Source organism: Serratia sp. NA_13 (assembly GCF_052691735.1).
Genome location: NZ_JBQZFV010000003.1, coordinates 1 through 56,936, shown reverse-complemented (window position 1 = coordinate 56,936; position 56,936 = coordinate 1). Strand labels below are relative to the sequence as shown.

At 54.6% G+C, this 56,936-nt stretch carries 50 protein-coding genes, 1 tRNA gene and 4 pseudogenes (1 of these 55 running past the window's edge); 26 read left to right on the top strand and 29 right to left on the bottom strand.

What is annotated here, in order from left to right; all coding sequences use genetic code 11:
• Positions 1-451 carry the 5' portion of an SDR family NAD(P)-dependent oxidoreductase gene (locus ACUTSU_RS06915; protein WP_445653940.1) on the bottom strand. It extends 332 nt beyond the left edge of the window, so only the first 451 of its 783 coding nucleotides appear in the window; the start codon lies at positions 449-451; its stop codon lies off the left edge, out of view.
• A 185-nt stretch (positions 452-636) separates the two neighbouring features.
• On the opposite strand from ACUTSU_RS06915, the gene ACUTSU_RS06910 reads away from it, so the two are divergent.
• Together ACUTSU_RS06910 and katG are read left to right on the top strand one after the other, a co-directional pair.
• The gene (locus ACUTSU_RS06910; RefSeq protein WP_445650373.1) at positions 637-1,197 is read left to right on the top strand and encodes a TetR/AcrR family transcriptional regulator; all 561 of its coding nucleotides are present in this window, start codon (positions 637-639) and stop codon (positions 1,195-1,197) included.
• 433 nt (positions 1,198-1,630) lie between these two features.
• Positions 1,631-3,829, top strand: a complete 2,199-nt coding sequence (gene katG / locus ACUTSU_RS06905) for a catalase/peroxidase HPI (protein WP_445653939.1) — start codon at positions 1,631-1,633, stop codon at positions 3,827-3,829.
• 56 nt (positions 3,830-3,885) lie between these two features.
• Here the strand turns inward: katG and ACUTSU_RS06900 are convergent, their stop codons facing one another.
• From ACUTSU_RS06900 to ACUTSU_RS06885, 4 genes are all read right to left on the bottom strand, one after another.
• A complete protein-coding gene (locus tag ACUTSU_RS06900; protein ID WP_445650371.1) occupies positions 3,886-5,511 on the bottom strand; it encodes an MFS transporter in 1,626 nt (541 codons plus the stop codon).
• The gene (locus ACUTSU_RS06895; protein WP_445650370.1) at positions 5,504-5,929 is read right to left on the bottom strand and encodes a DoxX family protein; all 426 of its coding nucleotides are present in this window, start codon (positions 5,927-5,929) and stop codon (positions 5,504-5,506) included. Before ACUTSU_RS06895 ends, ACUTSU_RS06900 begins: the two co-directional genes overlap by 8 nt.
• A 45-nt stretch (positions 5,930-5,974) precedes the next feature.
• Positions 5,975-6,796, bottom strand: a complete 822-nt coding sequence (locus ACUTSU_RS06890) for an alpha/beta fold hydrolase (RefSeq protein ID WP_445650369.1) — start codon at positions 6,794-6,796, stop codon at positions 5,975-5,977.
• A 227-nt stretch (positions 6,797-7,023) separates the two neighbouring features.
• A complete protein-coding gene (locus ACUTSU_RS06885) occupies positions 7,024-8,214 on the bottom strand; it encodes a sugar transporter (RefSeq protein ID WP_445650368.1) in 1,191 nt (396 codons plus the stop codon).
• Between the two features lie 138 nt (positions 8,215-8,352).
• On the opposite strand from ACUTSU_RS06885, the gene ACUTSU_RS06880 reads away from it, so the two are divergent.
• Positions 8,353-8,535: a hypothetical protein gene (locus ACUTSU_RS06880; RefSeq protein ID WP_445653938.1), complete on the top strand. Its 183-nt coding sequence runs from the start codon at positions 8,353-8,355 to the stop codon at positions 8,533-8,535.
• A 47-nt stretch (positions 8,536-8,582) separates the two neighbouring features.
• Positions 8,583-9,269, top strand: a complete 687-nt coding sequence (locus ACUTSU_RS06875; RefSeq protein ID WP_445650366.1) for an aspartyl/asparaginyl beta-hydroxylase domain-containing protein — start codon at positions 8,583-8,585, stop codon at positions 9,267-9,269.
• Here ACUTSU_RS06875 and ACUTSU_RS06870 read toward each other — a convergent pair.
• The 6 genes from ACUTSU_RS06870 to ACUTSU_RS06845 form a co-directional block, all read right to left on the bottom strand.
• Positions 9,266-9,982, bottom strand: coding sequence for an ABC transporter ATP-binding protein (locus tag ACUTSU_RS06870; protein ID WP_445650365.1), 717 nt, complete (start codon positions 9,980-9,982; stop codon positions 9,266-9,268). The genes ACUTSU_RS06875 and ACUTSU_RS06870 overlap by 4 nt on opposite strands.
• Positions 9,979-10,854: an ABC transporter ATP-binding protein gene (locus ACUTSU_RS06865; RefSeq protein WP_445650364.1), complete on the bottom strand. Its 876-nt coding sequence runs from the start codon at positions 10,852-10,854 to the stop codon at positions 9,979-9,981. The genes ACUTSU_RS06870 and ACUTSU_RS06865 overlap by 4 nt, the downstream gene beginning before the upstream one ends.
• Positions 10,851-12,137: a high-affinity branched-chain amino acid ABC transporter permease LivM gene (gene livM, locus ACUTSU_RS06860; RefSeq protein ID WP_445650363.1), complete on the bottom strand. Its 1,287-nt coding sequence runs from the start codon at positions 12,135-12,137 to the stop codon at positions 10,851-10,853. The genes ACUTSU_RS06865 and livM overlap by 4 nt, the downstream gene beginning before the upstream one ends.
• 10 nt (positions 12,138-12,147) lie before the next feature.
• Complete coding sequence (locus tag ACUTSU_RS06855; RefSeq protein WP_017893418.1) at positions 12,148-13,062, bottom strand: ABC transporter permease subunit; 915 nt, start codon at positions 13,060-13,062, stop codon at positions 12,148-12,150.
• A gap of 230 nt (positions 13,063-13,292) precedes the next feature.
• Positions 13,293-14,411, bottom strand: a complete 1,119-nt coding sequence (locus ACUTSU_RS06850) for a branched-chain amino acid ABC transporter substrate-binding protein (RefSeq protein ID WP_445650362.1) — start codon at positions 14,409-14,411, stop codon at positions 13,293-13,295.
• Positions 14,412-14,798: 387 nt separating this feature from the next.
• Positions 14,799-14,927 carry a hypothetical protein gene (locus ACUTSU_RS06845; RefSeq protein WP_445650361.1) on the bottom strand — a complete coding sequence of 43 codons (129 nt, stop codon included), beginning with the start codon at positions 14,925-14,927 and terminating at the stop codon, positions 14,799-14,801.
• 90 nt (positions 14,928-15,017) lie between these two features.
• Between ACUTSU_RS06845 and ACUTSU_RS06840 the strand changes: the two genes are divergently transcribed.
• From ACUTSU_RS06840 to ACUTSU_RS06830, 3 genes are all read left to right on the top strand, one after another.
• Positions 15,018-15,093: transfer RNA gene (locus ACUTSU_RS06840), tRNA-Asn, on the top strand.
• Positions 15,094-15,314: 221 nt separating this feature from the next.
• A complete protein-coding gene (locus tag ACUTSU_RS06835; RefSeq protein ID WP_445653937.1) occupies positions 15,315-15,857 on the top strand; it encodes a DUF3916 domain-containing protein in 543 nt (180 codons plus the stop codon).
• Positions 15,858-16,055: 198 nt separating this feature from the next.
• Positions 16,056-16,544, top strand: a complete 489-nt coding sequence (locus ACUTSU_RS06830) for a GNAT family N-acetyltransferase (RefSeq protein ID WP_445653936.1) — start codon at positions 16,056-16,058, stop codon at positions 16,542-16,544.
• Positions 16,545-16,683: 139 nt separating this feature from the next.
• Here the strand turns inward: ACUTSU_RS06830 and ACUTSU_RS06825 are convergent, their stop codons facing one another.
• From ACUTSU_RS06825 to ACUTSU_RS06815, 3 genes and pseudogenes are all read right to left on the bottom strand, one after another.
• Positions 16,684-17,295, bottom strand: a complete 612-nt coding sequence (locus ACUTSU_RS06825; protein ID WP_445653935.1) for a dTMP kinase — start codon at positions 17,293-17,295, stop codon at positions 16,684-16,686.
• Positions 17,296-17,373: 78 nt separating this feature from the next.
• Positions 17,374-17,532 (bottom strand): annotated as a pseudogene (locus ACUTSU_RS06820) (glutathione transferase); the annotation flags it as partial.
• A gap of 115 nt (positions 17,533-17,647) precedes the next feature.
• On the bottom strand, positions 17,648-18,094 hold the full coding sequence (locus ACUTSU_RS06815; RefSeq protein WP_445650735.1) for a LysR substrate-binding domain-containing protein: 447 nt from the start codon (positions 18,092-18,094) through the stop codon (positions 17,648-17,650).
• Between the two features lie 11 nt (positions 18,095-18,105).
• Between ACUTSU_RS06815 and ACUTSU_RS06810 the strand changes: the two are divergent.
• Positions 18,106-18,315 (top strand): annotated as a pseudogene (locus ACUTSU_RS06810) (transporter substrate-binding domain-containing protein); the annotation flags it as partial.
• Positions 18,316-18,366: 51 nt separating this feature from the next.
• On the opposite strand, the gene tmaR reads toward ACUTSU_RS06810, so the two are convergent.
• From tmaR to ACUTSU_RS06795, 3 genes and pseudogenes are all read right to left on the bottom strand, one after another.
• The gene (gene tmaR, locus ACUTSU_RS06805) at positions 18,367-18,684 is read right to left on the bottom strand and encodes a PTS system regulator TmaR (protein ID WP_153859736.1); all 318 of its coding nucleotides are present in this window, start codon (positions 18,682-18,684) and stop codon (positions 18,367-18,369) included.
• 161 nt (positions 18,685-18,845) lie between these two features.
• A pseudogene (locus tag ACUTSU_RS06800) lies at positions 18,846-19,223 on the bottom strand (FUSC family protein); the annotation flags it as partial.
• Positions 19,224-19,298: 75 nt separating this feature from the next.
• A complete protein-coding gene (locus ACUTSU_RS06795; protein ID WP_445650357.1) occupies positions 19,299-20,066 on the bottom strand; it encodes an N-acetylmuramoyl-L-alanine amidase in 768 nt (255 codons plus the stop codon).
• A gap of 204 nt (positions 20,067-20,270) precedes the next feature.
• On the opposite strand from ACUTSU_RS06795, the gene ACUTSU_RS06790 reads away from it, so the two are divergent.
• The gene (locus ACUTSU_RS06790) at positions 20,271-21,017 is read left to right on the top strand and encodes a S24 family peptidase (RefSeq protein ID WP_445650356.1); all 747 of its coding nucleotides are present in this window, start codon (positions 20,271-20,273) and stop codon (positions 21,015-21,017) included.
• A 32-nt stretch (positions 21,018-21,049) separates the two neighbouring features.
• On the opposite strand, the gene ACUTSU_RS06785 is transcribed toward ACUTSU_RS06790, so the two are convergent.
• A complete protein-coding gene (locus tag ACUTSU_RS06785; protein ID WP_445650355.1) occupies positions 21,050-22,159 on the bottom strand; it encodes an SDR family oxidoreductase in 1,110 nt (369 codons plus the stop codon).
• A 258-nt stretch (positions 22,160-22,417) separates the two neighbouring features.
• Between ACUTSU_RS06785 and ACUTSU_RS06780 the strand changes: the two genes are divergently transcribed.
• The 3 genes from ACUTSU_RS06780 to sbcB all read left to right on the top strand — a co-directional run bounded on the left by ACUTSU_RS06780 (position 22,418) and on the right by sbcB (position 24,422).
• Positions 22,418-22,627 carry a hypothetical protein gene (locus ACUTSU_RS06780; protein ID WP_445650354.1) on the top strand — a complete coding sequence of 70 codons (210 nt, stop codon included), beginning with the start codon at positions 22,418-22,420 and terminating at the stop codon, positions 22,625-22,627.
• A gap of 76 nt (positions 22,628-22,703) precedes the next feature.
• Positions 22,704-22,895 carry a DNA polymerase III subunit theta gene (locus ACUTSU_RS06775; protein ID WP_012145929.1) on the top strand — a complete coding sequence of 64 codons (192 nt, stop codon included), beginning with the start codon at positions 22,704-22,706 and terminating at the stop codon, positions 22,893-22,895.
• A gap of 99 nt (positions 22,896-22,994) precedes the next feature.
• Complete coding sequence (sbcB, locus tag ACUTSU_RS06770; protein ID WP_445650353.1) at positions 22,995-24,422, top strand: exodeoxyribonuclease I; 1,428 nt, start codon at positions 22,995-22,997, stop codon at positions 24,420-24,422.
• Positions 24,423-24,622: 200 nt separating this feature from the next.
• On the opposite strand, the gene ACUTSU_RS06765 is transcribed toward sbcB, so the two are convergent.
• Positions 24,623-25,990, bottom strand: coding sequence for an APC family permease (locus ACUTSU_RS06765; protein ID WP_445650352.1), 1,368 nt, complete (start codon positions 25,988-25,990; stop codon positions 24,623-24,625).
• Between the two features lie 533 nt (positions 25,991-26,523).
• The gene (locus tag ACUTSU_RS06760) at positions 26,524-27,942 is read right to left on the bottom strand and encodes a glutamine synthetase family protein (RefSeq protein ID WP_445650351.1); all 1,419 of its coding nucleotides are present in this window, start codon (positions 27,940-27,942) and stop codon (positions 26,524-26,526) included.
• A 393-nt stretch (positions 27,943-28,335) separates the two neighbouring features.
• On the opposite strand from ACUTSU_RS06760, the gene puuR reads away from it, so the two are divergent.
• The 4 genes from puuR to ACUTSU_RS06740 all read left to right on the top strand — a co-directional run bounded on the left by puuR (position 28,336) and on the right by ACUTSU_RS06740 (position 33,846).
• The gene (puuR, locus tag ACUTSU_RS06755) at positions 28,336-28,893 is read left to right on the top strand and encodes an HTH-type transcriptional regulator PuuR (RefSeq protein ID WP_445650350.1); all 558 of its coding nucleotides are present in this window, start codon (positions 28,336-28,338) and stop codon (positions 28,891-28,893) included.
• A 206-nt stretch (positions 28,894-29,099) separates the two neighbouring features.
• A complete protein-coding gene (locus ACUTSU_RS06750; RefSeq protein WP_445653934.1) occupies positions 29,100-30,611 on the top strand; it encodes a sugar ABC transporter ATP-binding protein in 1,512 nt (503 codons plus the stop codon).
• A complete protein-coding gene (locus ACUTSU_RS06745; RefSeq protein WP_445650348.1) occupies positions 30,608-31,603 on the top strand; it encodes an ABC transporter permease in 996 nt (331 codons plus the stop codon). Before ACUTSU_RS06750 ends, ACUTSU_RS06745 begins: the two co-directional genes overlap by 4 nt.
• A 254-nt stretch (positions 31,604-31,857) precedes the next feature.
• Complete coding sequence (locus ACUTSU_RS06740; RefSeq protein WP_445650347.1) at positions 31,858-33,846, top strand: ligand-gated channel protein; 1,989 nt, start codon at positions 31,858-31,860, stop codon at positions 33,844-33,846.
• A gap of 49 nt (positions 33,847-33,895) precedes the next feature.
• Here the strand turns inward: ACUTSU_RS06740 and ACUTSU_RS06735 are convergent, their stop codons facing one another.
• Both ACUTSU_RS06735 and ACUTSU_RS06730 read right to left on the bottom strand, forming a co-directional pair.
• Positions 33,896-34,684, bottom strand: coding sequence for an ABC transporter ATP-binding protein (locus ACUTSU_RS06735; RefSeq protein WP_445650346.1), 789 nt, complete (start codon positions 34,682-34,684; stop codon positions 33,896-33,898).
• Complete coding sequence (locus tag ACUTSU_RS06730; RefSeq protein WP_445653933.1) at positions 34,681-35,763, bottom strand: FecCD family ABC transporter permease; 1,083 nt, start codon at positions 35,761-35,763, stop codon at positions 34,681-34,683. The genes ACUTSU_RS06735 and ACUTSU_RS06730 overlap by 4 nt, the downstream gene beginning before the upstream one ends.
• A 357-nt stretch (positions 35,764-36,120) precedes the next feature.
• Between ACUTSU_RS06730 and ACUTSU_RS06725 the strand changes: the two genes are divergently transcribed.
• Complete coding sequence (locus ACUTSU_RS06725) at positions 36,121-37,218, top strand: GGDEF domain-containing protein (protein WP_445650345.1); 1,098 nt, start codon at positions 36,121-36,123, stop codon at positions 37,216-37,218.
• 67 nt (positions 37,219-37,285) lie between these two features.
• On the opposite strand, the gene ACUTSU_RS06720 is transcribed toward ACUTSU_RS06725, so the two are convergent.
• The 3 genes from ACUTSU_RS06720 to ACUTSU_RS06710 all read right to left on the bottom strand — a co-directional run bounded on the left by ACUTSU_RS06720 (position 37,286) and on the right by ACUTSU_RS06710 (position 40,745).
• Positions 37,286-38,767: an amino acid permease gene (locus ACUTSU_RS06720; RefSeq protein WP_445650344.1), complete on the bottom strand. Its 1,482-nt coding sequence runs from the start codon at positions 38,765-38,767 to the stop codon at positions 37,286-37,288.
• Between the two features lie 197 nt (positions 38,768-38,964).
• Positions 38,965-39,840 carry a DNA-binding transcriptional regulator YeiE gene (gene yieE, locus ACUTSU_RS06715; RefSeq protein ID WP_445650343.1) on the bottom strand — a complete coding sequence of 292 codons (876 nt, stop codon included), beginning with the start codon at positions 39,838-39,840 and terminating at the stop codon, positions 38,965-38,967.
• 455 nt (positions 39,841-40,295) lie between these two features.
• A complete protein-coding gene (locus ACUTSU_RS06710) occupies positions 40,296-40,745 on the bottom strand; it encodes an Ig-like domain-containing protein (RefSeq protein WP_445653932.1) in 450 nt (149 codons plus the stop codon).
• A gap of 710 nt (positions 40,746-41,455) precedes the next feature.
• Here ACUTSU_RS06710 and ACUTSU_RS06705 point away from each other — a divergent pair.
• The 3 genes from ACUTSU_RS06705 (at position 41,456) to nfo (ending at position 45,193) form a co-directional block, all read left to right on the top strand.
• Positions 41,456-42,295, top strand: a complete 840-nt coding sequence (locus ACUTSU_RS06705) for a hypothetical protein (RefSeq protein ID WP_445653931.1) — start codon at positions 41,456-41,458, stop codon at positions 42,293-42,295.
• Between the two features lie 853 nt (positions 42,296-43,148).
• Positions 43,149-44,237: a YeiH family putative sulfate export transporter gene (locus tag ACUTSU_RS06700; RefSeq protein ID WP_445650341.1), complete on the top strand. Its 1,089-nt coding sequence runs from the start codon at positions 43,149-43,151 to the stop codon at positions 44,235-44,237.
• Between the two features lie 116 nt (positions 44,238-44,353).
• Positions 44,354-45,193 carry a deoxyribonuclease IV gene (nfo, locus tag ACUTSU_RS06695; protein WP_445650340.1) on the top strand — a complete coding sequence of 280 codons (840 nt, stop codon included), beginning with the start codon at positions 44,354-44,356 and terminating at the stop codon, positions 45,191-45,193.
• 221 nt (positions 45,194-45,414) lie between these two features.
• On the opposite strand, the gene fruA is transcribed toward nfo, so the two are convergent.
• From fruA to fruB, 3 genes are read right to left on the bottom strand one after another with little or no spacing between them, the layout of a single operon-like run.
• Complete coding sequence (gene fruA / locus ACUTSU_RS06690; protein WP_445650339.1) at positions 45,415-47,106, bottom strand: PTS fructose transporter subunit IIBC; 1,692 nt, start codon at positions 47,104-47,106, stop codon at positions 45,415-45,417.
• 11 nt (positions 47,107-47,117) lie between these two features.
• The gene (gene fruK / locus ACUTSU_RS06685) at positions 47,118-48,059 is read right to left on the bottom strand and encodes a 1-phosphofructokinase (RefSeq protein WP_135317278.1); all 942 of its coding nucleotides are present in this window, start codon (positions 48,057-48,059) and stop codon (positions 47,118-47,120) included.
• Positions 48,056-49,189, bottom strand: a complete 1,134-nt coding sequence (gene fruB, locus ACUTSU_RS06680) for a fused PTS fructose transporter subunit IIA/HPr protein (RefSeq protein WP_445650338.1) — start codon at positions 49,187-49,189, stop codon at positions 48,056-48,058. The genes fruK and fruB overlap by 4 nt, the downstream gene beginning before the upstream one ends.
• Before the next feature lie 247 nt (positions 49,190-49,436).
• Here fruB and ACUTSU_RS06675 point away from each other — a divergent pair, with 247 nt between their 5' ends.
• The 4 genes and pseudogenes from ACUTSU_RS06675 to ACUTSU_RS06660 all read left to right on the top strand — a co-directional run.
• Positions 49,437-49,859, top strand: a complete 423-nt coding sequence (locus ACUTSU_RS06675; RefSeq protein ID WP_445650337.1) for a nucleotide triphosphate diphosphatase NUDT15 — start codon at positions 49,437-49,439, stop codon at positions 49,857-49,859.
• 257 nt (positions 49,860-50,116) lie between these two features.
• The gene (locus ACUTSU_RS06670; protein ID WP_445650336.1) at positions 50,117-51,292 is read left to right on the top strand and encodes a NapC/NirT family cytochrome c; all 1,176 of its coding nucleotides are present in this window, start codon (positions 50,117-50,119) and stop codon (positions 51,290-51,292) included.
• Entirely contained in the window at positions 51,289-53,769 is a 2,481-nt protein-coding gene (gene torA, locus ACUTSU_RS06665; protein ID WP_445653930.1) for a trimethylamine-N-oxide reductase TorA, read from the top strand. The genes ACUTSU_RS06670 and torA overlap by 4 nt, the downstream gene beginning before the upstream one ends.
• Before the next feature lie 81 nt (positions 53,770-53,850).
• Positions 53,851-54,417: pseudogene (locus tag ACUTSU_RS06660) on the top strand (MFS transporter); the annotation flags it as partial.
• 7 nt (positions 54,418-54,424) lie between these two features.
• On the opposite strand, the gene ACUTSU_RS06655 reads toward ACUTSU_RS06660, so the two are convergent.
• On the bottom strand, positions 54,425-54,679 hold the full coding sequence (locus tag ACUTSU_RS06655) for a YkgJ family cysteine cluster protein (protein ID WP_261094312.1): 255 nt from the start codon (positions 54,677-54,679) through the stop codon (positions 54,425-54,427).
• 283 nt (positions 54,680-54,962) lie between these two features.
• Here ACUTSU_RS06655 and mtr point away from each other — a divergent pair, with 283 nt between their 5' ends.
• Together mtr and yeiP are read left to right on the top strand one after the other, a co-directional pair.
• The gene (gene mtr / locus ACUTSU_RS06650; protein WP_445653929.1) at positions 54,963-56,207 is read left to right on the top strand and encodes a tryptophan permease; all 1,245 of its coding nucleotides are present in this window, start codon (positions 54,963-54,965) and stop codon (positions 56,205-56,207) included.
• A 128-nt stretch (positions 56,208-56,335) separates the two neighbouring features.
• Positions 56,336-56,908 carry an elongation factor P-like protein YeiP gene (gene yeiP, locus ACUTSU_RS06645; protein WP_012145953.1) on the top strand — a complete coding sequence of 191 codons (573 nt, stop codon included), beginning with the start codon at positions 56,336-56,338 and terminating at the stop codon, positions 56,906-56,908.
• Positions 56,909-56,936 lie beyond the last annotated feature (28 nt).

The window sequence follows — 56,936 nt, the reverse complement described above, 5'->3', positions numbered from 1 at the left end:
CCGACATTGCAAATTCAGGGGCGAGCCCGACGACGGAACTGATGTTGACGATAGCGCCCTCGCCGGCCAGCACAAACCGTTGCGTCACTGCACTGGCCAGTCGGGTTAAAGCCGTCACATTAAGCGCGATAAGCTGCTCAATTGAATCAGACGTCTGCTCTGTAAAGCTGCCCGACTGCGCGATACCCGCGTTATTGATAAGAATGCCTATCCGCGTGTCATCACGTAAACGAGCTTCAACAGCCGCTAAATCATCAGCTTGCGTGAGGTCAGCAGGCAGAACGTCGACGGCAATACCGCTTTCTTGCCTCAACCGCTCGGCAAGGCTATCAAGTTTTGTCTTGTCGCGAGCCACCAGAACCAGGTCATGGCCCCGGCGTGCGAACCGTTCAGCGTATACGGCACCAATACCTGTAGAAGCACCGGTAATCAGAACTGTTGATTTGGTCATGAATAACCCTTATTTATCAATGAATAAATAAAATTCGCAAACTGCGATGTCTGTATAACCCTGATAGTGGTGGCTAACGGGACAGATTTAATGATGATGATCGTAATCTAAAAAGTCAATCATTTTGATTACGATCATCATCAATGTATACTTGCGGCATGCGTTTCAGAAGATGAGGCAGAGCAATGAGAGTTTCTAAAGAACAGGTGCGGGCAAACCGAATACGTATTGTTGAAACAGCTTCAGAATTGTTTCGTGAGCGGGGTTATGACGGCGTGGGTGTAGCAGAACTGATGTCAGCGGCAGGTTTAACCCACGGCGGGTTCTATAAGCACTTCGGTTCCAAGGCCGATTTAATGTCGGAGGCGATGTGCTGTGGTTTTATGCAATCCGCAGAAAGTACGGCGGATATGAGCCGGGAAGAATTTGTTGAAAACTATCTCTCCCGCCAGCATCGCGATGATATGGGCAAGGGTTGTGTGATGTCGGCACTAGGCACCGATACGGCCCGCCAATCTGAATCGATTAAGGCGACGTTTGCAACTGGCATTGAACGTCAGTTGGCCCTTTTAGCCAATGAAAATGGCGAAGGTGACATAACCCGTGCCGACCTGATCGATACCATCGCACATGTTGTTGGTGCTCTGGTGCTGTCCCGTGCCTGCCCTGATGACTCCGCGCTGGCCGATGAGATTTTGGACGTTTGCCGCTCCCGAATTCTCAATCAGGAAGCGCATGAGGATTGAGTTTCCGATTGCAGACGACGAAGATATTGCCTCCTTCACCTCACAAGATGCCATCGTCAAAAATGGCATCGACCATTACGAACACAACGCCACGCTACATTATATTCATCGCTATTCGATAAACCCGACCGGCCTTACTACCAGAAAATTTCTATCAATCAATAAAAATTCAATAGTCACAAGCTATTAAAACATTCAACCATTCCTATTTTATCTATCTTCATCCACTGACTAAGCTTAGAACTGAGTATCAATGCGAGCCCTATCAGCGGTTGGCAAAGCCTCATTTCTTATTATTTAATAATCAGCTAATTAGAAGAACCATTAGCGCAACAACCGACGCGGGCAGTTATCCGCGATGTCAAGTTAACGGCTCCCCAGCTACCGGCAGACAAGGCCTGGTGAGCGAACCTACAGAAGCAGAGAGCGCATCATGACAACTGAAAGCAAATGCCCATTTTCGGGTGGCGGCAAACCGAACACGCCACGCCGTGGCCCTTCGAATCAGGACTGGTGGCCCAACCAACTTAACCTGAAGCCACTGCACCAGCACTCCTCCCTTTCCGACCCGATGGACCCTGACTTCGATTATGCCAAAGCCTTTAACAGTCTGGATCTGGCCGCCGTTAAACAAGACCTGCACGCCCTTATGACCGACTCGCAGGACTGGTGGCCGGCAGACTTCGGCCACTATGGCGGCCTGTTCATCCGTATGGCCTGGCACAGCGCCGGCACTTATCGCATCGGCGATGGCCGTGGCGGCGCGGGAGAAGGCCAGCAACGTTTTGCACCGCTCAACAGTTGGCCCGATAACGTCAGCCTCGATAAGGCCCGTCGCCTGTTGTGGCCAATCAAACAAAAATACGGCCGCAAAATTTCCTGGGCTGACCTGATTATCCTTACCGGTAACGTCGCGCTCGAATCCATGGGCTTTAAAACCTTCGGCTATGCGGGCGGTCGCGCCGATACCTGGGAGCCGGATGACGTCTATTGGGGATCGGAAAAAATCTGGTTGGAGCTGAGCGGCGGTCAGAACAGCCGCTATTCGGGCGATCGTGATTTGGAAGATCCGCTGGCAGCGGTGCAAATGGGCCTGATTTACGTTAACCCTGAAGGCCCGGACGGTAACCCGGATCCGGTCGCTGCCGCCCGTGACATTCGCGAGACCTTTGCACGAATGGCGATGAATGATGAAGAAACCGTGGCGCTGATCGCCGGCGGCCATACCTTCGGCAAGACCCATGGCGCAGGCCCGGCCTCGCATGTGGGTGACGATCCGGAAAGCGCAGGCCTTGAGCTGCAGGGCCTCGGCTGGCAGAGCAGCTTCGGCACCGGTAAAGGTAAGGATGCCATCACCAGCGGCCTGGAAGTGACCTGGACCACCACGCCGACCCAGTGGAACCACGACTTCTTCAAACACCTGTTCGAATACGAGTGGGAACTGACGCAGAGCCCGGCCGGCGCACACCAGTGGGTGGCCAAAGACGTTGGCGAGACCATTCCCGATGCGTTCGACCCGGCGAAGAAACAGCGCCCAACCATGTTAACCACCGACCTGTCGCTGCGCTTCGATCCGGCATACGAGCAGATTTCGCGTCGCTTCTATGAGCATCCTGACCAGTTCGCCGATGCTTTTGCCCGTGCCTGGTATAAACTGACCCACCGCGATATGGGGCCACGCGCCCGCTATCTCGGCCCGGAAGTGCCGGCCGAAGAGCTGATTTGGCAAGATCCGATCCCGGCTGTCGATCATCAGTTGATTAACAATCAGGATATCGCCGATCTCAAAACCAGCATCCTGGCTTCCGGCCTGCCGATCTCGGTACTGGTCTCCACCGCCTGGGCTTCCGCCTCCACCTTCCGCGGTTCCGACAAGCGTGGCGGAGCCAACGGTGCGCGCATTCGTCTGGCGCCGCAGAAGGACTGGGCAATCAACCAACCGGTGCAACTGGCGCAAACACTGGCCAAGCTGGAAGAAATCCAGCAGGCGTTCAATAATGCCCAGTCGGGCAACAAGCGCGTCTCGCTGGCGGATTTGATCGTGCTGGCCGGTGCCGCAGCTGTCGAACAGGCAGCAGTCAACGCCGGTCATCCGGTAAGCGTGCCCTTTACGCCGGGCCGTATGGATGCCACGCAGGAACAGACCGACGTCGACTCCTTCGCAACGATGGAACCGGTTGCCGATGGTTTCCGTAACTACCTGAAACGCCAGTTTAACATTCCGGCCGAAACCCTGCTGGTCGACAAAGCGCAGCTGCTGACGCTGACCGCTCCGGAAATGACAGTACTGGTGGGTGGGCTGAGGGTGTTAAACGCCAACGTCGGCCAGAGCCAGCATGGCGTGCTGACCCAACGGCCACAGGCGCTGAGCAACGACTTCTTCGTCAATCTTCTTGATATGGGCACCACCTGGAAAGCGGTTGGCGATGACGGCGTATTCGAAGGGCGCGACAGCCAAACCGATGCGCTTAAGTGGACGGCGACCCGCGCCGATCTGATCTTCGGTTCACATTCTCAACTGCGCGCGCTGGCGGAAGTCTATGGCAGTTCGGACGCTCAGGCGAGTTTTGTCTACGACTTTGTCGCCGCCTGGAATAAGGTGATGAACCTCGATCGTTTTGACCGGGCATAGGTTCAAACCGCAGTAAAGCCGCCCGCCCAGGGAAACCTGGGCGGGTTTTTTTATGTTTATTCTCCTGTCGTTTGCCGCTCCAGGTGCCGTAGTTCAAGTGACAGGAAATGGTGCACCAATGGTTTTTCCGGGCCGATATGGAACTGCAGCGCCTCCTGCTGTAAGTCCGCATCGGCATGCGAAACCCGCTGATGCTGGCGCAAATGCTCGGCCCAGGACTCCACCATAAACCACTCCATCACACACTGTGGATCGGCGGTATGTTCGGTCAGCCCCCAGGCGTAGGCACCGTCACGACGACGCACCCGTGACAGACGTTGCAGCGTGCGCAGAAATTGCGGGCGATCTTCCAGCCGGACACGGTATTCCACCTGGATCATCACCGGTCCACGATCGTTCTCAACCGGGGTGTTGAGCAAGGGTTCCGGCCAGTGATTGGAGGGTTGCAGGTCGGCCTCGCCTTCCGGCAGGCGAATGCGATGAAACAGCAGCGAAATCACCAGCAAGCCGATACCGCCCGCCAACAGCGTGGCAGCCACGCCGATCTCCTGAGCAATCAGCCCCCACAGCAGACTACCGGCAGCCATCGCGCCATTAAACACCATCAGGTAAATCGCCAGCCCGCGTCCGCGCACCCAGTTTGGCAGAACGCCTTGTGCTGCACCGTTCAGTGAGGTCAGCGCGATAATCCAACCGGACCCCAGCGCCAGCAGCAGTAACACCGCCAGCCACTGCGGCGGTGCAATCGACAGCAAAGCCATCACCACGGCGGTGATCACTGCCGCCAATAACACCAGACCATCGGCGTTCAGCCGCTGACGTAATCTTGGCAACAGCACTGCACCGCCGATCGCTCCCGCTCCCACTGCGCCCAGCAGAATGCCATAGAAACCGGCGGTACCGCCCAGCATCTGACGCGCGACGAGCGGCAATAGCGCCCAGACCGAACTGGAGAACACAAAGAACACCGCCGCCCGCAGCAGCACCACATGCAGCTCACGGCTGGCGCGGGCATAGCGAATACCGGCACGGAAAGCGCCAAAGAAATGCTCGGAAAGCCCGTTATCCTCCACCTTCGGCCTGCGCCACCACAGCAGGGCGGTAACCACGAACACATAACTCAGTACGTCGGCACCGTAGACCGCACCGGCACCGAAGCTGGCCAACAGCAGCCCTCCCGCCGCCGGGCCGATGGCACGGGCGATGTTTATCCCAAGCGAGTTCAGCGCCACCGCATTTCTGAGATCGGCTCGCGGTACCAGCTCGGGCACGATAGATTGCCAGGTCGGCCCCATCAGTGCCCCGCCGATACCGCCGATAAAGGTCAGAGCCAACAAATACTCGACGGTCAACGCGCCGTTTTGCGACAGCAGCAGCAAGGTGCCGCTGACGCAGGCCAGTAAGATTTGGACAAAAATAAGAAAGCGACGACGGTCAAGAATATCGGACAGCACTCCCGCCGGGATCGCCAGCAGGAATACCGGCAGCGTGGCGGCGGTCTGCATCAGCGCCACCGCCGACGGATTGGAGGACAAATCCGTAACCAGCCAGGAACTGGCGACGTCGCGCATAAAACTGCCAACGTTGCCCAGCACCGTGGCTCCCCACAACACCGCGAATACCGGGATCTTCAGCGGCGCGAAACCACCGGGTGCTGCTTTGTCCTGTGCTGATTCAGCCATCTTTATGCTCCTTGAGATCGTAAAGCGCCACCAGCAGCAACGCCCCCGCCAGTCCGATATGTTCAAAAAATCCGTTCATGCCAATAAAACGCTCCGGCGGGCTCATGTCCCAAAAACGGTTGGCCATTAGCGTGGCAGCCAGAGTGAATCCGGCCAGCGCCAATGCGCCGAGCCAGCGGTAAAAACCGGTCAGGATCAACGCCGAAGCCCCCAGTTCCAGCACCACCACCAGCCCGGCAAACAACGCCGCTGGCTGTAGACCAAAATGGGTCATTTCTGCCATGGCACCGTTAAAATCCAGTGCCTTGACCAAACCGCCCTGGATATAAGCGGCGCAAATCGCCAGCAACATCAGCCAACGAAGCAAAGGAGTATCAACAGCATGTCTGACTCGAGAAATAAAAGCGGCAGTGCTCATAGTCGGCTCCGGTTCACAGGCAAAACCCCCATCCGGGTGATGGGGTCAAGACTGGATAAACGCCAGTAAATCGGCATTGAACCGGTCGGGGTCGGTTTGTGCCAGCCCATGCGAAGCCCCCGGATAGACCTTCAATTCAGCCTGCCTGATAAGCTTAGCAGCTTTCAAAGCCGATGCAGCAATCGGCACAATCTGGTCGTCATCGCCATGCACCAGCAGCGTCGGTTTATCAATCGCCAGCAGGTCGGCGGTGTAGTCGACTTCGGAAAACTCACGCACGCAGTCGTACAACCCCTTCACCCCGCCCTGCATGCCCATCAGCCAGAAGCTATCCATCAGCCCGGCATTAGCCTTGGCCCCCTTGCGGTTGAAGCCGTAAAAAGGCACCGCCAGATCCTTGAAGAACTGAGAGCGGTTTTCTGCCGTTCCGCTGCGAATGCCGTCGAAAGCCGACATCGGCAAGCCCTCTGGGTTGGTCGGGTTCTGGAGCATCAGCGGCGGCACCGCGCCCACCAGTACCACCTTCGCCACCCGCGTGCTGCCGTGACGGCCAATATAGCGCGCCACTTCACCACCACCGGTTGAATGCCCCACCAGGATCAGATCCCGCAGATCCAACGCTTCGATCAACTCCGCCAGGTCGTCCGCATAGCGGTCCATGCTGTTGCCGTCCCAGGTTTGGTCGGAGCGGCCATGACTGCGGCGATCGTGCGCAATAACGCGGTAACCGCTTTGGCCGAAGAACAGCATTTGGTTATCCCAGGCGTCGGCGGATAGTGGCCAACCGTGAGAAAACAGGATGGGTTGCCCGCGGCCCCAATCTTTATAGAAAATGCGCGTGCCATCTTGGGTGGTCAGGATGCCCATAGGTTATCTCCCGGTGGTGGTAAGGGTAGGTCTTCCGGGTTAACAGTAAGGCAGGAGAGGAAACGGTGATAACGGAATTATTTTCGGATGATCGCGAGTTTTTTTGCTGAAGATCCCGGCGTTGTCTCAATGCACAACGCCGGGTGGCTAGGTCAGGATAGAGAGAATTTAAGCCGTGGGGAGAGGCCTGATAGTGAGCCGGCGGCCCACTATCAGAGCGCGGGAAGTTAGCGGATCTGGTGGTGTTGCAGGCGTTCGCTACGGTAAAAGTTCAGCAGACACCAGCCAAGGGCGATCAACGCCAGCGGGGCCGCGACAAAACCGATGTTGCCCATGCCCAGATACTGGCTGACCTGATTACCCAGCAGTGCGCCAGCACCGATGCCGAAGTTATACAGCCCAGAATAGATTGACATCGCCACATCGGTAGCGTCCGGAGCAAGGTTCAATACCCTGGCCTGCATCGACAGGCCAATTGCCATGATCGCCATGCCCCATACCGCGAACAACACCGTCAGGTGGTTTTCATCGCCGGAGGCCGGTAACAGCAGCAGCAGGCTCAGCATCAATAAGCCGATGGCGCCGATGAAAAAGCCCGACGGGAAGCGTTCGCTGAAGCGGCTGAACAACAGACTGCCGACGATCCCGGCGGCACCGAACAGCAACAGCATCAAGGTAGTGAAGTTTTCCGACAACCCGGCTACGGTCTGAATAAAGGGTTCGATATAGCTGTACGCGGTAAAATTCGCCGTCACCACAATGATGGTCAGCATATACAGGCTGACCAACGCCGGGCGCTTAAACAACATTGGCACGCTGGCCAGGGAGCCGGAATGCTCGCTTTTCAGCACCGGCAGCAAACGCCACAGCAGCACCAGCGCCAGCGTGGCGCAGACGGCGATACCAATAAAGGTCATGCGCCAGCCGAGAATTTGACCCACGATACGGCCCAGCGGCAAACCGAGCACCATCGCCAGCGCGGTTCCCCCGGCCAGCAGGCCCAATGCCTGTGCCTTTTTACCCGCCGGTGCGACCCGGATCGCCAATGAGGCGGTGATCGACCAGAATACCGCATGGGCCAGCGCCACACCGGCACGGGAAATCACCAGCGTGGTGAAGTTCCATGCCACGGCGGTCAGCACATGGCTGGCGATAAACAGGATAAATACCCCGATCAGCAGTTTGCGTCGCTCAATCCGGCTGGTCAGCAGCATACACACCAGCGAACTGGCGGCGACGATCCAGGCATAAATAGTGATGATCAATCCCACCTGCTCGGTCTGCATCGAGAAGCTTTGGGCGATATCACTCAGCAACCCGACCGGAATAAATTCGGTGGTATTGAAGATAAAGGCCGAGACGGCAAGTATGACCACGCGCAACCAGGCAGTTGAGCGAGAGACCTGAGTGTGTTCCATGTTAAACGGGATCCGGACGGGTGCGGGAAGTAGCCATATTTTAACCAATCGGCTGGATAAATGCGATATGCGTCACACTTTTATTAAGGTACTTTTTTCGCCAGCCTTTTGCCATCCACGGCCTGCGCACCGATTGCCGTGGTGGGATTTGATGATATTGAACTGGCCGCCTCCCCCAGTTACCAGTTGACCACTTATCGCCAGCCGATGCAGTCGTTGATTGCCGATGGCATTCATTGCCTGACGCAGGCTTTCGAGCCGGGCGGCCAACGTTTGTATAACGGTGAATTAATCACCCGGCAGTCGCATATTAAACAATAATAATATCAACGGACGGCGAGAGCTTTGGTCACGTTAATTGAGGTCATATGTCAGCTATCTATGATTGGTCAGTGTTGGTATTCCGCCGCATTTACGATCGCCGCATCAGCAGTGCGCCGGTGCTCGACAGTACCCAACTGTTCCCCGACGCCCAGCGTTTTACCGCCCAGTGGCCGCAGATCCGTGATGAGGCATTGACTCTGGCGCAAGATCTGCACAATATTCCGCGATTTCACGAGATAATGAGCGAACAGGCGTCGATCTCTGCCAATGACGCACGTGACTGGCGCATGTTTATCATGCAGGCCTACGGCCAGCCGATAACCCGCAATCTCGCCCGCTGCCCATTATTGGCCAGCCTGATCGCTTCCTCCCCCGATGTGCTTTCCGCCTCGCTGTCTTTCCTGGCCCCCGGTAAACAGGTGCCGGCGCACCGTGGCCCGTTCCGTGGCATTCTGCGCGGTTATCTGGTGCTGGCAATGCCCAAGGGTGCCGATGGTCTGCCCGCCGCCGTGTTGAAAGTCGACGGGCAAGAATACCGGCTCAATGATGGGGAATTTATGCTGTGGGACGATACCTTCGAACACGAGGTGTGGAACGACAGCGATCAGGTGCGCACCGTGTTGCTGCTGGATATCCGCCGCCGCGATTTACCCACCGGGCTGCGGATGTTGTCCAACGGCATTATTGCATTGGTACGGTTGAACGTACGCTGGATCCAGCGCCAGTTCTAGGCCCCCCCCAGATAGGCTTTCCTTACCTCCTGATCGTTCAACAGCTCCGCACCGCTGCCGGTCAGGCGAATCTGGCCGTTGACCAGCACATAGCCGCGATCGGACAGTTTGAGCGCGTGGTTGGCATTCTGCTCCACCAGAAACAACGTCATACCGCCACGGGTCAGCTCCCGTAAAATACTGAAGATCTGTTTGACGATGATCGGCGCCAACCCGAGGCTCGGCTCGTCCAGTAACAACAGTTTTGGCCTGCTCATCAGCGCCCGGGCGATCGCCAGCATCTGCTGTTCACCGCCGGACATGGTCATCGCCCGCTGGTTACGCCGTTCCTTCAGGCGTGGGAACAAATCAAACATGCGCAGTAAATCCTCCGCTACATAGCGGTTGCCGACGGTAATGGTACCCATCAACAAGTTTTCCTCCACGCTCATATCCGGGAAAATACGCCGCCCCTCGGGAGCCTGAGCGATACCGCTGCTGGCAACATAATGGGTGGAACGGTGGCTGATATCTTCGCCACGAAACAGGATCTGCCCGCCGCTGATGCGCGGCTGGCCGAAGATGGACATCAGCAGCGTCGACTTACCCGCGCCGTTGGCGCCAATCAGCGCCACCGTCTCCCCTTCATTCACCTGTAGCGAGACCTGCTGCAACGCCTGTATAGGGCCATAAAACACGTCTACGTTGCGAAACTCCAACATCACATTGCTCATCCCGCCAGTTCCTCTTCGTCCGCGCCAAGGTAAGCGGCGATTACCCTATCGTTATGCTGAATTTCTTTCGGCGTGCCTTCGGCTATCACATCACCGTGATCGAGCACAATCACCCGATCGGAGATCTCCATCACCATGCCCATATCGTGTTCAATCAACAACACCGTGATACCGTGGTGCTGACGCAGAAAACGGATAATGCGGCTCAGCGTCGCCGTCTCCACCGGGTTTAGCCCGGCTGCGGGTTCGTCGAGACAGATCATCTCCGGCGTGGTGCACATTGCCCGGGCAATCTCCAGCCGCCGCTGCTGACCGTAGGACATCTCCCCCGCCAGCCGGTTGGCGCAATCCACCAGTTCCACCACTTCCAGCCAGTAAAAGGCGCGATCCAGCGCCTGGCTTTCTGCCCGACGATAACCCGGCGTATTGAGCACGCCAGCGATCAGATTACGGTTGCTCAGCATGTGCTGCGCCACCAGCAGGTTCTCCACCACCGACATTTCACGGAATAAACGGATGTTCTGGAAGGTACGCGCCAGCCCGGCGCGATTGACCAGGTGGGTGCCGCCAAACATTTTGTAGTAAACGCGCGAGCCGAACCGCTTTGGATTCACCCAATCGCCGGCATGGAATTTCTGCCCCAGCACCTGGATCACGTCGGTCGGGCGCTTATAGGTATTGAGCAGGATCGCTCCGCCGGTGGCACGGTAAAAACCGGTCAGACAGTTGAATACCGTGGTTTTCCCGGCACCGTTGGGGCCGATCAGCGCGGTGATGGAGCCACGCTCCACCGCCAGATTGACGTCATTGAGCGCCTTGATGCCGCCAAAATGCATCATCAGATGCTCAACCTTCAGGATAGCGTCGCTCATGGCTCTACCCCCTTGCGCGGAGCAAAGCTGGAACGGCTGATGCGCACCAGCCCACGGGGCCGCCAAATCATCATCGCCACCATCAACACGCCGAACAGCAGCACCCGGTACTCGGCGAAGCTGCGCAACAGCTCAGGTGCCACCGTGAGTACAAACGCCGCCAGCACCACACCGATGGTCGACCCCATACCGCCCAGTACCACGATCGCCAGGATCAACGCCGACTCAAAGAAGGTGAATGAGGTGGGGTTGACGAAGCCCTGATAGGTGGCGAAAAACACCCCGGCCAGCCCGGCGGTGGAGGCGCCCATCATAAAGGCCGACAGCTTCACCAGAACGTGGTTCAGCCCGAGGGAGCGACAGGCAATTTCATCCTCGCGCAGTGCCTCCCAGGCCCGACCAATCGGCATGCGCGTCAGCCGGTGCTTGATGTACAGCACCAGCAGCACCACCAGGAACAGCACCGCATAGATAAAGATAAATTTCAGGTTGGGGTTATAGGCGATACCAAGGAATTCGTGGATCGGCACGCCGCCGTCCTTCGCCCGCCTGCCAAATTCCAGGCCAAAAATCGTCGGCGCAGGCACCGAGACGCCGTTGGGGCCACCGGTCAGCGACATCCAGTTATTGAGCACCAGACGAATAATTTCCCCGAACCCCAGCGTGACGATCGCCAGATAGTCGCCGTGCATGCGCAGCACCGGGAACCCCAGCAGCGCACCGGCCAGCGCCGCCATCAGCGCCCCCAGCGGCAGCATCGCCCAGAACCCCAGCCCGAGATACTGGTAACCCAGCGCCAGGCCATAAGCGCCAATGGCATAAAACGCCACGTAACCGAGATCAAGCAGCCCGGCCAGCCCGACAACGATGTTCAACCCCAGCCCGAGCAGCACGTAAATCAGCCCCAGGATCGCCACCGTCAGCAGATATTTGGTGGCGACAAACGGGAACAACAGCGCGATCACGGCCATTAACGGAACTCCCCAACGCAGGCTGGTTTTTGCCCCTATAGCCCGGACATATACCCCGTCATTACCGCCGTCAAAACGCGTCAACAGCTTGCGCCCCGGCGCGGTTTGCAGAAACAGGCTCAGCAACAGCCGCCCGGCCATCACCGCGGCGATAATCCACGCCAGGCGGCGCGGTTCAAAGTTAAAACTGTATCCGTTGAGAACAATACCGACGATAGGCCCGAAGACGATCAAAGCGATCAGCCCGGCCAGCACCGCATCCAGCAAGCTGCGTTTAACGTTCAGCCCTGGGTGAACCCTAGATTGCGACATAGTTTTCCCCTCAAACCTTAGCGACCATTGGCCGACCGAGCAGGCCCTGAGGGCGGAAAATCAGGATCACCACCAGCAAACCGAAGGAAAACACGTCTTTGTAATCGGAGTTCACCATGCCGGCAAACTGCGCCTCCGCGACGCCCAGCAGCAGGCCACCAAGCATCGCGCCGGGTAACGAACCAATGCCCCCCAGCACCGCAGCGGTAAAGGCCTTGATGCCGATAATAAAGCCGACGTAGAAATCAAAGGTGCCATAGTTCATGGTGATCAACACCCCCGCCAGCCCGGCCATGGCGGCACCAATCACGAACACCAGGGAGATCACCCGGTCGGTGTTGATGCCCAGAATAGACGCCATCTTGCGATCCTGCTGGGTGGCGCGGCAGATACGCCCCAGACGGGTGTGCTGAATGATGTAAGTGAGGATGGCCATGCCCAGCAATGAGGCGACCAGGATAAACACCTTGGTGTAGGTGATTTGGATCACCCCACCGTCAAAGTTGAGGCGGAACACGCCGTCCAGCAGCGTTGGGATCCCTTGCTGGCGCGGTCCTTGGCTGATTTGCGCGTAGTTTTGCAAAATGAGCGACATGCCGATAGCGGAGATCAGCGGTGCCAGACGAGTGGAATTGCGCAAGGGTTTGTAGGCGATGCGCTCGATCACCCAGCCATACACCCCGGTGACGACGATGGTAAACACCAACGTGCCGAGGATCAGCAGCGGGAAGGATTGCAGGCCGAAGAACGACAGTAACGCCAACCCAATGGCGCACAGGTAGGCGGAAATCATGTATACCTCGCCGTGGGCGAAGTTAATCATGCCGATAATGCCGTAAACCATGGTGTAGCCGATGGCGATCAGGCCGTAAACCGCGCCGAGCGTCAGGCCGTTGATCAACTGTTGCAGAAAGAAAACATCCATAATGAGCAGTCTCGCCTGGTGGGACCGCAAGCTAGTGCAGACGCGGCCCAAGGGAAGTATCGGCGCGGACCCGCCGAACACGCGGATCCGCTTATGGGTTAATCCTCAATGGATTTCAAGTTACAGCCAGGCGGCAAGTACGCGAATCCCCAGGAACTTAGATACGCTAAGTGACTGGGGTGACCGTATGCAGCCAACAACGCTGTGGCTTGAAAGACGCCGAGGATGGATTAGAGTTGGTGATATTTGCCTTTATCGTCCCACTGATAGACCACGTAATCCGATACCTTCAGGTCGCCTTTCTTGTCCCAGGCCTTTTTGCCCATCACGGTATCCACATCATGCGATTTCAGCCATTCGCTGGCCTTGGCGCTGTCTTTACCGCCGGTAGCGCTAAAGGCTGCGGCGATCGCCTGAATCGAAGCGTAGGAGTAGAGGGTGTAGCCTTCCGGCTCAAAACCGCTGGCGCGGAACTTGGCGATCACCGTTTTACCCTCCGGAATTTGGCGCGGATCGTTACCGAAAGTCATCAGCACGCCGTTGGTGTACTGTGGCCCACCGGCAGCGGTCACCAGTTCTTCGGTCACGATGCAGTCACCGGAGAAGAACTTGGCGGTCACGCCCTGCTCACGCATTTGGCGGACCAATGGCCCGGCCTCTGGATGGCAGCCACCGAAATAAACCACGTCGGGTTTGACCGAGGCGAGCTTGGTCACCAGCGCGTTGAAGTCTTTTTCACCGCGAGACAGCCCTTCATACAGCACTTCCTTCACGCCGCGCTTGTTCATCTCAGCCCTGGCGGCATCTGCCAGCCCCTGCCCGTAGGTGTCTTTGTCGTGGATCACCGCGATGCGTTTGGCTTTCAGGGTATTGAGCATGTAGTTGGTGGCAATCACCCCTTGCTGATCATCGCGGCCGCACATGCGGAACATGTTGGTCATGTTGCGTTCGGTAATTTGCGGGTTGGTGGATCCGGGGGTGATGGCGATAATCCCGGCTTCGTCATACACCTCGGAGGCCGGCATGGTGGAAGAGGAGCAGAAGTGCCCTACTACCGCCGCGACCTTGTCCTGATCCACTAATCGGTTGGCGACCGCGACCGCCTGTTTGGGTTCACAGGCGTCATCCCCCTGCACCAGTTTGATTTTTTCCCCTTTAATCCCACCGGCGGCGTTGATATCCGCTGCCGCCTGTGAGGCACCACGCCAATACTGATCGCCATAGGTCGCATTCGGCCCGGAGAATGGCCCGGCGACGCCAATAACGATATCCGCCTGAGCATAAAAAGCAGAACCTAAACAACCGATAAGCAGAGCAGCGAGCGGACTTTTAATAAGTTTCGATGACATTGTTGTATTCCTCAGCACTGTTTTTAGACCCCAAATAATTGGAGCTGTATCAAGGCGGCAAGAACATCCATCCCCAGGATGCTTACTCATGTCAGTGACTGGGGTGGGTGTTCGCAGCCAACACCGATACGGCTTCAAGTATGACGGGTATAGCGAAACGCCCAGGGGCGTGGACCAGTCACTTTATGTGTAGACGGGGAAAATAATTTGCGCGAGAGCGCAGTCGCATTACCCGAATTTAGCTAAGCAAAAATCCAGCCATTGTGACGGCCAATACATATTTTCTGTTCATTCATCCTACATATCAGAGGCAAAACGCGGAGATTCACTACCGTCAGGAGGCACTGTGGGGGGATCAGGTGGCAAACTCACCGCAAAATTTTTCTGCTACTCGTCAGGTGCCTGTCCCCCTGCGCACCAGAAACGTGCAATGGCCGGTGCAACGTCGACGAAAACGATTTTGTGGTGATAAACCGCGTGGATAAACAGGATGAGTGCCGAAAAACAACGCAACATGCTCATTCCATCAGCAAACGCACTTTTCTGGCAGTTTAGTGCTTTGACAAAGCCGCAGCACCCCGCTATTATTCGCCCCGTTCACACGATTCCTCTGTAGTTCAGTCGGTAGAACGGCGGACTGTTAATCCGTATGTCACTGGTTCGAGTCCAGTCAGAGGAGCCATATTAGAGAAGCCCGCTCAGGGAAACCTGAGCGGGCTTTTTGCTTTTGGGATTTTGATGGTTAGGAGCCTGGGTGGACATGTCAGCGTTCCAATCTGTGCCGATTGCAAAATGACAACAATGGCATTACTGGTAATATTTAAACTATCAATTAGGGACAGCACATTTCTAAATTATGATTTTATTCAGGACTGTTTGAACAGATAGGGAAGCTTAAATTATATGAGTAGACGTCTAAACAGAGATTACCGTACTAAAATAAGAAACATCCCCCGCCGCTTAAAAGCGCTTAACCGTTGGGCGGAAACCTTCCATGATCCAATCCTTGCAGTTTTTCCAGAAGGCCAGCGCTACTGGAACTACAAAATTCCTGTAGATGTCAATCTTGTTGAAGGAAGACACAGTGTCCAGAAAACCAAGGCAGCCTGCGCACAAGCGTTAATTGACGCATGTTCTAATTTAATACTTGCAACAGCCGACTCGAGTTACAGCCCGCGAATTACTTCTGTTATCTGCCTCCCGGATATGTTTACCAGCGAAGTCTGTCTTTACCATTCTGAAGAGTATTATCAGGGGTTCATATGCGAAAACACTTCTGAAAATGGAGCTTCATCAGTCATTAAGGGGCGTAGCCTTGCTGAAGACTGGGGATTAACTCTGCCAGAGAATATACAGGAGCTGGGGATCTCGCTTGAATACTATGGCGGTGACGATCCTGATGAATGGTTTACAGGAGAACGTTGGTACTATGGTCAAGTGTTATAGAAGAAGGTTTAATATCCGTTTCGCATAGTGCCGGTCTCACAGTGAAACGATGTCAGCGGAGAGCAGACTTCGGCGTCAGCAAAATTACGTTAAGTTGACAAAGCTATATGATACAATTTTATCATGCTGAACCGACGGCTAATTCGGTAGAGTAGTACTAAGTATGTGTTACGTTGCTATTAAGAATGGGACAGTAAATTGAAAAAAAAACAGTCAAAAATCCCCAAATCAATTTATAGGCCCATGCATGGCGACGAGTTTGACCTCTGGGTGGACCTCTCTTCAAATGACTATATTGAAGACCTGATGGCAAATCATCGGTACAGCCGTAAAAAAGCCCAGATAGAGGCGTCGAAATCATTTAAAACAGCCTTGCCAGCGGGCATCAATACTCAAAATAACCATTTTAGAACTTATGAACATGAAAGTCAGGCTGCGGGATATCTGTGGTTCAGCCTGGAAGATAACTCAGCCTTTTTGTCAGATATAATGCTTCTCCCAGAATTTCAGGGTAAGGGGATGGGCAGGGATTTTATCCGTGCGTTCCTGAATGAACTTACTCAACAGGGTGCGTATGAAGTGGAGCTCAGAGTTTCACCGGACAATCAAAGGGCTTTAAAATTATATAAAGAGTTTGGTTTTCGGATAACTGGTTTTGATATGAGTCTTTTGCTGAGGCCCGACTGAACAGCAATCCGTTAATCATAATGTTCGGGGACAATCGCGGGTAATATCAACTATCGATGGGCAGTCTACCCACCGTATACCTTCACATCATCAATGTCCGCTTCTGGCACAAAACTGCCCGTGGCAAGAACGTGGGGCATCATTCAAGCACTCTGTAGATCTCGGAAATCACCTGCATCGTTGCGTCTTCAATCATTCCTTCATTACGGCATAAAACCCAGCCGTGATTGGCAATTTCTCGCTCGAACGCCTTGGTGCAAGCGACATGCTCTTCCAGCTTATAAATCACCGTGCTACTTAGCCCACGTGGACGGGCTGCGGCCCTCGCCCATGAAATCTCAGGCGCAGTAACAACCCCGACATGCAGATCTGGCGTTCGCACCTTTCGTTCAATGTTAAGCTGTAAAATCTCTGCAAATGGAACCATCCGGCGAAACGCGGCATCCGACGGGTACCAGCGATCCATCAGGATAATGCTGTCCGGTGGCTGTTTAGTCAGCACATGCTGGGAAATCCAGGCACGGCTATCAGCAAAGCGCCTACAAACCTCCAATTCCAAATCCAGGGTGGGATTTCTGGCGAGCTGGTTAACGAGGGCCATTGTTTCCCCTCTGTAGGGATCGCTTTTTCTCTCGCAAAGTCGGATCACCTTCTTGTTGTCTGCCCTTAGTACTCTCGTAATGGCCTCCAACAGTGTGGTTTTACCGGCGCCTTTGGGCCCATCCAGAGACACAAACAGCTGACGACTCATTCTTGAAATGACGATTGATATAGGTTTTTTGTATAGCTTGCATCTGGCAAAAGCATCTTACTTCCTTCGTTTGAACATTCAAAAAAACTCCATTCCTTCGTATGGCTGAGTTCGGCAAGCACGGAGGCGACTCTCAAGGTCTCCATCATGGATCTCAAGCCTGTGGCCATCGGGGTCTAAAAAATAGACTGACTTTCCCTCGCTCTTGTTAGTTTTCCATTCTGTAACACCAGACGACCTCTGACCTGCTCCCAGTAAACTAACATAGCACGATGTAAGCAACTTCCGCTTCTGGCACAAAACCGACGCTCAGGATGCCAGAATAGCCCCCAGAAACCCCGTCCCCTCCCCCCTAAATCAACAACCGAACCCGATCGTAAATCAGTCGGTCCTCGAGCCGAGCGGAGCGGGTATGCTGGCGCAGGGTGCGGATCAGATTATCAATCAACGCATGGGCGGCGGTGCTGAGGATGCTGTTGCGCCGGGTGACGATGTTCAGCCGCGCCAGGTCACAGCCTTCCTGTAACGCCAGCGGTTGCAGGCGTCCGGCAAACTGCGGTAAACCTATCAGCGGTAACGGGCAGCAGGTACACATGTCTGCCGACTCCACCATGGCCTGCAGCATGCCGAGGGAATGCGCATGAATAATGCGGTTCGGATCGAGTTGAGCGCAGTGTCGGCTGAACAGCTGCTGGATTAGATCGTCATAATTTTCTGGGGTGTAATTCAGCGCCCAGTCCTGCTCCAGCAACTGGTGGACTGAGCTGCTTTGGGCCAATGGATGGCCATGCCGCACCATCACCGCCGCTTCATAATCCAGCAAAAGATTTTGCCTTTACCAGCGTGGAACTGAGCGACAGCAAATATTTTGGTATTGGCGATGGCATTGGCGTGCGTAAAGAGGACCGCGCATTACTTGATGCCTTCAACGCGGCGCTGAAAGCCATTATCGCCAACGGCACCTATAAGAAGGTGAACGATAAATACTTTGATTTTGATATGTACGGTAAAGGGGAATAACTGAAGGGCAGATTAAAAGGGCCTGGCGAACGCCTGGCCCGATAAAAACGGTTACTTCACTTCGCCCATAGCCTTCAGCTTTTTGGACAGTTCGCGACGTTCTTTAGACAGATCGGCATTTTTGATGATGTAGTCATCAACGCGATCTTCATAGTCGCTGCGCATGTTGGCAATGATGCCCTGAACATCTTCAATGCTCATGCCCGGCTTGATGTACTCACTCAGGTTATCGAGCAGCAGCACGCGCTTTTGGTTATCGCGGACTTTCTTCTCGTTGTCGATAATTTCGCGTTGCAGCTTATTTTTACGTCGGAACATACGCACAAACTCCAGAACGTCCTGGAAACTCGGCTTATTTGCATTATCCATCTTCATACCCTTGCTTTAGTAATACACAGATTCATTGGCTTACGGCCACAATGAGACCAAGATACAGGTTTGTGGCGCTCAGACACAACACTCATCGCCCTATCTTACTCACTTTAGCGCCGCGACAAAAACCCGAAGCGCCTGCTTCATGATCTGGCCCCCTATTCACACTCACCGGCGGTACACACTTTGAGCAAGTCACCCAGTTCTTCCAACTGCTGCGTCAGTTCCATGCTCAGCCAGACGTAGCCGTTACGCATGGTCTCCGCCAGCGCTTCCAATGAGCGTAGCGTCAACAGTTGCGCGCTGCGCAGGGTTTAGGCATTCAGCATAATAAAATGGGTTTCGCGCGAGGCCCAGTAGGCGTCGGCCAACAGCTCCAGGGTGCACACCAGATTGCGGCTCAGCGTCTGCACCGCTTCGAATACCGCTTTGGGAATATGGGTTTCTTTGCAACAGGGGACAATCAGGCCGCGTAATTTGACCACCTGATTCAGCAAGTCTTTTAACTGCGGCTCCCGTCGTGGCCGTTCAATCATGAAAGCTATAGGGCATAGCGGAGGAAGGCAGGCAGAGAAAAGGCGGATAAGGCGTCCCCTATCCGCAGTCAGACGTTAAGCAGCATATTTATCCACCAGCGCACGCAAAATGGCAGCAGTTTCCACATCCATCACTCCGTCATACTGTCGTTGACGGAAATGCAGCTGGAAGGCCCGTACCAGTTGACGATAGCCTTTGGCATCGGTCGCCGCCGAGGTGTCGTAACCGTATTTGGCGAACAGCGCCAGCAGATCAGGCTGCGCTGGCAGGCCCTGGCATTGATATTCATTTTGGTGATGATGCTTCACCGCTTCGTCATACCAGGCCCCTACGCCAGCCAAATACAGCTGGTGCCATGGAAACTGTGGGCCAGGGTCACTTTTGCGGCCCGGAGCAATATCGGAATGCGCCACCACGTTGACCGGCGTGATGTCCGGATAGCGCTGCAGAATATTCTGCGCCAGTTGACTGACCGCCGCAATCTGCTGTGGGTTAAACGGCGGGAAGCTAATGTCTTCGCCATCGCCGCGGGCCAGATTGACGATCTCGATGCCAATGGACGTATCGTTGAGATTATTGCGATTACCCCACTGACTGGCACCGGCATGCCAGGCACGTTCCACTTCATCGACCAGATTGAAAATGCGCACGCCGCTGAAACCGGCCGCCTGATAGCTTTGATCTTCCGGATCCGGCACCAGATAATGGGCGCTGACCGACTTGCCGGTCAGTGACTGCACCGAATCGGCAAAGTTTTGCGCCGTGTAATGCAGCACCAGAAAACGCACCCGGTGGCCAAAGCTGGCTACCGAACGGTAACTGTTGTAATCCATACTGAACATAATAGATTCCTTATTGATTAAACTCGCGTGCCATTGTCATTGCAGGATCCGTCCCGCTCAAGCGGTCGCAACATACAGCGACCCTACAATGCCTTCGTGAAACTTGTCCACCCGCCAATGTTTAGCTAATTGCTAAACTTAAAGCAAGAGAAATTTAGTGAAAGCAATATTTACCTTTTTGCTAAAGAGTGCGATCATCCAACGATGGAAACCAAAGAAATAAGACGCAATAATTTGCGCGAGCTGATGGCCAGCTATGCAAGGCAAGGTATCAACCAGAGCGAATTTGCGCTGCTGGTAGAGTCTTCTTCACCAACGCTGAGCCAAATCAGCGGTGAAAAGTCTTCCCGCAACCTGGGTGATAACCTCGCCAGACGGATTGAGGCCAAACTGAGCCTGCCCAAGGGCTGGTTTGACGTTTTCCATGAAAAACAGCTGGTGCGGCCGTTTGATAACGTAGCGGCAGAGTCGGATTTTCAACCCGCCCGCCTCAAGCCGGTGGTATGGGAAGATACCGAACAAGACAAGGAAGAGTTTGTGGAAATTCCCCTGCTGGATATTAATTTCTCGGCTGGCGACGGCTGTTATGAAATCGTCGATCGCGAAGAATTTTCGCTGATCTTCCGTCGCTACTATCTGCACAAGATGGGGGTGGCGGTGAATGCCGCACGCATCATCCGCATTTCCGGCTCCAGTATGGAACCGCGCTTGCAAGACGGTGATGTGGTAGGCATTAATACCGATGACACACGTATTCGCGAAGGCAAGACCTACGCTATCCGTCACGGTAATCTGCTGCGGGTAAAAGTGTTGATCGAACAACCCGACGGCGGCGTCACTATTCGCTCCCTGAACCGGGAAGAATACCAGGACGAACACCTGAGTTACCCGCAGCGCAAAGACCAACTGGTGGTGCTAGGCCGCGTTTTCTGGTCGTCTTCGTCCTGGTAATGAGCCGGGCACCGTAGGTCGGCGCCTTGCTGTTATTTAAAATCGACCACCATCTGCTGCTGGATCGATAATCCGCGAGTCGACTGTACGCAACAGTCGATGTAGTCGGTAAAGCGCGGTGGTTTCGGCATGCCCAGCTTAAGAATTTTATCGTTACTGAACCGCACGTTAAGCATGGCGAAGGATCCATACAGGCGCATCGCCTTCAGCATCAGTCGTTCGTTACAAGGCCCGAAAATATCCTTCAGTTGCTTACGCATCTTCAGCAGCGCTTCGTAACTGACCTGCGCATAATGATCGCCAAGCGGCGGCTTTTCCAGCGCGGCGGCAATGGCACGATCGATATCCGCAAAGCTGACGCTGCTCTCTTCACCGGCCGAGATATGGTAAACATCATTATCCAACGTTTCGCTGTTCATCAGCATCACCAGCGCATCGGCACAGTAGTCGACCGGAATAACGTCGATGTTGTCCTGCAGTGAACACATAAACTTCCGCAGCATCAGCGCCATGCTGAACACCCAAAAAATACTGCTGGAAGGCTGACAACCCAGGCGAGTATGCCCCACCACGATCGAAGGGCGGGCAATCACCAGCGGCAGCTGCGGGCAGCGTTGACGCATTAGCTGTTCAATGGTCGATTTGGAGCGAGTGTATTCCACCAAATGCTCGGCGGTTTCTTCAAATTCGCCGCTTTCTGCCACCAGAGAACCCGGTTCCGGCGCACAGGACATGGCGGTACCTACGTGCAGGAAACGTTTTAATCCAGACACCTGCGCCATTCTCTCGGCAAAGGCCAGTGTCCCTTCGACGTTCACCTTCCAAATAAGAGGGTTGTTGCCAAAAGAGGCTACTGCGGCACAATTAATAACGTGCGTTACATTGTTAATTCGTGAGTCCGCCAAAAAGTCAGCAGGCTCACTTAAATCGCCCAACAATATATTTTCTATCGTGATTTTCGAGAATAAACTTCCATCGACATTAAATTTTTCCATATTCTGACGAATACGTTCCAGCCCCTGCGGTGCATTTTCAGCTCTCACTAACAGAAGATAGTTAATCGACTGATTTTCTTTCAGTAATTTCTCAAGCACTGCACCACCGAGAAAGCCGGTAGCACCGGTTAACAGCAGAGTTTTCATAATAGGTGTCCACATTGGTATTGAATGCTGCTGATTGTAGGGGGAGACAATTAAACAGATATTAAATAAAACTCAGTGGCACTTATTTATCTTTTCTTAATATTATCTTAAGGAATATTTTGAAACATCGTGAAGGGGTTTGGTAACAACATTAATAGGAAAGATCTTAGGATAAACGATTCCGTTGACATAGTATTGATATTAACTCTGATTTAATTTCCTGGTGAATGTTATTACCTTTTCTCTTCAGGAGTATTTATGAGCTATAACCAAAAAGTCTGGTTGGGCATCCTGGTCCTGTGCGGCGTTTTCTGGCTGGCGGTGATCGGCGGTATTTTCTTGGCCCATCAAGCCTATGAACGTGCAGAGCTTCAGAATCAGCAGGATTTTACGGTCAGATACTCGCAACATGTTCAGGGTGCAGCGACCCCAGGCCACAGCCTCCAGGCACAGTCGCACACCTCTTGAGGTTCCCCCCTGAATGGGGTAGGGACAAGCGCGGCGAAGGATCCTATGATGCCCATTGATTCACAGGGAGAATAATATGGGTCGAAAGCTGGATAGCTTACCGCAAGCAGAACGTGAAAAAATTGAAGTCGATTTACTGGCCCTCAGCGTGATTTATAACGAACGCTATGGCATTACCGTCAATGACGCCAGCAACGCCGAACAACAGGTGCCCGACTATTTACGCCCCTACTTTCATTTACGCCTGAACTACTACCGCGGTGCGTAATACAGCGCATTTCGGTGATTAACACTAACGACCGCTTGGCATCGTTCATCTCGCCGTTACAATAGGGGCATATTCCCTACGCACGCGAGAGATGCGATTTTGAGCAGCAAGGCACCGGCCACATTCTATTTTCACGACTACGAGACCTTCGGTATAAGCCCATCGATGGACCGCCCCGCGCAGTTTGCCGGTGTGCGTACCGATATGGATTTCAATATCATCGAAGAGCCGCTGGTCATCTACTGCACCCCGGCCGATGACTACCTGCCCGATCCCGAAGCGGTGATGATCACGGGTATTACTCCGCAACTGGCACTGGCCAAAGGCGTTAACGAAGCCGAGTTCACACGGCAAATTCATCAGGCATTCAGCGTGCCCGGCACCTGTATTTTGGGTTACAACAATATCCGCTTTGATGACGAAGTCAGTCGCAATATTTTCTACCGCAACTTCTACGATCCCTATGCCTACAGTTGGCAGAATGGCAACTCACGCTGGGATCTGCTCGACGTTATGCGTGCCTGTTATGCACTGCGCCCGGACGGCATCGTCTGGCCGGAGAACGAAGATGGCTTCCCCAGCTTCCGTCTGGAGCACCTGACCCGCGCCAACGGCGTTGAACATGAACATGCCCACGACGCCATGTCGGACGTTTACGCCACCATCGCCATGGCCAAACTGGTCAAGCAGGCGCAGCCTCGGCTGTTTGATTTCCTGTTGCAGCACCGCAACAAACATAAGCTGAACGCGCTGATCGATATCGCAGAAATGACACCGTTGGTCCACGTTTCCGGCATGTTCGGTGCAGCACGTGGCAACACCAGTTGGGTATCGCCACTGGCCTGGCACCCCGACAACAAGAACGCGGTGATCATGTGCGATTTGGCCGGTGATATGACGCCATTGCTGACGCTGAACGCCGACGAGCTGCGTGAACGGCTGTATACCCGCCGTGAGGATCTGGCCCCTGGTCAAGCGCCGGTGCCGATCAAACTGGTCCATATCAACAAATGTCCGGTGCTGGCACCGGCGAAAACCCTGTTGCCGGAAAACGCCGAGCGGCTGGGTATCGATCGTCAGGCCTGCCTGCAAAACCTGCAACTGTTACGCCAGCATCCGCAAGTGCGCGAAAAAGTGGTGGCACTGTTCGCCGATGCCGAGCCTTTCAAGGGTTCTGATGATGTCGATGCACGGCTGTACGACGGTTTCTTCAGCGATGCCGACAAGGCAACGATGAAAATTATCCAGCAAACCAAGCCGCAGAACCTGCCGGCGCTGGATTTGACCTTCAGTGATAGCCGTCTGAAAGAGCTGCTGTTCCGCTTCCGCGCCCGCAACTACCCCAATACGCTCGATGATGCCGAGCAACGCCGCTGGTTGCAGCATCGTCAGGAGATGTTGAGCGCCGAACGAGTACAGAGCTACGTACTGCAACTGGAGTCGCTGTATAACCTGCATGAAGGCGATCAAGAGAAGACAGCGCTGTTGAAAGCGCTGTTTGACTACGGCAAAGAGCTGGTCGGCTGACAAAAACAACAAAGGGCGCCGAAGCGCCCTAAAACTGCTGACAAAGTTCCTGGTGACTAAAGTAATAGGTTTATTACTAATAAAAACAAAGAATTCTGTCTTACGATTTACCCCAAACCCCCGAAAACCACGTTTTTCGGGGGTTTGTCATCAATCAAGGGCGCCGAGGCGCCCTTTTTAATGCACAAAGCGGTGAAAGCTTAGGCTACGTCTTCGCTAGCCTGTGGTACCGGCAGGCGGAAGCTGCGCGTGACAAAGGCCAGGTAAATCAGACCAATTGCCGCCCACACCAGGCCCAGCGTCATTGAGCTGGTCTCCAGATTCAGCCACAGTGCACCTACGGTCAGCGCACCCATAATTGGCAGGATCAGGTAGTTAAAGGTGTCTTTAACGGTACGGTTCAGCTTGTCGCGGATATAGAACTGCGAGATCACCGACAGGTTCACAAAGGTGAACGCCACCAGCGCACCGAAGTTAATCAGCGCCGTTGCGGTAACCAGATCAAACGAAACCGCAGACAACGCAATCACGCCGACCAGCAGCACGTTCAGTGCCGGGGTACGCCATTTCGGGTGTACATAACCGAAGAAACGCTCCGGGAAGACGCCATCACGACCCATTACATACATCAGACGCGAAACACCGGCGTGCGATGCCATGCCTGAAGCCAGCACGGTCACGCAGGAGAACACCAGGATCACCGACTGGAAGAACTTGCCGGCCACGTACAGCATGATTTCCGGCTGGGACGCATCGGGATCTTTAAAGCGTGAAATGTCCGGGAAGTACAGCTGCACAAAGTAGGACACCACGATAAAGATGATACCGCCGATCAACGCCGTCAGGAAAATGGCTTTCGGGATCACGTTCTCCGCGTCTTTGGTTTCTTCCGACAGCGAACTGATACCGTCAAAACCGAGGAACGAGAAGCACAGAATGGTCGCACCGGTAATCATCGGCACCACGTGCGCCCCCTCAGACCAGAACGGACGGCTGCTGATCAGTGTACCGGCACCTTCACCATGTGAAATACCGTTCACGACCAGGAACAGGAACACGATCATGATCGCCACCTGCACCACCACGATAATGGAGTTCAGGTTCGCCACCAGCTTGATGCCGCGCAGGTTGAACAGCGTCATCAGCGCAACCAGTGCCGCCACGAAAATCCACGAAGGCACGCCCGGGAAAATGGCTTCCAGGTAAATTTTGGCCAACAGGATATTGATCATCGGCATGAACAGGTAGTCCAGCAGTGATGACCAGCCCACCATAAAGCCGACGTGCGGGTTGATGGCTTTCTGGGCATAAGTATAGGCAGAACCGGCGGACGGGAATTTCCGTACCAGTTTGCCGTAGCTCAGCGCGGTAAACAGCACCGCCAGCAGAGCAAAGGCGTACGCAGTGGCGACGTGACCATCGGTCAGGCCGGATACGATGCCAAAGGTATCGAAGATGGTCATTGGCTGCAGGTAAGCCAGCCCCATCATCACTACCGGAACTAAAGTCAGGGTTTTACGCAGCTGTGCGCGTTCAGCCGGAGCGGCATTGATGATGTTATCGGACATGACGCAGCCCCCCCTTACCTTCGGTCTTGCGGAGCGTAGACACGCCAAGACTTAAGGTTGCGGGGAAACTTCGCAACTTGCGACTGAATTCAAAAAGAAGGGGATTGGAAGCTGGATAACGAGTCAAGGCGGCCTTGGCTGCTCCATAATCGCTGCGACCGCAGCGGAAACCGGCGGGCACCGGTGCTAAAGTGAAAAATTGCCCCATCTTTCTTATCCTCATGAGTCACGACCATAAAGTTTTATTTGATCGCGCACGAAACTATTTATCTATCCGGATCGGTGTCCGGCCTCGCTTGGTGTATGAAACGCACAGTTTGTAAAACACAAATGCAAAAAAAATAACCGACGCGTTAAAACGTCGGCTATCTGCATTTGGGATATTTTGCACCAGAACCCCTCCTGATGACAAGATCAGGAAGGTCTGTTACACAAATTCTTTTTGCGATCGTTCGGAAAACCACCCTTACAGGTGAATTAATCCGCTATCGTTTTATCACCTATCAAGTTAATGACGCACATTTTACGCCGCTTCAGGCATTTTTCAACATCCAGTCGATCTCGGTTTCCGTCACCAAGCGCTCAAACTGCATCAGTTCGTCCAGCTTGCAGGCGTGGTAAACGTGGGCAAAACGTTCACCCAGATACTGCGTTAGTTCATGCTGGTGCTCAAACTCGTACAGGGCATCGCTTTGACGGATCGGGAACGGCAACCCTTCCTGCTCCAGCCCGTTGCCGGTCACCGGCTCAGGCAACGGCAGTTCGTTATCCAGACCGTAAAGAATGCCTGACAGTATCGCCGCCACCACCAGATAAGGGTTGGCATCGGCACCCGCAACGCGGTATTCCACCCGATGATTTTCCGGTTCGCCGCAAGGAATGCGCAGTGCAACGGTGCGGTTGTTGTGTCCCCAGGAAGCCTGAGTCGGTACATACATGCCTGGCTGGAAACGGCGGAAAGCATTCACATTGGGTGCCAGCAGCGCCATCGAGGCCGGCATTAAGGTGATCATCCCGGCCAGCGCGCGATGCAGCAAGGGGGAATCTTCGCCGTCCGCTTGCGCGAACAGGTTGTTGCCGTTGCCGTCCAGCATGCTGATATGCACGTGCATGCCGCTACCGGCGTATTCTTCATAGGGTTTGGCCATAAAGGTGGCGTGCAAATGATGATTTTCCGCCACCATGCGTACCAGGCGCTTTAACCCCAGAGCATGGTCACAGGCCAGCAAGACGTTATCGGTATGCTGCAGATTCACCTCGAACTGGCCTGGGGACGCCTCCGCCACCGCACCGTCCGCCGGCAAGCCTTGCATCTGCGCCAGCGTGTCGATGTCGTTGAGCACCTCAGCAAAATGATTCAGGTTATCCAGCGAGTAAACCTGGCTCTGCATGTTGCGCTCCTGGGTACCGGGCGCGCAGGGAGGCTGTAAATACCCCTCGGAGTCTCGCTGCCTGTCAATGAGATAGAACTCCAACTCTACCGCTACCACCGGGAACATGCCGCGCTGGCGCAACGCCTGCCACACTCGATTCAGGACATTACGGGGTTCAACGTCAAAGGGAGTGCCATCTTCATCCAGCATGGTCAGTAATACCTGGCCAATATTATCCGGGTCCGCCGCTGAGGGAGTCAGTGAACCGGGCACCGGCATGCAAACACGGTCCGGTTCCCCCAGTTCCTGGCCCAGGCCCGCCTCTTCCACCACATTGCCCAAAATATCCATAGCGAATACCGAGGCGGGGAAGTAACAGCCTTTTTCCAATTTTTTCAGTCCGGAGACAGGGATGCGTTTACCGCGGAAGGAACCATTCAGGTCAGTGAGAAGGATATCGATATACTGCGTTGAGGGGTGGCGTTCCAAATAATGAGCAACCTCACGTTGGAACGCGCTACTTCGCCTCTCTTCATTATGCTGTGCAAAATTTTCAACTGCTGCGATATTGGTTTGCATACATCACCCGCCATTATGCTCTGAGAACGCGTTCGCGTTCACCTGCCGATAGGTTCAACACATGGTCTGATTTCTCTGTAGACTGCGCCAGAACTGGCGCTCAAAATAACATCCATAATATGAAACATAGCCTTAACACAAATGGTTTGCAAATGTTACAATCCTGTTTGATTATTCGCCACCGACTGCTAAATTGATAAAATATTGACCGAAAAGGTGTTAACTGCCTTTTTATGTATAGAATTTCGTCCACCAGAACGGGGGGATCATGGGCAATATATTTTCCAAATTGGTCGCAATTACCGATATCATGCCGTGTCGAACTCACTCAGACAGGCACCTGACATTGTTATTCATTTCTGCCTGTTGTCCCTACCAGAAGGAAGTACCGCTATGAGCGAAGTCAGCTTGGCGCCAGGTAAGCGCCTGTCACAGATCCGTCTGCAATTGGGTTTGTCGCAGCGCCGGGTCGCCGAACTGTCCGGGTTAACCCACAGCGCAATCAGCACCATCGAGCAGGACAAGGTCAGCCCGGCTATCAGTACGCTGCAAAAGTTGCTGAAGGTCTATGGGCTGTCTCTGTCTGCATTCTTTGCCGAACCAGAAGCCGCCAATGAACCCAAAGTGGTGATCGAAGCCGAAGATCTGATCGAAATCGGCAGTCAGGGTGTCTCGATGAAACTGGTGCACAACGGTAACCCAACCCGCAATCTGGCAATGATGCTGGAAACCTACCAGCCCGGCACCACCACCGGCGAAAAAATCAAGCACCAGGGCGAGGAGATCGGTACCCTGCTGGAAGGCGAGATTATACTGACCATCAACGGTCAGACTCACTGCCTGAGCGCCGGCCAGAGTTATGCCATCAACACTGGCATTCCCCACAGTTTCAGCAATACCTCGGCGCGCGTCTGCCGCATCGTCAGCGCTCACACCCCGACGACCTTCTGACAAACCGGACAAGGGGATGGCGCTGGCAGCTATTCCCTTTTCGCGGTATCCCGTTCAGTTTTGCCCTCTCCTCTGAACGGGCCCCTCATCAGCAAAAGATTATTTTCATCCTGATTATGCCATTTAGTTTGTTGAGAAAAACATAATCTGTGTTACAAAAGACTTAATTTAGCCATCTAAACACCTAAACGTCTTTTAATCACACTATGCCAACCACTACGCCCTCACGCTTAGAGATGCGCAATATCTCGATCGCTTTTGCCGGCTTCAACGCACTGCAAAACGTCGACTTCACCCTGCAGGGCGGCTCTACCCATGCACTGGTCGGCGCTAACGGCGCAGGCAAATCCACGCTGATGGCGATCCTCTCCGGCGCGCACCATCATTACCGTGGCGAGATCTTTATCGATGGGCAACAAGTGGATATTCATTCGCCGCTGCAGGCTCGTCAGCACGGGATCCATGTGGTGCAGCAGGAAGTCGATGTGGCGTTGATCCCCACGCTGTCGGTGGCGGAAAATATCATGCTCGACTGGCTGAACGAGCCGGGGCATTTGCTGAACTGGGCGCAATTGTACCGCCAGGCGGCGCAGCTACTGGCCCAGTTGGATCTAACCATTAACCTGAGCCAACGTTTGGCCGAGTGCTCGCTGGCAGAAAAACAGCAAGTGCTGTTGGCACGTGCGTTATCCCACCGCTGCCGTTTCCTGGTGCTCGATGAACCTACCGCCCCGCTCGATCGCGCCGAAAGCGAACGTCTGTTCCGCGTGGTGCGCCGCCTTAAGTCCGAAGGCATCGGCGTGGTGTTTATTTCACACCGTATTCATGAACTGAGCGAAATTTGCGACCGGCTGACGGTGCTGCGCGATGGTCGCCACGTCAGCGAAGACGCCATGCAGGGGCTGAGCGGTGAGCAAATCGTCGAGAAAATGCTCGGCCATCAGTTGAATGATATCTTTCCGCCGCCACGCCCGCCGCACGGTTCCCGCCCGCTGCTACAAGTGGAGGGCCTGAGCGATCGTCACAAACTGCGCGACGTCAGTCTGCGGCTGTATCAGGGGGAAATCCTCGGCATTGCCGGGCTGGCCGGGGCGGGCAAAACCGAACTGTGCAAAGCGCTGTTCGGCGCCACGCCGGCACGGGTTGCACAAGGCGAACTGCTGGGTAAAACCTGGGCCCCGCGAGCACCACACCTCAGCGTTGAACAAGGGCTGGCACTGGTGCCGGAAGAGCGTCGTAAAGAAGGCATTTTTATTGATGAAACCATCCCGATGAACCTGAGCGTCAGCGCCGACGACAGTTTTTCACGCTGGGGCCTGTTTAGTCGTCGTCAGGAACTGCGCTGGGCGCGGGACATTATGCAGCGCCTGAATATTCGCGCCTCCGGTCCACAGCAGCGGCTGGCCCGGCTTTCTGGCGGCAACCAGCAAAAAGTGGCCATTGGCAAATGGCTGCGCGGTGACGCCAGGATCCTGATTTTCGATGAGCCGACAAAGGGGGTGGATATCAAGGCCAAACAGGAACTGTTCACCCTGATCGACGGCCTGGCGCGCGACGGCAAAGGCATTATCTATGCTTCCGGCGAGTTTTCGGAGCTGGTCGGTTTGTGCGATCGCATCTGCGTACTGTGGGATGGCCGGGTAGTGGCGGAACTTAATGCCGCCGATATTGATGAAGAAACCCTATTACTGTATTCCACCGGAGGAACCCCTGCGTGAGTAAAGAATTATCCCTGCAGAATGCGCAACCCTGGCGCCATCAGCTGTTTGAGTTTCTCTATAAATGGGGGATGTTACTCACGGTTGTCGCGCTGATCGCCCTGTTCGGACTGGCATCGGACAACTTTCTCGATCCCAACAACATCATCAATATCTTACGCTCGATCGCCATCGTCACGGTAATAGCCATCGGGGTCTCCATCTCACTTTCGGTCGGCGGCTTTGACCTTTCCGTCGGTTCTACCGCGTCACTGGCTAACGCCCTGGTGGTTTCGCTGTTCGTCTGGTATGGCTTTGGAACTACCGGCGCGATTGTGCTGACGTTGCTGATTTGCACGCTGGTCGGTCTGTTCAACGCTTTCCTGATCGTGGTGCTGAAAATTCCCGATATGCTGGCGACCCTGGCCAGCCTGTTTGTGATCCAGGGCGTGGCGATGACCTACAGCTACGGCGGCTCCATCACCCAAAATATGCTGCTGCCGAACGGCGACATGGCGGAAGGCCTGATCCCTGATATCTTCTCATCTCTGGGCCAGGTACCGGTGATCGTGCTGATTATGCTGGCGGTCACCATTGTCGTGCAGTTGTTCCTGTCATTGACCAAGCATGGCCGCCGCATGTACGCCATCGGCGGTAATCCGGAAGCAGCACGCCTGTCGGGGATTCGCACCGTACGTTACAGGGTTGCGGCTTATGTCATTTCTGCCCTGCTGGCCTCGCTTGGCGGCATACTACTGGCGTCACGTATTGGTTCCTCGCAGGTCAACGCCGGTGGCAGTTATCTGATGGATGCGGTCGCCGCCGCCTACATTGGTTTTTCACTGGCTGGCTCAGGCAAGCCCAATGCGCTCGGCACGCTGGTCGGTGCGGTGATCCTCGGTGTGCTGCAAAACGGCCTGGTGATGCTCTCCGTCCCTTACTACGCCATGGACATTATCAAAGGCCTGGTGTTGGCTCTGGCGCTAGCGATCACCTACATCCAGAAACGCTGACTCCCCCGGCGCGCGCCCTGCCGCGCCGGTTTTCCATTTAATTCATGCGGTTATCCTCCCATTCTCTTTTTTAATCATACGAATGATACGAATTATCATTTGTGTTTACATTTTGTTTAAAATCCTTACAATGGCCTGACGAAATATTGCCGAAACGATGAACCTCGCAATGACGAGGCTCCGTTTCCACCTATTATTCAAAACGTTAAACCGACATTTTGTCGATTTACATCAGACCAGGAAAGGTTTGCCTCATGGAAAAGCCACGTTATAACCAGCTCACCGCACTGATTATTGCAGCACTCGGCAGCGCCAGTGCGTTCGCCGCACCACAGAATGACGCACAGGACACCATGGTGGTTACTGCCTCGGGTTTCCAGCAAAAAATCCAGGACTCCGCCGCTTCTATCTCGGTAATCCCACGGCAGCAGATTGAAGACAAAGCCTACCGCGATATCACCGATGCATTGAAAGACGTGCCGGGCGTGGTAGTCACCGGCGGGGCCAGCAGCAGCGATATCAGCATCCGCGGCATGTCCTCCAAATACACCCTGATTCTGGTCGACGGCAAACGCGTAGACACCCGTGGCACCCGCCCGAACAGCGATAACTCAGGCATCGAACAGGGCTGGCTGCCGCCGCTGGAAGCCATTGAGCGCATTGAAGTGGTGCGTGGGCCTATGTCTTCTCTGTATGGTTCTGACGCCATGGGCGGCGTGATCAACGTGATCACCCGCAAGACTTCCAGAACGGAATGGAAAGGCTCACTGCACGGTGACGCCACCTTCCAGGAACGCAGCGACTCCGGCGATATTTTCCAGACCAACGCCTACGCCTCCGGCCCGCTAATTGACGGCCTGCTGGGCCTGCGGGTCAACGGCCTGCTGTCGCGCCGTGCCGAGGATAAAATCGTCAACGGCTTCAATGAACAGCGCATGCGCAGCGGCACCGCGGTGTTTACCCTGACACCGGATGATAAAAACGAATTCGACTTTGAAGTTGGCCGCTCGCTGCAGGACCGTAACAGCACGCCGGGGATGTCGGTGGTTACTGAGCGTTGCAGCAAAGGAAAATGTACCCCGAGCAAAGTCAGCGAAAGCAAGTATACCCGCACCAACTATGCCCTGACGCATAACGGTTATTACGACTTCGGTAATACCACCAGCTACATCCAGCGTGAAGAAACCAATAACCCGGGCCGTAACATGAAGATGTATAACACCATCTTCAACACCCAGAACCAGTTTGAACTGGGCGCCCATATGCTGAACCTGGGCGGCCAGTATCGTTACGAAAAGCTGGGCGACAGCGGCAACAAGCTTAAGGCGGCTCAAGGCTTGAACCAGCTAACTCGCTGGAGTTGGGCGCTGTTTGCCGAAGACGAATGGGCGATGACCAATGACTTCAGCCTGACCAGCGGTATCCGTATGGATCAGGACCAGAACTACGGCAACCACTGGACACCGCGCATGTACGGCGTCTGGCACCTGACCGAACAATTTACCCTGAAAGGCGGCGTTTCCGCCGGCTACCGTTCGCCGGATCTACGCCAATCCTCTGCCAGTTGGGGCCAGACTACCGGCGGTGGCGTACGTAAAGGGATTATCGTCGGCAACCCGGACCTGCAGCCAGAGAAAAGCCTGAGCGAAGAAATCGCCGTTATGTGGGATAACCAGCAAGGCCTGAACGCCGGCGTGACGGTGTTCAACACCGATTTCAAAGACAAGATCACCGAAGTCAGACGCTGTGAAGATACCCCGGACTGTACCATTGGCGGTGAACCCTATGACTTTATCAGCGATCGCACCAACGTGGATAAAGCCAATATGCGCGGCGTAGAAACCACCTTTGGCTGGCAGATCAACAAGGACTGGAAGTGGAATACCAACTACACCTATACCTCATCCGAACAGAAAAGTGGGGAATTCCAGGGCCAGGCGCTGAACCAGATGCCAAAACATATGATTAACAGCGTGCTGGATTGGCAAGCAACTCACGACGTCAGCCTGTGGTCACGCGTTAACTTCCGCAGCAAAACATCGGAGTACCTCAGCCGCACTTCAATGGCCAAGAGCACCCCGTCTTACACCTTTGTCGACGCCGGTCTGAGCTATAAGGCCAACAAGAACCTGCAGGTCACCGGCGGGGTTTACAACATCCTCGACAAAACCGTGGATTACGACAACTACAACACCACGCTCGATGGCCGCCGTTACACCGTCGGCATGACCTACAACTTCTGATTCGATAAAAAGGCCCCGAATTCGGGGCCTCACCATTTCTAAAAACAATTCAAACTACCGGCTGGTTCACCAACCCGTCGATCAATACCTGCGGAGAACCTTGCGAACAGCGCTCAATACGCCCGCGAACGCCATAAACCCTCGCCAAACTCTGCGGCGTGATCACCTGTTCCGGCGCCCCGTCGGCAATCAACTCACCGTCCTGCAGCATCAACACATGATCGCCATGGCGCAGGGCTATATTAATGTCATGCACCACCACCACAGTGATGATATTGCGTTTACGCGTCTCTTTGCGCACCAAATCCATCACGTGGAACTGGTAGTTGAGATCGAGCGCGCTCAGCGGTTCATCCAGCAACAGCAGCGAAGGCTGACGGATCAGCGATTGCGCCAGGCCAACCAGCTGTTTCTGGCCGCCGGAAAGCTGGTCGAGGTAGCTCAGCGCCAAATGTGCGATACCAAGCTGCTCCAGCAACGCCATAACTTCCGACTCGCTACTGGCGTTGCTGCGCCCGCCCGAGGCGCGTTGCGCCACGATGATTGACTCCAGCACATGCAAATGCACCCCGGCGGGCAACGATTGCGGCAAATACACCACTTTCTCGGCCCGGCGGGCAAAAGGCATCTGCATCAGATCGATGTCATCGAGCCACAGTTTCCCCTGCGCCGGGTTCAGCCCGGCCAGCGCGCGCAGCAGCGTCGACTTGCCGCTGCCGTTCGGCCCCAGCAGAACGGTGATTTGGCCACGTGGCAACATTGGCACCGCCAGATCGCTTATCACCTGACGCTTCGGATAACCGGCGGAAAAATGCTCGATACGCAATCCCTGACTCATACATTCCCCCGATGACGCAGAATAATACTCAGGAAGAACGGCACCCCCACCAGCGAGGTGACGATGCCGACCGGAATGATGATCCCCGGGATCAGGTTTTTCGAGGCCACTGAGGCCATCGACAGCACCAGTGCGCCAATCAACGCACTGGCCGGCAGATAGAAACGATGATCTTCACCGAAAATCATGCGGGCGATATGTGGTGCTACCAGGCCGATAAAACCAATAGGGCCAACAAATGCCACTGCCAATGCGGAGAGAATACTGATACGCAGCAAGGTGGTCAGGCGCAGGCGGCGCACGTCGATGCCGAAGCTCACCGCTCGATCTTCACCCAGACGCAGCGCGGTCAACTTCCACGAACTCATCATCGACAACGGCAGCAGTACGACAAATACCCCAAGCAGGATGCCCAGTTTGTCCCAGGAGGCACGCGCCAGGCTACCCATGGTCCAGAACACCAGCCCCTGCAACGTGTCTTCGCTGGCAATAAACTGCATCATGGAGACCAGCGCGTTAAAGGTAAACACCAGCGCAATCCCAAACAGCACCACCCCAGAGGTAGCAACTCGCGTCCAGCGTGTAATACCGTCCAGCATCAGTGCAGCAAACAAGGCGAAAATAAACGCATTAGCGGAAATAAACCACTGGTCAGGAATGCCCGGTACGCCAATCCCCAGCACAATGGCCAGTGCCGCGCCGAAAGCGGCAGCAGAAGAAACCCCGAGGGTAAAGGGGCTGGCAAGCGGATTATTCAGGATGGTCTGCATTTCTGCCCCGGCCAGGCCAAGCGCAAAACCCACCACCACGGCCATCAAGGCATAGGGCAGACGGATATCCCAGACAATCACCCGCGTACCGGCATCTGCCACCGCAGGGTCAATCAAGGTTTGCCACAGGGTGGACAGCGAAAGCCCGGATGGCCCCAGGGTAAAATCCAGCAGCAGCGAACCCAAAATCGCCAATGCCAACACCCCCATCATCAATAAACGGTGGCGGAGAATATGGTGATAACGCCCCATAACGTTGACGTCGGGTTGCCCCTGGGCGTCAGACAGAGGATCGGTGGATACGCTCATTATTTCGGATACCTGTTACGACGATGGCCCCGGCAGGGTGCCAGACGGCCGCCTTGAAGCGGATAAGCAGCCGATAACAATAAAGCAAACGATAATACTTATCAATCATACCAATAGCTATTACCTGCCATGTTAATATGTAACGCTTTATTTTATAAAGCGATTAACCACATAGGCCTGACAAATTTCCAATGCCGCACAGGGTTAATAATTCCGAAAGTTTGGCCGCCCCGCGCCCGACTATGACAAATTGCAACGAAACCACATAGAATCCAAAGCCAGACCGGCAAAGGGCGTGCCAACCCCCCATGCCAGATATTTAGGGCCCGTTAGCGGGCCTTTGCTAAAGAGGTCGCAATGCGAAGTCGCTCCCCAATGTTAACGCCTAAAAAACCCGCGCTACTACATTGGCTGGTACAAAGTCCACATCAGGCTGATAACGCCCAATTTCAGCGCCAAATGCGGCATACTCTGGTGCCGTCCCCCGCCACTCCCTGGCTGAATGCCGCCGGGGTGGCGCTGCTGCTGCTGGCGTATGGCTGGCTGAGCAACCTGGCGATCGCAGCTGCTCTGCTGACGTTGCTGATACTGCTGAGCGCCGGGCGCTGGGGGCTGGTGCGCGCCACTCCTCCTCTCAGGCCAACAGCCATGCTGGTGACGGTGCTGCTGTGGTGTTCACTGGTGGGCGCAACTGCACTGCTGGCGATGCTTTCAGGCCGTATGCTACTGATCCTGTCCACCGGCTTATTGATTACCGCGCTGGCCTTCTGGCTGATGCAACGTCATGCCGCCGCCCCGCGCTTTGCCCTGCTGGAAGTAATGCTGCTGACGCTGCCCTACCTGTTGGCCGCACCGTTATCCCGCGTGCAAAATCTGTTTTTACTGGCAGACATCATCCCGCTGTGGCTGCTGCTGGCTTATGGACTGATCGCGTTTTACCATCGTCAGGTGGCGCAACAGGTCACTTTAACCACAGAAAAGCAACAAGCGGCCCATCAAGACCATTTAACCGGTTTTCTTAACCGCGCGGGCGGGGAAGCGGTAATGCAGGATATTTGCCGCCCTTCCCCAACGCAGCATCCCCTGTCACACCTGTTTATTATTGAATTTACGCCACTGGCGGCGCTCTACCAGAGCCACGGGGTACTGATCGGCGATGACGTGTTACGTACCATCGGCGAACGCCTGAAAATGCTGGTGCGCCCGAGCGATTTTGTCTGCCGCTATAGCGGTGGCCAATTTCTGATCCTGGTGCACGGCCTGCCTTACGGTTCCGAAGGCGAATTTTTGGCGCGTATCATTCCACCGTTGGAGGTGCCTTACGACTTTGGCGCTTTCGGTGAGGTGACATTGCGGCTCAATAGCGGAGTACTGGCGTTAACCCAGGATTATAAAACGGTTGAAAGCCTGATGACGGCGGCGCAGCAAGCGCTGGGGATAAAAGGAAAGGAATAAATCCGTTGTTTCAAGCTGCAGCCAAAGGGTCAGCTGCAGCTTGAAATTTAACGGCTATAGACAGGGATTACTTCACGTCCATTTTCGGGAATTCCATTTCGCTGTACTTCACGACACGGGTGCCGCGCGTCAGCTTGTAGCCGAACCAGATAATCAGGAACAGCGGAAGACCGATATAAGTTGCGGTCACGCCGTACCAGTCGATGCGGTCTTGCAGGAACGCCTGATAGTTCTGCCCCAGCGTAATAATCAGACAAAGGACAAAAGCAAAGATCGGGCCCAGCGGGAAGAAACCGGAACGGTAGGGCAAATCGTTCAGCTCACGTCCCTGAATCATATAGCCGCGACGGAAACGGTAATGACTGATGGCAATCCCCAACCAAGCGATAAAGCCGGTCATCCCCGAGGTGTTCAACAGCCATAGATAAACCGACTGGTTGCCGAACATCGAGCTCAGGAAGCACAGACCCGCCACCACGGTAGTGGCGTACAGCGCGTTGCGTGGCACTCCACCTTTCGACAATTTGGCGAAGATACGCGGCGCTTTGCCTTCCGATGCCAGAGTAAACAGCATACGGGTAGAGGCGTACATCCCGGAGTTACCGGCAGACAACACCGCCGTCAGGATCACCGCATTCATCACCGCCGCCGCCGACAGCAAACCAGCATGCTGGAATACCAGCGTGAACGGGCTGACGCTGATGTCTTTCACATCGTTACGCAGCAAGCTCGGATCGGTATACGGAATGATCAGGCTGATAATCAGAATGGCAAAGATATAGAACAGCAGGATACGCCAGAAGACCTGACGTACCGCGCGCGGGATGTTTTTGCCCGGATTTTCCGACTCACCGGCCGCGATGCCGATAAGCTCGGTACCCTGGAACGAGAAGCCGACTATCATCGCCACGCCGATCATCGCCGAGAACCCTCCGGCAAACGGCGCATCGCCAATAGTCCAGTTCTGCCAGCCCGCGTGCTCGCCCCCATTGAGGATGCCGAAGATCATCAGCACGCCGATACCGATAAAGATAATCACGGTGGTCACTTTGATCAGCGAGAACCAGTATTCCGCTTCACCGAAGCCTTTGACCGAAATGTAGTTCAACAGGAACATCAGGCAGAGGAACAGTGCGCTCCAGATCCAGCCGGGCGTATCCGGGAACCAATAGGTCATCACCAGTTGCGAAGCCACCAGGTCAACGGCGATGGTCACCGCCCAGTTGTACCAGTAGTTCCAGCCCAGCGCGAAGCCGAAGCCTTCTTCTACGTATTTGGCACCGTAGGTGGAGAAAGAGCCGGACACCGGCATAAAGGCTGCCAACTCGCCCAGGCTGGTCATCAGGAAGTACACCATCAGTCCGATCAGCGCGTAAGACAGCAGTGCCCCACCTGGACCTGCCTGAGAAACCGTAGCGCCAGAGGCCACAAACAGACCGGTGCCGATAGAGCCACCAATAGCAATCATGGTTAAGTGCCGAGCTTTCAGCTCGCGGCGCAATCCGGGTGCTGCTTGCCCCGATGTTGTTTTTATATCCTGCTGAGCCATTCTTACCCTATCTGCTGGTCAAAAAAAATGAGGGCGGATTGTAACAAATACCCGCCGGCGAACTAGTAACATTGCACTGATATAAGATAGCTTCATAATTCAGGGCTAATTATTAGCGACAGGCCAGAATACCTTACTTACTGTCATTAATGTGACAAGGCGCAGCTTTTTATGCTTTGTTTCTTGTTTCGGAGACGTTATTGAGGCTGAAACCCGCAGTAACCGAGAAAACGCTGCAGCGCGTTGGAGATATGCTTTTGCCGGTGATGGATCAGATAAAGGGTGCGTATCAACGGCGGCAACGGGATATTCAGCTCCACCAGCACGCCGCTGGCCAACTGTTCGCCAATCACCCGCCGCGACAGACAGCTGATCCCCATACCGTGGCGAACCGCATGTTTGATCGCTTCCGAATTGCCCAGCTCCATCACCAGTTGGAAGTGCGGCAAGTGCGCCAGCAGCAGATGATGTAGCACCTCGCGCGTACCCGACCCGCCTTCACGCAGGATCCAGGGGGCCGTAGCCAGCATTTCCAGGGTCAGCGGTTGCCCGGCCAACGGGTTGTCCGGCGCGGCAAATACCACCAACTCATCTTCCAGCCACGGTAGAGTGATCAGTTCCGGCATATGGCAAGGGCCTTCAATCAGCCCAAGATCGACGCGGAAATCCGCCACCGCGCCGATCACCTCCTGGCTGTTGCCGACGTTCAGTTCCAACGGCGAAGCAGGGAAATCATGCCGATAATGGGCGATCATCTCCGGCAGCATATAGTTACCGATGGTACTGCTGGCACTGATGCGCAACGCACCGCCGTCATGGCGGAACAGTTGTTCAATCTCCCCCGCCTGCTCCAGCAGCGCCAGCGCCTTCGGGTACAGCAACCTGCCATGTTCATTAATGACCAGACGCTTGCCCACGCGATCGAACAACTGCACGCCCAATTGCCCTTCCAGATCGGCCAGCGCTGCGCTGACCGCCGACTGTGATAACGCCAGAACTACCGAAGCCTGGGTGGTCGAACCGCTCTTAAGTACTTCGGCAAACACTTCCAATTGACGTAAGGTGATATGCATAGCGTCTCGGTTTTAATCAAAGGTGACATCGAAAAAAGTCACTGAAATTAATGCAAAATCTGCGCTGCTGACCGGCAACAACGCACAGGGTGAATAATATTAATGGTACCACGTTTGCAGAAATCAGCATGAAAGCCGCCCACGCTGATATTCGCCAGGTTCGGTTATCGCATTTAAATCGGTGCCTGCTGGCAGAGTTTTATCGGACACAGGAACCGCACCGGTATCCTTCGCAGTGATCGCATCCTTGGTCGCCAATTTCCCCAACCCTAGGTTTTTCTGCGATGCTTCCTGTGCATTTTTCCTGCGTCAGCGATTTCTGAGTGGTTGTTTTTGATTGCCAGATAATCCGACACCACCGGGGCAGCCGTAACTTTCACGACCCGATTGGCACTTACCCCCGACACACTCCCCGTAACGCTGATCGTGGCCGTCCCCTCACCCGCGTCCATGAGTCAACCATCTGTCGTCAGACTCGCGACAACACTGTCTGTCGAAGCATAGCTTAGCGTTTCCGTAGCATTCGCTGGCGTCTTCGTCACAACCAGCTCGTAGGTGTCACCTGCAACCTGATCGGGAATAGCCGCCAGCGCAATTGACGTGAGCAGAATATCCACTCTAACCGTCACGCGAACGCTTAAGCCGGAACTGACGCTGGCGATGATGTCCGTAGTGCCTGGCCCAGTCCCATGAAACAGCCCGTTGCCATCAATGGTACCCACGGCCGTATTCGTGCTTATCCACGTTACCGGGAAGTTGGGAGCCAAATCAGCGGGTAAGACCTGAGCGGCAAATTGTTGTGTCTTCCCAGCCCCAATACTCAGTGATGATGGCGTAACGATAATTTTCGTCGGCGTAGGGTCCGGTTTTATATTGTCTGCCCGAGCCGTTTTAACGATATACATTAACGCTACGTTAACGGGATGTGGCGCATTCATATCTGTTGAATCGTCATATTTTACGGGGTTACCACTTCCCAATGATTGGCCTGCCTGACCGTTTGGGATCTGGCTGAAATGCGGAAACTGTTCTGGACATCAAAACTCTCTAGCACCATAAGATTGCCCGTGCCAATTTTAGCCGCGAACTGGCATCGTAAAATCGTCTCCGCGTTCCCCGCTATCTGCATTTGCATGCCCTATCAAATGATAGTGGTTCATGTCTACTGGAAGCTGAACGCTAAGTATCCCTCGTCCTGGTTCAGGATCTTCGCCACTCCCATGAGCCCAGCCGCGAACAAACCGCCCTCGCAAGTCAGGCACATTACCCGATGGGAAATGACCGAGCGTACGGCAGTTCACTATAGACGTAGGCAGAAGATGAGAAGCAGTAAACAGGCCTCGTTTACCATATTTAATTGTGTTGTTAATTTATTTTCAAGGTAATCATTCGTTTTCCAATGATTATTTTTAACTTGACGAATATCTATACGCACATTGTTTTTTACGTTTTGATTTATTTCACATTTCCACCATTTCCTCTTCTGTTATGAAAATACATCTTGCGTGAAAATCAGTTGGCCGCGCCGCTTATTAAGGTACCTACTTGATTTTTTTTGTGTGTCGGCTAGATTGAAATCGTACGTATTCGTACAAATTAAAAATTAGAGGTTAACATGAGCATTAATAGTAATAGCATATCCGAGTTTCTGAATTCCGAATTAGAAGTAACTGACAGCGTTTGTACTGAATTTATCAATATCAGAGACGTTGGCACCAACCGTGTCGAAATGGATTCAGATATTTTAGATAACAGTGATAAAAGTAGTGTAGATAGAGACATGACGGTTTCCAAGCATACGCATAAAATATCTAGCTCCATTACTGTTAGCTCAGGAACAGAGTTCTCTTTTGGTCAAGAAATATCTATTGAAGCATCAGGTAAAGTGGGGCTTCCCTTGGTTACCAAAGGAGAGGTAAAAACGACAGCCAAGCTCGTTGCAGGACAGAAGTTTAGTAGCTCTCGCTCTGTGGTAAAGACTGAGGAAAAAACGATTGAATATGGTGGTGGAGTACAGAGGGTTAAAGCTGGTAAAATTTTGAAGGTCTCATTCGTTTATGAAGAATCACAAATCACGGGAACAGCAAAAATAAAAAGACCTATAAAAATTTGTTATTTAGAGCGCCTTAAGAAGGTTGCTGTAAACTATTGGGATGGGGAAAGTGCGGTAGATAAAGAATACTTAAGTTTCAATAACACATATGATATCTTTGATTTAATTAGACGTAAAAAAAATGGATTATCAACAGCTAATCTTTTCCTTGAGTACCGCAGTGATAAATACACACTACCAACCTACTCGATATATCCACTTATTGAATTCGATGATGTAAATAAAATTGTATATTTAAAGGAAGAAGAGGCAGACTTTAAAATATCCATAGGGAGAAAGATTGTCCAGACTATCTCTGATGGAGAGACCGGTGAGGCCTATTACAGGCTAGAATTTGCATGAAACATACGTGAAATAATTTTCAATTATAAGCCTTAAGCTATTTAAATGTCCGAAATAAAAATAACTTCCTTACCCCCATTGCTATGCTTTCTAAATTGGCGATGGGGGTTTGAGGGCCAACCGTACGAAAACGTACGCTAAGAGTGAGGTGGTTGTTTGAAAAAACGTTTAGTAAACAGCGCTGTCCGTTAAATGCCATTTATCGATTAAAAAGACATCATTTCGAGGGCGCCGGGCTAGTCATTCGGCGAATAAATTTTCAATAAACTATGAACGTTCATTCCTGAATCAGGCTTGGTTAAGATTTCCCCCCCCCCCCCGATAAGTTGTCTGGCTAGACTAATGGATGATTCATTTCCAGCATCAACTACAGCTTCGACAATCAACCCATTTTCGGAATGCGGAAGCATCTCGTTGATTGTGGCAGGGCCTTGAATACTTCGTAGATGGTGGCTGGGCGTTCTTCCAGCGCCTCAAAGAGGACGGCGGCGGCTACTGGCTCGGGCGAACATATAACGATGCGTTCATATTCGGACTTGGACGACCAACGTCGCTATTTGAAGGTATCCAATTCATCCTGGCCACGAGGTCAGTTGAGCGAAAAGCAGGTAAGTTTGACGACGATTTCACCCTCACTTAGAAGGAGGTCACACATTGCAGTTAATGCCTGACGATAATTGACAATCTAACCCATAGACCATCGCGATCAGCCTTTCCTTCAACCTTCAGCCGTCCGCGTCCCAAGTAGTCCCAATACCACTTATACAGATAGGTTATAACCATATAATCAATTTCTCTTTTATACGGTCAGAACGTAGTCTGTGCTCAAGAATTTGAATAAAAGGGCTGACTTATGGCGACCAATACCACAGATAATTTCCCCACTCGGCAATTTGCCCTGTTCGGTTTACCTCACCTGATACCAGGACTGCTGTTGACTGCGGCTATCACCGCGTTAGCCGTCTGGATCGGTGATATTCCATGGGTGGCCGGACTGGGGCTGGGAGCGCTGACGCTGGCGATTCTACTCGGCATTGTGGTGGGCAATACGCTGTATCCCTGGTTACAACCGAGCTCTCACAGCGGCGTTCAGTTCGCCAAACAGCGCCTGCTGCGGTTGGGTATCATCCTTTACGGCTTTCGTCTGACGTTTCAGCAGATTGCCGACGTAGGTACTACCGGTATCATCATAGATGCGTTAACGCTCACCACCACTTTCCTGCTCGCCTGCTGGTTGGGCAAAAAAGTGTTTGGCCTCGACACTCATACCACCATGCTGATCGGTGCCGGCAGCAGTATCTGCGGCGCGGCTGCGGTAATGGCTACCGAACCGGTACTGAAAGCCGATGCCAATAAGGTGGCTGTCGCCGTGAGCACCGTGGTGGTATTCGGCACGCTGGCTATCTTTGCCTATCCGTGGCTGTACCATCTGAACGAACAATTTCAGTGGCTGCCGTTTAATCAGGAAAGTTTCGGCATCTTCACCGGTTCGACTATCCACGAAGTGGCGCAGGTCGTCGCCGCCGGGCATGCCATCGGCCCGGATGCTGAAAACGCTGCGGTGATCTCCAAAATGATCCGTGTGATGATGCTGGCCCCCTTCCTGGTAGTGCTCTCAGGGTTTATCAGCCGCAGTCGTAGCACTGACAACGGCGGTGAGAAAGCAGAAAAATCTGCCATCACCATTCCCTGGTTTGCCGTGTTGTTTATCGCCGTCGCCGGGCTGAACTCTTTCAACCTGATCCCGGCTACGCTGGTAAAACACTTGATTACTGCGGATACCTGGATGCTGGCGATGGCCATGGCAGCTCTGGGATTGACCACCCACATCAGCGCCGTGCGCCAGGCGGGGGTAAAACCGATTCTGCTGGCCACCCTGCTGTTCATCTGGCTGATTGTCGGCGGCAGTGCGATTAATCTGCTGGTGCAACATTTCCTCTGATTCCCCCGTAGTGCTCCCACGACCTCAGGCCCGCCATCGCGGGCCTGAACTTTTTCAGCCATTCAATCCTTCCGCTATCAATGCCATAATGACGCCGATTACACAGGAGAATGAAAATGAAGTTTGTCGGTGCACATGTCAGCGCGTCAGGCGGCGTGGATCAAGCGGTTATCCGCGCGCACGAATTAGAGGCGACCGCATTCGCCCTGTTCACTAAAAATCAGCGTCAATGGAAGGCCGCTCCGCTGCCTGCCGATGTGATTGATAAATTCAAGAGCGCCTGCGCGCAATACGGTTACGGCCCAGGTCAGATCCTGCCGCACGACAGCTACCTGATTAATCTCGGCCACCCGGTGACCGAGGCGCTGGAAAAATCCCGCGAAGCCTTCCTTGATGAAATGCAACGCTGCGAACAACTGGGGCTGACGCTGCTGAACTTCCACCCTGGCAGCCATCTGATGCAAATTGAGGAAGACAAATGCCTGGCACGCATCGCTGAATCCATCAACCTGGTGCTGGATAAAACCAGCGGTGTGACGGCAGTGATCGAAAATACCGCCGGTCAGGGCAGTAACCTGGGCTTTAAGTTCGAACATTTGGCGGCGATCATCGACGGCGTGGAAGACAAAAGCCGCGTCGGCGTCTGCATCGACACCTGTCACGCCTTTGCCGCCGGTTACGATTTGCGTACCGAGGAAACCTGCGAAAAGACTTTTAAGGAACTCGGTGAGGTGGTGGGCTTCAACTATTTGCGAGGTATGCACCTGAACGACGCCAAGAGCGAGTTCGGCAGCCGCGTCGACCGCCACCACAGCCTGGGTGAGGGCAACATCGGTAAAACGGTGTTCAGCTACATCATGCGCGACTCGCGCTTCGACAATATCCCGCTGATCCTGGAAACGGTGAACCCGGATATCTGGGCGGAAGAGATCGCCTGGCTGAAAGCCCAACAGTAATTGATGCAATAAAAAACCGGAGCCTAGACTCCGGTTTCAGACTGATGACAAACCTCATTCCTGCCCAGAGCGAAGTAGAGGCCGATAAATAAAAATCAGGAAAATCAATTTATTGATTTTCGGCTGCTCACCACAAAGCAGGAAAAACCACGCTTTTTCCTGCTTTGTCAGCAACCTAAAACCGGAGCCTGGACTCCGGTTTTTTATTACCAACGCTAATCTTAAGCCACGCTAACCGCCGGGACGTCAGCACGTTTCAGCAGCGCGTAAGACACACCCGCCAAGAGCGTACCGGCAATAATCGCCACCAGATACAGCAGTACCGGAGTGATAGCGCCAGGGATCAGCAGCACGAACAACCCGCCGTGCGGCGCCATCAGTTTGGCACCAAACGCCATGGACAGCGCACCGGTCAGCGCGCCACCAGCGATGCAGCATGGCAGCACGCGCATCGGGTCACGGGCGGCAAACGGGATCGCCCCTTCGGAGATAAAGCACAGGCCCAACACCAGCGCCGCTTTCCCGCCTTCCTGTTGTGACTTGTCGAACTTGCGACGCGCCAGCAGCGTTGCCAACCCCATCGCCAGTGGTGGCACCATACCGGCAGCCATAATCGCCGCCATCGGTGCATACACCGAAGAACTCAACAATGCCACGCCAAAGGCATAGGCCGCCTTGTTGACTGGCCCCCCCATATCGGTACACATCATGGCACCAAGTATCGCGCCCAGCAGCACCGCATTCGCGGTACCCAGCGACTGCAGCCAGTGGGTCAGACCTTCCATGATTTTCGCCACCGGCGTACCGACGATGAAGATCATGATCAGGCCAACGATCAGGCTGGCAACCAGCGGAATAATCAGGATCGGTTTCAGCGCTTCCATACTCTGCGGCAAACGCAGTTTGGTGCTGATAAATTTGGCGACATACCCCGCCAGGAAACCGGCAATGATACCGCCGAGGAAACCGGCTCCGGTGCTCACGGCCAGCATGCCGCCAATCAACCCTGGCGTCAGACCCGGACGGTCAGCAATAGAGAACGCGATAAAACCAGCCAGCACCGGCACCATCAGTGCAAAGGCCGACCCCCCACCGATCTGCATCAATGCAGCCGCCAGCGTGCCTTTGACTTCGAACGCCTTGATACCGAATACGAATGACAGTGCAATACACAGACCGCCCGCCACTACCATCGGCAGCATATAAGACACACCGGTCAACAGGTGACGATAAGGCCCGGCACTCTCTTTCTTCTTGCCGTCTGCGGCCGGAGCACCGCTTTTTTGCGGCTGGAAAATCTCGGCTTCGGCCTGCGCCTTGTCCAGTTCCTGCGCGGTTTTCTTGAGCGCCAGCCCGGTAGAGGTGCGATACATCGGCTTGCCGGCAAATTTCTCCAGCTCCACTTCAATATCGGCCGCTACGATCACCAGATCCGCCGCCGCTACTTCTTCAGGCGTAATGGCATTGCCAGCACCGACAGAACCGCGGGTTTCAACCTTTACCCACCAGCCGCGTTTTTTGGCTTCGCTCTCAATCGCCTCTGCCGCCATAAAGGTATGCGCCACACCCGTTGGACAAGCGGTGATCGCCACAATGCGTTTTTGACCGGCTGGCTTGACCGTCGCGACAGTTGCCGCCGCCGGTGCCTGCCAGTTTTTTGCCTCAGCGATAGCCTGCGTCAGGAAGGCTTCAGGTTCACGCACCGCGTGCTCCACATCGCCCACATAAACCCGCTTGCCATTCAGCTTGGCGTCAGCAGGCGCAGATTGCCCCGCCACTACCACCAGCTCAGCCTCATCCGGGGACTCTACCAGCGTCAGGCCGGCTTTCGCCGCAGCAGCGCCGAGCATGCGTTTCGCCAGGTGACCACGCGCCTGCCCCAGCGAACTGTCTATCATCAGCAGTGTTTTCATTCTGCCTCCCGCTATTGATTAAAAGGTTTCAGGTCGACACGCGCCATCATCGCGGCCAACTGTGGACGGTCGGTCACGCCAACGTTGCTCTGGCTGACGGCCAGCGCAGCTACGGCGGTAGCCAAACGCAAAGTATGTTCACTGGATTCGCGCATCAGCAGGCCATAAATCAGGCCGCCGACCATCGAGTCGCCGGCACCGACGGTACTGACCACTTCGCAGGCCGGTGGCTTGGCGATCCAGGCGCCGGAAGCATTGACCCACAGCGCCCCTTCAGCACCGAGAGAAATCACCACGTGAGCAATGCCCTGATCGCGCAGCGCATGTGCGGCCTCAACCACGTCAGCCAGTTGTGGCAATGGACGACCGGCCCAGATTTCCAGCTCGCGACGGTTGGGTTTCACCAACCATGGCGCGGCTTTCAAGCCGGCAACCAAGGCTTCACGGCTGCTGTCGAAAATGATACACGGGCACTGAGCGCGCAGGCGGACCATCCAGTCTGTAAAGGCATCGGGATCAACCCCGGCCGGAAGACTGCCGCTCACGGCCACCATATCGAACTGACCGAGCCAGCTCAGGGAGTCGGTCACGAAACGTTCCCAATCCTGACCGCTCACCTCAAAGCCGGAGAAGTTGAAATCTGTCACTTCACCGTCTTTTTCCGTCAGCTTGACGTTAATGCGGGTGCGGCCCGGTACCACCTGGAAACGGTTGGCAATGCCCAGATCGCTGAACAGCAGCTGGAAGCCATCCTGGTTATCTTTGCCCAGGAAACCGCCTACCGTCACATCAATGCCCAAATCTTTCAGCACCTTGGCGACGTTAATGCCTTTTCCAGCAGCGTGCAGACCGGCGGTTTTGACCAGATTAACTTCACCGCGCTCGATCTCCGGGCAGAAGCCCACCAGATCGTAAGCCGGATTCAGGGTAATTGTTGCTACTCTTCTGCTCATGCTGCGCCCTCGCCCAGTCCTTCGTTAATGGCCTCACCGATCGCCTTCAGCGCCGATTCAGCATCTTCACCCTTGGCGGTAAAGCGCAGGTGATGTCCTTTCTTCACGCCCAACGCCACGACCTTCATCAGGCTGCGTCCGTTGGCCGGTTTGCCACTGCCATCCAGGTTGGTGACGGTAATTTCGCTCTCGAACTTCTTGATTACGTTGACCAGAGCCGTACCCGGGCGGGCATGCAGGCCGTGTTCGTTGCGAATGACGTACTCAGCACTCAGGGTGGTGTTTTCTTCTTCGACTTCGCTGGTCAACAAGGCCAGCACGGTAACAGCATCGGCGTTCAGCAAGCGTTCAGCTTTATTTGCCAGCAGCAGGTCACTCAGGTAGTTCAGCACCGCCAGCGGTTGCTGGTCAGCTACCGACAACGTCAGCAGCAGCGCGACTTTTTCGCCGTCTTCGTCAAACGCCTGGACAGGGCGGCTCAGGGTAGCCGCGCTGGTCAGATTGCCTTCGGTGCTGTCGCTCAGCCAAATGCCCTGCCCCAGATTCAGTGGCTTGCGGGTAATGACATCGCTGACAAACTGGGCGTTGACCGCGCCGATTTTCTGCAAACGACCGGCATTCAGCGCCTGCAGCGTCATCAGGCTGTCGGCGGCCACATCGAGCGCAATCAGCGAAGCGTCAAATTTGAACTCTGCCGTCAGCTTTTCGCCCATCAGCAGGCTGCGCAGCTCTTCTGCCGAGGTGGTTTTCACCAACTGTTCGGCTACGCTGTCATCGCTCAGCACGTGGGTCAGCTGGCGCAACAGCGCCAGGTGTTCGTCGGAACGGGCGGCGATACCGATAACCACAAAGGCAGTTTGGCCTTCGCCCCACTCAATGCCCTGCGGGAACTGAAATACCTGCACACCGGTGTTCAGCACCAGATCGCGGGTGTCGGTGGTGCCATGCGGAATGGCAATGCCGTTACCCAGGTAAGTGGAAGTTTGCAGCTCGCGCTGCAACATGCCGTCCACATAGGCGGCGCTGACGCAGCCAGCTTCGGTCAGTGCGGCGGCAACCTGTTGGATGGCTTCCTGCTTGCTGCCGGCAGCCGCGCCCAGGTGAATATCTTGCGGTGACAACTGGAACATGATTCTCCTCTCCTGCTGAATTGAATCGTTTCAGCTTCATTGGGAAAAAGGAGCGTTATCGGTACGGAATCATCGCGCCCATAACGCTGAAACGTTTCAAGGAGTGTGTGAGCTGTACCGGCCGAAAGCAAGTTTTCTCAAAATTGATGTGATAGATTTTTGACCTTACGCACACTTCTCCAGAAGGGTTATCCGTTGCGGCACTAAAATGACATACTGTGCTGAAACTTGGCTGACGGAGAACAGCATGACCGTAGTAGCGGGCGTAGGGGTAATCATCGTAAATGAACAAGGGGAAATATTGCTGGGGAAACGCTGCGGTCAGCACGCTCCTTTCTGGTCGATTCCCGGCGGGCATCTGGATGCCGGTGAAACCTTTGAACAGTGCGCTCAGCGTGAGATTGCCGAAGAAACCGGGCTGATGATCACCCCGCCCAGTTTTATCGGTGTCAGCAATAATCTGCAAACCTGGCGCGCCGAAGGGAAACATACAATATCCGTCTGTTTGCTGACGCAGCATCCCGGTGGCATCCCAGCACTCAAAGAACCGGAAAAATGTGCCGAATGGCGTTGGTGCTCTCCGAACCAGTTACCGGAACCCCACTTCGAAGCCAGCCGTAACGCCATTCTTCTTTGGCAAACAGGCCAAGCCTACCAGCCGACGAAATAGCCTTTTCTTTCAGTATTTTTCTGCCCTGTCCATGATCTCGATCATGGGCTGATAGAGACACATCAAAAATTCGTTATATAACCAAAAATATAACGTTGTAAAATCCCTCAAATGACCATTTTTCTGCTAAAAAATAACCCTATAGTATTAGGTGACATTGCTAATGTTACCTATAATTCCTCAGGTATGTCGGCGCTCGGCCAGCACTTTTTTGGCACGATTTTCCTTGGTATTTCATAATTATAAACGGGTTCAATATGACTAATAAATTCACTAGCTTGATAAAAAAGCACCGCTGGGGATGGCTTTGGCTTTTGCTGCTGGGGATTATCCTCGGGGCAGCATTATTAGCGGGTACCGCCACCATATTCCACAAAACCAGCGACACCGCTTTCTGCGTGTCCTGTCATACCATGCAACAGCCGCTGGCCGAATATCAGGGCAGCGTCCATTTCCAGAATCCCAAGGGGATTCGCGCTGAATGCGCCGACTGCCACGTCCCACACGAACCGCTTGATTACCTGTGGACCAAGATCCGCGCGGTAACAGATATTTATGACGAGATGGTGGGCACTATCGATACGCCAGAAAAATATGAGGCGCATAAGCTGGCCATGGCCCAGTCGGTATGGAAGATGTTGAAAGAAAACGACTCCGCCACTTGCCGTTCATGCCACAGCTTTGACGCCATGGACATCACAGCGCAACGGCCTGAAGCGCGTATTCAGCATCCGGTGGCTATCAAGCAGGGTGAAACCTGTATCGATTGCCATAAAGGTGTAGCGCACATTCTGCCGGACATGAGCGGTGCCGCCCAGGCAGGTGCAGCCGAACTGGCGAAGGCCGCAGCTGAAACCTCGCCAACTGCCACCACGCTGTACACCATTGCCACCGAGCCTTTCTTCCTGAAACCGGACGACAGCCACAACGCTGGCAACCTGATGCCATCCACCGAAGTTCAGGTGGTGAAACAGGAAGGCGACAAGGTGCTGGCCAACGTCTCCGGCTGGCAACAGGACGGCGTAAGTGAAGTGTTCTACGCCGCACAGGGCAAGCGTATCCTCAGCGTTCTGCTGGGTGAAGACGCTCGCAAACGGCTGAAAACCGGCACCACCATGACCGATGCTGAAACCAGCCTGGTGTGGCACCAGGTTTCTCTGCAGGTCTGGCTGCCGCGTAAACAACTGATCGACGATCAGCAAAAAATCTGGCGCTACACCGCGGATATGATGTCGGCCAACTGCACCGGCTGTCACGGCCTGACCGCCCTCGATCGCTTCAACGCCAACCAGTGGATCGGCGTTATTAAAGGCATGGCTCCACGCACCTCGCTGACGCAGGAACAACTGCGCGTTCTGACACAATACGTGCAGAAGCACGCCAGTGACATGACGCCTGCCAAACCTGCCAGCTTTAAGGGAGAAGCGAAATGAGCAAATATCAACAACAAGCGTTAAAAATGAGCCGCCGCCGCTTCCTGACCGGCGCTACCGCGTTGGCCGCCGCCCCGTTGCTGGCGGGCCTGTGGCCCAAGTCGGCGTTGGCACAGGCCATCAGCCAGGCACTGCCGCAATTTGTGGTGCTGCGTCAGGCGCAAAAAGGCATTCTGACCGGCGCTCACTGGGGCGCTTTTGAAGCCATAGTACAGGACGGAAAAATGGTCGGCGTGCAGCCGGTCAAGGACGATCCTTACCCGAACGAACTGATCACCATGGCGCCCTATCAGGTGCATGCTGAAAACCGCATCAAATATCCAATGGTGCGTAAAAGCTGGCTGGAAGGTGGCCCCGGCAGCCATACCGAACTGCGCGGCCGCGACGAATGGGTGCGCGTCAGCTGGGACCAGGCGATTGAACTGGTTTGTGGCGAGATCACCCGTTTGCAAAAAGATCGTGGCCCGCAGTCAATCTATGCCGGTTCCTATGGCTGGAAGAGCGTCGGCATGCTGCACAACAGCCGCACGCTGTTGCAACGCCTGATGAACCTGACCGGTGGCTTCCTCGGTTATGCCGGTGACTATTCCACCGGTGCCGCACAGGTGATCATGTCACACGTGGTCGGCTCCATGGAGGTTTACGAACAGCAAACTGCCTGGCCGAACGTGATTGAAAACAGCCAACTGGTGGTGTTGTGGGGCTGTAACCCGATGATCACACTGAAAAACAGTTGGAACGTGCCGGACCATTACGGCCAGACTGGCTTTGAGGCGCTGAAGAAGAAAGGCACCCGCGTGATCAGCATCGACCCGGTGCATAACGACAGCGCCAAATTTATCGATGCGCAGTGGATTGCCCCGCGCCCTTATACCGATGGCGCCATGTTGATCGGTATCGCCCACACGCTGTTGACCGAGAAGTTGCATAACCCGGACTTCCTGAAAACCTACACCGCCGGCTTCGACAAGTTCCAGGCTTATCTGCTGGGCGAAACCGATGGCACGCCGAAAACGGCCGAATGGGCCGCCGATGTTTGCGGTGTCGATGCCAACGTATTGCGCCAACTGGCACGCGACATGGCGAAAAACCGCACCATGATCATGGGCGGTTGGGGCATTCAACGTCAGCATCATGGCGAACAGCAGCACTGGCTGTTGGTCACCGTGGCGGCGATGCTCGGCCAAATCGGTCTGCCGGGCGGGGGCTTCGGCTTCAGCTATCACTACTCTTCCGGCGGCAGCCCGACGGCAAAAGGCGGCATCATTTCCGGTATTTCAGCCGGTAACGCGCCGAAGAATTCACCGGCACCGATCCCGGTGGCACGCATCGCCGAATGCCTGAGCAATCCGGGCAAGACCATTAATTTCAACGGCACTCAGGTCACCTACCCCGAGGTGAAAATGGTGTATGTGGCCGGTGGCAACACCTTCCACCAGCACCAGGACACCAACAATCTGGTCAAGGCCTGGCAACGGCCAGACACCATCGTGGTGAATGAACCATACTGGACCGCCACCGCCAAACACGCCGATATCGTGCTGCCGGCCACCACCAGTTATGAACGTAACGATCTGGAAATGGGCGGCGACTACTCGCAGCTGTATGTGTTCCCGATGCATCAGTGCGTGGAGCCGCAGCATGAGTCGCGCAGCGATTTCGATATCTTCGCGGCCATGGCGGCCAAGCTGGGTGTACAGGATGCCTTTACCGAAGGCAAAGATGAGACTCAGTGGCTCAAAGGCATGTACGACGACATGAAAACCCAGGCACGCGCCGCCCGGGTGGCCCTGCCGCCGTTCGACATGTTCTGGGCATCCAATAACTATGTGCGCTTCCCGGTGCCCAAAGCCAATACCCAATGGGTACGTTTCGCCGACTATCGCGAAAACCCGCTGCTCAATCCGTTGGGGACGCCATCCGGTAAAATCGAGATCTACTCCGACGCCATTGCCAAAATGGAGTATCAGGATTGCCCGGGCATCCCGACCTGGATGCCGCCGCATGAATGGTATCGTGGGCCGGAAGCGGTGAAGTATCCGCTGTCGCTGAACACCGCGCACCCGCTCAACCGTCTGCACTCGCAGCTCGACAATACGCCTCTACGTAAAAAGTACGCGGTAGCGGACCGGGAAGCGATTGTGATCCATCCGCAGGACGCCAAGTCACGCGGCATCGCCAGCGGTGATCTGGTACGTGCTTTTAACGATCGCGGCCAGATCCTGGTGGGAGCGGTAGTCAGTGAAGACGTGCGCCCTGGCGTGGTTCGCATCAGCGAAGGGGCCTGGTTCGATCCAGCCGATCCTTCACAACCAGGCTCGCTGTGCAAGAACGGTAACGTGAACTGCCTGACCTTCGACGTCGGCTCTTCCAGCCTGGCACAGGGGAACTGTGGGCAGATGGCCCAGTTGCAGATCGAGAAGTATCAGGGTGAGGTGCTGAAAAACACCGCGCACGACGTGCCGGCTGGCGCGTAAAGTTTAATCGAGTATTACCAGGGCGATGGTGACATCGCCCTTTTTTATGCCCTTATACCGGAAAAAACTTTTACTATTAAGTTGACCAGTTTCGGCTCCAGCGCTAACCCGCAGATGTTCTGCCCTGGCGCGCGAACACGCCGAACGCACCGGGCGCGAAGCCGTGATGTTCAGTTCGATCCTGCGGGCGCAGCTTTCCCTCGCCTAGGTAATCGGGCTACCGATCGCCTTTGCACTGGCCCTGGGTTTCAGTTTTAAAGTGATGTATCTGGCCGCCGCAGCAGCGTTCATCCTGTATGGCGTGCTGGTGTGGAAAATGCGGCCCTCGAAGCGCAAAACGCCGGTAGCCACCAGCACTACGCTGGAGGCCCCACGACAATACCGTCGCGATACGCTGCTGCTGTTTATGGCCTGCACCTTTATGTGGACCGCCAACAGCATGTACCTGATCAATATGCCGCTGTATATGGTGCATGAGCTGCAGTTGCCGCCCCCCTGTTTACCAATACCACTCGCGTGGGTTGGATTTTAACCAGTTCCATTGCTGGCATGGTGGCGGAAGTCTGGAATTATCACGCGGTGTTTTATTCCGCGCTGGCGATGGTGGTCGGCCTAGTGCTGTGCTTGTGGAAGCTGAAAGACGCGTAAAGCAGGCTTAGGGGGCCGTATCCACTTCCAGCTTGGCCAAATAGATTAGCGCCTGGTCACGGTGGTCGTGACACATTTCGCGGCTGGCCTGCAGGCTGCCACAAACTTTGGGCCGCAGCGGCGAGTGAAACAGGCCACAGCGCAGTTGCTCGCTCAGATGTATGCAGCGGGTATTGGCGGGCTTGCCGTTGGGCATGCCGGGGATCGGGCTGGATATTGAAGGCGCTATACAACAGGCGCCACAGTCGGCACGGCAGTCCATCAGCGAGTCTCTCGGTGGGCTGGCAGAATTGAAGCGCGACAATATCAGTAGCGCTCATCCGCCGCCAGCAGAATCCGGGTTAGCCGCACAATCTTTACATCGCCCTTTTTTGACCATTGATGGGTTCCACTCATACCGGGCTAAAACACGCTTCAAATCACACCGATCACCTAGATTAATGCATGAAACAAGCATATTGACGGCTTTACATGCGCCGACCGCACATGTACCATTGAGCTAGTACAAAAGAACTTACGGTCAATAAGACCACTCAGGAGCAAAAATGTCCGCGGACACCATCCAGAAGCTTTCCCGCCCTTCGGTCCTTGGCGGCGCGATGATCATTGCAGGCACCGCCGTCGGCGCTGGCATGTTCTCCATTCCTATTGTGACTTCTGGCGTGTGGTTCAGCGGCTCGGTCGCGCTGCTGATTTATACTTGGGCCTGCATGCTGATCTCTGGCCTGATGATCCTCGAGGCTGCGTTGCACTACCCGAGCGGTGCCAGCTTCAATACCATCGTCAAGGATCTGCTGGGCAAAAGCTGGAACGCCATTAACGGCATTTCCATCGCCTTTGTGTTGTACATCCTGACTTATGCCTATATTTCCGCCGGTGGCTCAATTATCGCCCACACGCTGGAAGGCATTGTCGGCGTCGGGCAGACCACCGCCGGGCTGGTGTTTGCCATTGTGGTGGCGTTTATCGTCTGGTTGTCCACCCGCGCGGTCGATCGCCTGAGCACCATCCTGATCGGCGGTATGGTGATCACCTTTGTGATGTCGGTGGTCGATATGTTCACTCATGTGCAACCGGCAGTGCTGTTTAACCGCGGCGACAGCCAGGCCAGCTACCTGCCTTACGCCCTTGCGGCGCTGCCTTATCTGCTGACCTCGTTCGGCTATCACGGCAATGTGCCCGGACTAGTGAAGTATTATCACAAGGATAGCGGTGCCGTGGTGCGTAGCCTGGTGTATGGCACGCTGCTGGCGCTGGCGATCTATATCCTGTGGCAATATGTGATCCAGGGCAACATCGCCCGCGACGCCTTCCGACAGGTGATTGCCGAAGGCGGCAATATCGGCAGCCTACTGAAACAGATGGGCAACGTCTCCAGCAGCCAGACCGTGGGTCAACTGCTTAATGCCTTCTCTTATATGGCACTGGCCAGTTCATTCCTTGGGGTCTCGCTTGGCCTGTTCGATTATCTGGCGGACTTCTTCAAATTCAGTGATGACACTGCCGGACGCAGTAAAACCGCGTTGGTGACCTTTGCACCGCCGACCATCGCCGCCCTGCTGTTCCCGAACGGCTTCCTGTACGCCATCGGCTTCGCCGGGCTGGCAGCCACCATTTGGGCGGTGATCATACCGGCCATGATGGCGCGCGCAAGTCGTCGTCGCTTTGCCCAGGCACAATATCGCGCTCCCGGCGGACGGGGAATGATCCTGTTTATCATTTTGTTCGGGGTGATCAACGCCGTTGCACACGTGCTGGCCTTACTGGGTCTGTTGCCGGTCTTCAAGTAATACCGCAGGGGATGGCGTTCGCCATCCCTTTTTCCACCACTGTTTTTGTTTGATCTGCTTGCCTGAAATCATCGGCGCGAGTAACTTGTCGCAACTTACCAAAAACTCTTTATTGCAGGTTATTTTATATGGCAAAGGCTAACGAAATTAAGCGTGGCATGGCGATCAGCTACAACGGCAAACTGCTGCTGGTGAGAGACATTGATGTACAGAGCCCAAGCGCACGCGGTGCCAGTACCTTATACAAAATGCGTTTCTCGGACGTCCGTACCGGGCTGAAGGTAGAAGAGCGTTTCAAGGGTGACGATATTCTGGACACCATTAGCCTGTCCCGCCGTAAAGTGAACTTCTCTTACATCGACGGCGAAGAATACGTGTTTATGGATGACGAGGATTACACCCCTTACATCTTCAAGAAAGACCAGATCGAAGACGAACTGCTGTTCATTCCTGAAGCCGGCCTGCCGGGTATGCAGGTGCTGACGCTGGAAGGCCAGGTATTGGCGCTGGAACTGCCGCAGACCGTGGATATGGAAATTGTCGATACCGCACCGGGCATCAAAGGTGCCTCCGCCAGTGCCCGCAACAAACCGGCCACCATGGCGACCGGCCTGACCATTCAGGTACCGGAATATCTCAGCGCCGGTGACAAAATCCGCATTCATATTGCCGAACGCCGCTATATGAGTCGCGCCGACTAGTTGAAATTCAGGGGCCGATTATGGCCCC

What these genes read in the sequence shown, in the direction of transcription:
- ACUTSU_RS06855 (WP_017893418.1), bottom strand. Translation starts at nt 13,062, where the DNA reads ATGGATGTTTTCTTTCTGCAACAGTTGATCAACGGCCTGACGCTCGGC.
- ACUTSU_RS06815 (WP_445650735.1), bottom strand. Translation starts at nt 18,094, where the DNA reads ATGGTGCGGCATGGCCATCCATTGGCCCAAAGCAGCTCAGTCCACCAG.
- ACUTSU_RS06865 (WP_445650364.1), bottom strand. Translation starts at nt 10,854, where the DNA reads ATGAGCGACGCTATCCTGAAGGTTGAGCATCTGATGATGCATTTTGGC.
- ACUTSU_RS06850 (WP_445650362.1), bottom strand. Translation starts at nt 14,411, where the DNA reads ATGTCATCGAAACTTATTAAAAGTCCGCTCGCTGCTCTGCTTATCGGT.
- mtr (WP_445653929.1), top strand. Translation starts at nt 54,963, where the DNA reads ATGTCCGCGGACACCATCCAGAAGCTTTCCCGCCCTTCGGTCCTTGGC.
- ACUTSU_RS06730 (WP_445653933.1), bottom strand. Translation starts at nt 35,763, where the DNA reads ATGAGCGTATCCACCGATCCTCTGTCTGACGCCCAGGGGCAACCCGAC.
- ACUTSU_RS06720 (WP_445650344.1), bottom strand. Translation starts at nt 38,767, where the DNA reads ATGGCTCAGCAGGATATAAAAACAACATCGGGGCAAGCAGCACCCGGA.
- ACUTSU_RS06870 (WP_445650365.1), bottom strand. Translation starts at nt 9,982, where the DNA reads ATGAGCAATGTGATGTTGGAGTTTCGCAACGTAGACGTGTTTTATGGC.
- fruB (WP_445650338.1), bottom strand. Translation starts at nt 49,189, where the DNA reads ATGTTCCAGTTGTCACCGCAAGATATTCACCTGGGCGCGGCTGCCGGC.
- yieE (WP_445650343.1), bottom strand. Translation starts at nt 39,840, where the DNA reads ATGCATATCACCTTACGTCAATTGGAAGTGTTTGCCGAAGTACTTAAG.
- ACUTSU_RS06735 (WP_445650346.1), bottom strand. Translation starts at nt 34,684, where the DNA reads ATGAGTCAGGGATTGCGTATCGAGCATTTTTCCGCCGGTTATCCGAAG.
- ACUTSU_RS06885 (WP_445650368.1), bottom strand. Translation starts at nt 8,214, where the DNA reads ATGGAACACACTCAGGTCTCTCGCTCAACTGCCTGGTTGCGCGTGGTC.
- ACUTSU_RS06710 (WP_445653932.1), bottom strand. Translation starts at nt 40,745, where the DNA reads ATGTATATCGTTAAAACGGCTCGGGCAGACAATATAAAACCGGACCCT.
- nfo (WP_445650340.1), top strand. Translation starts at nt 44,354, where the DNA reads ATGAAGTTTGTCGGTGCACATGTCAGCGCGTCAGGCGGCGTGGATCAA.
- fruK (WP_135317278.1), bottom strand. Translation starts at nt 48,059, where the DNA reads ATGAGCAGAAGAGTAGCAACAATTACCCTGAATCCGGCTTACGATCTG.
- ACUTSU_RS06875 (WP_445650366.1), top strand. Translation starts at nt 8,583, where the DNA reads ATGTCAGCTATCTATGATTGGTCAGTGTTGGTATTCCGCCGCATTTAC.
- ACUTSU_RS06900 (WP_445650371.1), bottom strand. Translation starts at nt 5,511, where the DNA reads ATGGCTGAATCAGCACAGGACAAAGCAGCACCCGGTGGTTTCGCGCCG.
- ACUTSU_RS06910 (WP_445650373.1), top strand. Translation starts at nt 637, where the DNA reads ATGAGAGTTTCTAAAGAACAGGTGCGGGCAAACCGAATACGTATTGTT.
- ACUTSU_RS06725 (WP_445650345.1), top strand. Translation starts at nt 36,121, where the DNA reads ATGCGAAGTCGCTCCCCAATGTTAACGCCTAAAAAACCCGCGCTACTA.
- tmaR (WP_153859736.1), bottom strand. Translation starts at nt 18,684, where the DNA reads ATGGATAATGCAAATAAGCCGAGTTTCCAGGACGTTCTGGAGTTTGTG.
- puuR (WP_445650350.1), top strand. Translation starts at nt 28,336, where the DNA reads ATGAGCGAAGTCAGCTTGGCGCCAGGTAAGCGCCTGTCACAGATCCGT.
- ACUTSU_RS06785 (WP_445650355.1), bottom strand. Translation starts at nt 22,159, where the DNA reads ATGAAAACTCTGCTGTTAACCGGTGCTACCGGCTTTCTCGGTGGTGCA.
- livM (WP_445650363.1), bottom strand. Translation starts at nt 12,137, where the DNA reads ATGTCGCAATCTAGGGTTCACCCAGGGCTGAACGTTAAACGCAGCTTG.
- ACUTSU_RS06700 (WP_445650341.1), top strand. Translation starts at nt 43,149, where the DNA reads ATGGCGACCAATACCACAGATAATTTCCCCACTCGGCAATTTGCCCTG.
- ACUTSU_RS06705 (WP_445653931.1), top strand. Translation starts at nt 41,456, where the DNA reads ATGAGCATTAATAGTAATAGCATATCCGAGTTTCTGAATTCCGAATTA.
- ACUTSU_RS06675 (WP_445650337.1), top strand. Translation starts at nt 49,437, where the DNA reads ATGACCGTAGTAGCGGGCGTAGGGGTAATCATCGTAAATGAACAAGGG.
- ACUTSU_RS06670 (WP_445650336.1), top strand. Translation starts at nt 50,117, where the DNA reads ATGACTAATAAATTCACTAGCTTGATAAAAAAGCACCGCTGGGGATGG.
- ACUTSU_RS06825 (WP_445653935.1), bottom strand. Translation starts at nt 17,295, where the DNA reads ATGAGTCGTCAGCTGTTTGTGTCTCTGGATGGGCCCAAAGGCGCCGGT.
- ACUTSU_RS06795 (WP_445650357.1), bottom strand. Translation starts at nt 20,066, where the DNA reads ATGTTCAGTATGGATTACAACAGTTACCGTTCGGTAGCCAGCTTTGGC.
- ACUTSU_RS06765 (WP_445650352.1), bottom strand. Translation starts at nt 25,990, where the DNA reads ATGTCCGATAACATCATCAATGCCGCTCCGGCTGAACGCGCACAGCTG.
- ACUTSU_RS06760 (WP_445650351.1), bottom strand. Translation starts at nt 27,942, where the DNA reads ATGCAAACCAATATCGCAGCAGTTGAAAATTTTGCACAGCATAATGAA.
- katG (WP_445653939.1), top strand. Translation starts at nt 1,631, where the DNA reads ATGACAACTGAAAGCAAATGCCCATTTTCGGGTGGCGGCAAACCGAAC.
- torA (WP_445653930.1), top strand. Translation starts at nt 51,289, where the DNA reads ATGAGCAAATATCAACAACAAGCGTTAAAAATGAGCCGCCGCCGCTTC.
- ACUTSU_RS06775 (WP_012145929.1), top strand. Translation starts at nt 22,704, where the DNA reads ATGGGTCGAAAGCTGGATAGCTTACCGCAAGCAGAACGTGAAAAAATT.
- yeiP (WP_012145953.1), top strand. Translation starts at nt 56,336, where the DNA reads ATGGCAAAGGCTAACGAAATTAAGCGTGGCATGGCGATCAGCTACAAC.
- fruA (WP_445650339.1), bottom strand. Translation starts at nt 47,106, where the DNA reads ATGAAAACACTGCTGATGATAGACAGTTCGCTGGGGCAGGCGCGTGGT.
- ACUTSU_RS06845 (WP_445650361.1), bottom strand. Translation starts at nt 14,927, where the DNA reads ATGTTGCGTTGTTTTTCGGCACTCATCCTGTTTATCCACGCGGTTTAT.
- ACUTSU_RS06890 (WP_445650369.1), bottom strand. Translation starts at nt 6,796, where the DNA reads ATGGGCATCCTGACCACCCAAGATGGCACGCGCATTTTCTATAAAGAT.
- ACUTSU_RS06740 (WP_445650347.1), top strand. Translation starts at nt 31,858, where the DNA reads ATGGAAAAGCCACGTTATAACCAGCTCACCGCACTGATTATTGCAGCA.
- ACUTSU_RS06895 (WP_445650370.1), bottom strand. Translation starts at nt 5,929, where the DNA reads ATGAGCACTGCCGCTTTTATTTCTCGAGTCAGACATGCTGTTGATACT.
- ACUTSU_RS06780 (WP_445650354.1), top strand. Translation starts at nt 22,418, where the DNA reads ATGAGCTATAACCAAAAAGTCTGGTTGGGCATCCTGGTCCTGTGCGGC.
- ACUTSU_RS06835 (WP_445653937.1), top strand. Translation starts at nt 15,315, where the DNA reads ATGAGTAGACGTCTAAACAGAGATTACCGTACTAAAATAAGAAACATC.
- ACUTSU_RS06790 (WP_445650356.1), top strand. Translation starts at nt 20,271, where the DNA reads ATGGAAACCAAAGAAATAAGACGCAATAATTTGCGCGAGCTGATGGCC.
- ACUTSU_RS06750 (WP_445653934.1), top strand. Translation starts at nt 29,100, where the DNA reads ATGCCAACCACTACGCCCTCACGCTTAGAGATGCGCAATATCTCGATC.
- ACUTSU_RS06655 (WP_261094312.1), bottom strand. Translation starts at nt 54,679, where the DNA reads ATGGACTGCCGTGCCGACTGTGGCGCCTGTTGTATAGCGCCTTCAATA.